53 protein-coding genes (2 of these 53 only partly in view) are annotated in these 57,351 nt (G+C 67.4%); 23 read left to right on the forward strand and 30 right to left on the reverse strand.

All coding sequences use genetic code 11. From position 1 onward, the window contains the following. Positions 1-209, forward strand: partial view of an NAD-dependent epimerase/dehydratase family protein gene (locus ACFWF1_RS03230; RefSeq protein WP_379283135.1) — the end only. 706 nt of this gene lie to the left of the window's left edge; 209 of the gene's 915 nt are visible here — the last part of the coding sequence; its start codon lies beyond the left edge, outside the window; its stop codon occupies positions 207-209. Between the two features lie 27 nt (positions 210-236). Then, positions 237-641, forward strand: coding sequence for a Dabb family protein (locus ACFWF1_RS03235; protein ID WP_379283134.1), 405 nt, complete (start codon positions 237-239; stop codon positions 639-641). Positions 642-701: 60 nt separating this feature from the next. On the opposite strand, the gene ACFWF1_RS03240 is transcribed toward ACFWF1_RS03235, so the two are convergent. Then, on the reverse strand, positions 702-1,316 hold the full coding sequence (locus ACFWF1_RS03240) for a TetR/AcrR family transcriptional regulator (protein WP_379283133.1): 615 nt from the start codon (positions 1,314-1,316) through the stop codon (positions 702-704). 141 nt (positions 1,317-1,457) lie between these two features. Here ACFWF1_RS03240 and ACFWF1_RS03245 point away from each other — a divergent pair, with 141 nt between their 5' ends. The 3 genes from ACFWF1_RS03245 to ACFWF1_RS03255 all read left to right on the forward strand — a co-directional run bounded on the left by ACFWF1_RS03245 (position 1,458) and on the right by ACFWF1_RS03255 (position 3,091). Beyond that, on the forward strand, positions 1,458-2,144 hold the full coding sequence (locus ACFWF1_RS03245; protein WP_379283132.1) for an SDR family NAD(P)-dependent oxidoreductase: 687 nt from the start codon (positions 1,458-1,460) through the stop codon (positions 2,142-2,144). Between the two features lie 2 nt (positions 2,145-2,146). Further along, the gene (locus ACFWF1_RS03250; RefSeq protein WP_379283131.1) at positions 2,147-2,539 is read left to right on the forward strand and encodes an ester cyclase; all 393 of its coding nucleotides are present in this window, start codon (positions 2,147-2,149) and stop codon (positions 2,537-2,539) included. 78 nt (positions 2,540-2,617) lie between these two features. Continuing rightward, positions 2,618-3,091, forward strand: coding sequence for a YybH family protein (locus ACFWF1_RS03255; protein ID WP_379283129.1), 474 nt, complete (start codon positions 2,618-2,620; stop codon positions 3,089-3,091). Positions 3,092-3,752: 661 nt separating this feature from the next. Here the strand turns inward: ACFWF1_RS03255 and ACFWF1_RS03260 are convergent. After that, on the reverse strand, positions 3,753-4,226 hold the full coding sequence (locus ACFWF1_RS03260; protein WP_379283128.1) for an SgcJ/EcaC family oxidoreductase: 474 nt from the start codon (positions 4,224-4,226) through the stop codon (positions 3,753-3,755). Between the two features lie 82 nt (positions 4,227-4,308). Between ACFWF1_RS03260 and ACFWF1_RS03265 the strand changes: the two genes are divergently transcribed. Together ACFWF1_RS03265 and ACFWF1_RS03270 are read left to right on the forward strand one after the other, a co-directional pair. After that, positions 4,309-4,782, forward strand: coding sequence for a MarR family winged helix-turn-helix transcriptional regulator (locus tag ACFWF1_RS03265; RefSeq protein WP_379283126.1), 474 nt, complete (start codon positions 4,309-4,311; stop codon positions 4,780-4,782). 401 nt (positions 4,783-5,183) lie between these two features. Beyond that, positions 5,184-5,897, forward strand: coding sequence for a TetR/AcrR family transcriptional regulator (locus ACFWF1_RS03270; RefSeq protein ID WP_379283125.1), 714 nt, complete (start codon positions 5,184-5,186; stop codon positions 5,895-5,897). Positions 5,898-6,058: 161 nt separating this feature from the next. On the opposite strand, the gene ACFWF1_RS03275 is transcribed toward ACFWF1_RS03270, so the two are convergent. Then, positions 6,059-6,670, reverse strand: a complete 612-nt coding sequence (locus tag ACFWF1_RS03275) for a TetR/AcrR family transcriptional regulator (RefSeq protein WP_379283124.1) — start codon at positions 6,668-6,670, stop codon at positions 6,059-6,061. Between the two features lie 81 nt (positions 6,671-6,751). Between ACFWF1_RS03275 and ACFWF1_RS03280 the strand changes: the two genes are divergently transcribed. Together ACFWF1_RS03280 and ACFWF1_RS03285 are read left to right on the forward strand one after the other, a co-directional pair. Further along, entirely contained in the window at positions 6,752-7,324 is a 573-nt protein-coding gene (locus ACFWF1_RS03280) for a TIGR03086 family metal-binding protein (protein ID WP_379283123.1), read from the forward strand. 846 nt (positions 7,325-8,170) lie between these two features. Next, positions 8,171-9,580, forward strand: coding sequence for a lipase family protein (locus tag ACFWF1_RS03285; protein WP_379283122.1), 1,410 nt, complete (start codon positions 8,171-8,173; stop codon positions 9,578-9,580). Between the two features lie 110 nt (positions 9,581-9,690). On the opposite strand, the gene ACFWF1_RS03290 is transcribed toward ACFWF1_RS03285, so the two are convergent. Then, positions 9,691-10,881, reverse strand: a complete 1,191-nt coding sequence (locus ACFWF1_RS03290) for an NADH:flavin oxidoreductase (protein ID WP_379283120.1) — start codon at positions 10,879-10,881, stop codon at positions 9,691-9,693. Positions 10,882-10,975: 94 nt separating this feature from the next. Here ACFWF1_RS03290 and ACFWF1_RS03295 point away from each other — a divergent pair, with 94 nt between their 5' ends. After that, complete coding sequence (locus ACFWF1_RS03295) at positions 10,976-11,743, forward strand: SDR family NAD(P)-dependent oxidoreductase (protein WP_379283119.1); 768 nt, start codon at positions 10,976-10,978, stop codon at positions 11,741-11,743. On the opposite strand, the gene ACFWF1_RS03300 is transcribed toward ACFWF1_RS03295, so the two are convergent. Continuing rightward, complete coding sequence (locus ACFWF1_RS03300; RefSeq protein WP_379283118.1) at positions 11,744-12,382, reverse strand: class I SAM-dependent methyltransferase; 639 nt, start codon at positions 12,380-12,382, stop codon at positions 11,744-11,746. 155 nt (positions 12,383-12,537) lie between these two features. Here ACFWF1_RS03300 and ACFWF1_RS03305 point away from each other — a divergent pair, with 155 nt between their 5' ends. Then, the gene (locus ACFWF1_RS03305; protein WP_379283411.1) at positions 12,538-13,953 is read left to right on the forward strand and encodes a hypothetical protein; all 1,416 of its coding nucleotides are present in this window, start codon (positions 12,538-12,540) and stop codon (positions 13,951-13,953) included. 1,344 nt (positions 13,954-15,297) lie between these two features. Here ACFWF1_RS03305 and ACFWF1_RS03310 read toward each other — a convergent pair. After that, entirely contained in the window at positions 15,298-16,302 is a 1,005-nt protein-coding gene (locus ACFWF1_RS03310) for a stage II sporulation protein M (protein ID WP_379283117.1), read from the reverse strand. A 43-nt stretch (positions 16,303-16,345) separates the two neighbouring features. On the opposite strand from ACFWF1_RS03310, the gene ACFWF1_RS03315 reads away from it, so the two are divergent. Next, positions 16,346-17,140 carry an RDD family protein gene (locus ACFWF1_RS03315; RefSeq protein WP_379283116.1) on the forward strand — a complete coding sequence of 265 codons (795 nt, stop codon included), beginning with the start codon at positions 16,346-16,348 and terminating at the stop codon, positions 17,138-17,140. Here the strand turns inward: ACFWF1_RS03315 and add are convergent, their stop codons facing one another. The 6 genes from add to ACFWF1_RS03345 all read right to left on the reverse strand — a co-directional run bounded on the left by add (position 17,141) and on the right by ACFWF1_RS03345 (position 23,133). Then, on the reverse strand, positions 17,141-18,157 hold the full coding sequence (add, locus tag ACFWF1_RS03320) for an adenosine deaminase (protein ID WP_379283115.1): 1,017 nt from the start codon (positions 18,155-18,157) through the stop codon (positions 17,141-17,143). It abuts the gene before it with no gap. Between the two features lie 33 nt (positions 18,158-18,190). Then, positions 18,191-19,486, reverse strand: coding sequence for a DUF58 domain-containing protein (locus ACFWF1_RS03325; protein WP_379283114.1), 1,296 nt, complete (start codon positions 19,484-19,486; stop codon positions 18,191-18,193). A gap of 3 nt (positions 19,487-19,489) precedes the next feature. Further along, positions 19,490-20,479: an AAA family ATPase gene (locus ACFWF1_RS03330; protein WP_379283113.1), complete on the reverse strand. Its 990-nt coding sequence runs from the start codon at positions 20,477-20,479 to the stop codon at positions 19,490-19,492. Positions 20,480-20,551: 72 nt separating this feature from the next. Beyond that, positions 20,552-21,577, reverse strand: a complete 1,026-nt coding sequence (locus ACFWF1_RS03335; protein WP_379283112.1) for a DUF4129 domain-containing protein — start codon at positions 21,575-21,577, stop codon at positions 20,552-20,554. Beyond that, a complete protein-coding gene (locus ACFWF1_RS03340) occupies positions 21,574-22,353 on the reverse strand; it encodes a hypothetical protein (RefSeq protein WP_379283111.1) in 780 nt (259 codons plus the stop codon). Before ACFWF1_RS03340 ends, ACFWF1_RS03335 begins: the two co-directional genes overlap by 4 nt. A gap of 210 nt (positions 22,354-22,563) precedes the next feature. Then, complete coding sequence (locus ACFWF1_RS03345) at positions 22,564-23,133, reverse strand: TetR/AcrR family transcriptional regulator (protein WP_379283110.1); 570 nt, start codon at positions 23,131-23,133, stop codon at positions 22,564-22,566. Between the two features lie 89 nt (positions 23,134-23,222). Here ACFWF1_RS03345 and ACFWF1_RS03350 point away from each other — a divergent pair, with 89 nt between their 5' ends. Next, positions 23,223-24,926 carry an MFS transporter gene (locus tag ACFWF1_RS03350; RefSeq protein ID WP_379283108.1) on the forward strand — a complete coding sequence of 568 codons (1,704 nt, stop codon included), beginning with the start codon at positions 23,223-23,225 and terminating at the stop codon, positions 24,924-24,926. A 1,033-nt stretch (positions 24,927-25,959) separates the two neighbouring features. Here the strand turns inward: ACFWF1_RS03350 and ACFWF1_RS03355 are convergent. Both ACFWF1_RS03355 and ACFWF1_RS03360 read right to left on the reverse strand, forming a co-directional pair. Beyond that, positions 25,960-27,528, reverse strand: a complete 1,569-nt coding sequence (locus ACFWF1_RS03355; RefSeq protein ID WP_379283410.1) for an adenylate/guanylate cyclase domain-containing protein — start codon at positions 27,526-27,528, stop codon at positions 25,960-25,962. A gap of 293 nt (positions 27,529-27,821) precedes the next feature. Continuing rightward, complete coding sequence (locus ACFWF1_RS03360; protein WP_379283107.1) at positions 27,822-29,513, reverse strand: DUF4407 domain-containing protein; 1,692 nt, start codon at positions 29,511-29,513, stop codon at positions 27,822-27,824. A gap of 278 nt (positions 29,514-29,791) precedes the next feature. Here ACFWF1_RS03360 and ACFWF1_RS03365 point away from each other — a divergent pair, with 278 nt between their 5' ends. From ACFWF1_RS03365 to ACFWF1_RS03380, 4 genes are all read left to right on the forward strand, one after another. Further along, the gene (locus ACFWF1_RS03365) at positions 29,792-30,373 is read left to right on the forward strand and encodes a chorismate mutase (RefSeq protein WP_379283105.1); all 582 of its coding nucleotides are present in this window, start codon (positions 29,792-29,794) and stop codon (positions 30,371-30,373) included. 874 nt (positions 30,374-31,247) lie between these two features. Next, complete coding sequence (gene gltB, locus ACFWF1_RS03370) at positions 31,248-35,897, forward strand: glutamate synthase large subunit (RefSeq protein ID WP_379283104.1); 4,650 nt, start codon at positions 31,248-31,250, stop codon at positions 35,895-35,897. A gap of 59 nt (positions 35,898-35,956) precedes the next feature. Continuing rightward, the gene (locus tag ACFWF1_RS03375) at positions 35,957-37,426 is read left to right on the forward strand and encodes a glutamate synthase subunit beta (RefSeq protein WP_379283103.1); all 1,470 of its coding nucleotides are present in this window, start codon (positions 35,957-35,959) and stop codon (positions 37,424-37,426) included. A 568-nt stretch (positions 37,427-37,994) separates the two neighbouring features. Continuing rightward, positions 37,995-38,894, forward strand: a complete 900-nt coding sequence (locus tag ACFWF1_RS03380; RefSeq protein ID WP_379283101.1) for a cutinase family protein — start codon at positions 37,995-37,997, stop codon at positions 38,892-38,894. Between the two features lie 73 nt (positions 38,895-38,967). Here the strand turns inward: ACFWF1_RS03380 and ACFWF1_RS03385 are convergent, their stop codons facing one another. The 4 genes from ACFWF1_RS03385 to lysX form a co-directional block, all read right to left on the reverse strand. After that, complete coding sequence (locus ACFWF1_RS03385; RefSeq protein WP_379283100.1) at positions 38,968-39,249, reverse strand: hypothetical protein; 282 nt, start codon at positions 39,247-39,249, stop codon at positions 38,968-38,970. Between the two features lie 137 nt (positions 39,250-39,386). Continuing rightward, a complete protein-coding gene (locus ACFWF1_RS03390) occupies positions 39,387-39,998 on the reverse strand; it encodes a histidine phosphatase family protein (RefSeq protein ID WP_379283099.1) in 612 nt (203 codons plus the stop codon). 92 nt (positions 39,999-40,090) lie between these two features. Continuing rightward, on the reverse strand, positions 40,091-40,297 hold the full coding sequence (locus tag ACFWF1_RS03395) for a hypothetical protein (RefSeq protein WP_379283098.1): 207 nt from the start codon (positions 40,295-40,297) through the stop codon (positions 40,091-40,093). 124 nt (positions 40,298-40,421) lie between these two features. Continuing rightward, positions 40,422-43,742: a bifunctional lysylphosphatidylglycerol synthetase/lysine--tRNA ligase LysX gene (gene lysX / locus ACFWF1_RS03400; RefSeq protein WP_379283097.1), complete on the reverse strand. Its 3,321-nt coding sequence runs from the start codon at positions 43,740-43,742 to the stop codon at positions 40,422-40,424. 143 nt (positions 43,743-43,885) lie between these two features. On the opposite strand from lysX, the gene ACFWF1_RS03405 reads away from it, so the two are divergent. Continuing rightward, entirely contained in the window at positions 43,886-44,104 is a 219-nt protein-coding gene (locus tag ACFWF1_RS03405) for an RNA-binding S4 domain-containing protein (protein ID WP_040729260.1), read from the forward strand. Positions 44,105-44,114: 10 nt separating this feature from the next. Here ACFWF1_RS03405 and rraA read toward each other — a convergent pair whose 3' ends face one another. From rraA to ACFWF1_RS03450, 9 genes are all read right to left on the reverse strand, one after another. Beyond that, positions 44,115-44,606, reverse strand: coding sequence for a ribonuclease E activity regulator RraA (rraA, locus tag ACFWF1_RS03410; RefSeq protein WP_379283096.1), 492 nt, complete (start codon positions 44,604-44,606; stop codon positions 44,115-44,117). Positions 44,607-44,692: 86 nt separating this feature from the next. Next, the gene (locus ACFWF1_RS03415; RefSeq protein WP_379283094.1) at positions 44,693-45,058 is read right to left on the reverse strand and encodes a DUF5313 family protein; all 366 of its coding nucleotides are present in this window, start codon (positions 45,056-45,058) and stop codon (positions 44,693-44,695) included. 49 nt (positions 45,059-45,107) lie between these two features. Continuing rightward, positions 45,108-45,482, reverse strand: a complete 375-nt coding sequence (locus ACFWF1_RS03420; protein ID WP_379283092.1) for a DUF5313 family protein — start codon at positions 45,480-45,482, stop codon at positions 45,108-45,110. A gap of 22 nt (positions 45,483-45,504) precedes the next feature. Next, the gene (locus tag ACFWF1_RS03425) at positions 45,505-45,984 is read right to left on the reverse strand and encodes an SRPBCC family protein (RefSeq protein ID WP_379283091.1); all 480 of its coding nucleotides are present in this window, start codon (positions 45,982-45,984) and stop codon (positions 45,505-45,507) included. A gap of 37 nt (positions 45,985-46,021) precedes the next feature. Then, positions 46,022-46,981 (reverse strand): copper resistance D family protein, encoded by a 960-nt coding sequence (locus ACFWF1_RS03430; RefSeq protein WP_379283090.1) that lies wholly within the window; start codon positions 46,979-46,981, stop codon positions 46,022-46,024. Further along, complete coding sequence (locus ACFWF1_RS03435; RefSeq protein ID WP_379283089.1) at positions 46,978-47,523, reverse strand: copper resistance protein CopC; 546 nt, start codon at positions 47,521-47,523, stop codon at positions 46,978-46,980. Before ACFWF1_RS03435 ends, ACFWF1_RS03430 begins: the two co-directional genes overlap by 4 nt. Then, entirely contained in the window at positions 47,520-48,173 is a 654-nt protein-coding gene (locus ACFWF1_RS03440) for a YcnI family protein (RefSeq protein ID WP_379283088.1), read from the reverse strand. Before ACFWF1_RS03440 ends, ACFWF1_RS03435 begins: the two co-directional genes overlap by 4 nt. 42 nt (positions 48,174-48,215) lie before the next feature. Further along, a complete protein-coding gene (locus ACFWF1_RS03445; protein ID WP_379283087.1) occupies positions 48,216-48,734 on the reverse strand; it encodes a hypothetical protein in 519 nt (172 codons plus the stop codon). A gap of 11 nt (positions 48,735-48,745) precedes the next feature. Next, a complete protein-coding gene (locus ACFWF1_RS03450; protein ID WP_379283085.1) occupies positions 48,746-49,390 on the reverse strand; it encodes a DUF6474 family protein in 645 nt (214 codons plus the stop codon). Between the two features lie 324 nt (positions 49,391-49,714). On the opposite strand from ACFWF1_RS03450, the gene ACFWF1_RS03455 reads away from it, so the two are divergent. The 3 genes from ACFWF1_RS03455 to ACFWF1_RS03465 all read left to right on the forward strand — a co-directional run bounded on the left by ACFWF1_RS03455 (position 49,715) and on the right by ACFWF1_RS03465 (position 53,800). Beyond that, positions 49,715-51,313 carry a TM0106 family RecB-like putative nuclease gene (locus tag ACFWF1_RS03455; protein WP_379283409.1) on the forward strand — a complete coding sequence of 533 codons (1,599 nt, stop codon included), beginning with the start codon at positions 49,715-49,717 and terminating at the stop codon, positions 51,311-51,313. Beyond that, complete coding sequence (gene htpG, locus ACFWF1_RS03460; protein WP_379283084.1) at positions 51,310-53,280, forward strand: molecular chaperone HtpG; 1,971 nt, start codon at positions 51,310-51,312, stop codon at positions 53,278-53,280. The genes ACFWF1_RS03455 and htpG overlap by 4 nt, the downstream gene beginning before the upstream one ends. Before the next feature lie 61 nt (positions 53,281-53,341). Further along, positions 53,342-53,800 (forward strand): GNAT family N-acetyltransferase, encoded by a 459-nt coding sequence (locus tag ACFWF1_RS03465; RefSeq protein WP_379283083.1) that lies wholly within the window; start codon positions 53,342-53,344, stop codon positions 53,798-53,800. A 62-nt stretch (positions 53,801-53,862) separates the two neighbouring features. Here the strand turns inward: ACFWF1_RS03465 and ACFWF1_RS03470 are convergent, their stop codons facing one another. Beyond that, positions 53,863-54,630 carry an SDR family NAD(P)-dependent oxidoreductase gene (locus ACFWF1_RS03470; RefSeq protein ID WP_357380070.1) on the reverse strand — a complete coding sequence of 256 codons (768 nt, stop codon included), beginning with the start codon at positions 54,628-54,630 and terminating at the stop codon, positions 53,863-53,865. A 126-nt stretch (positions 54,631-54,756) separates the two neighbouring features. After that, positions 54,757-55,497 (reverse strand): DUF4352 domain-containing protein, encoded by a 741-nt coding sequence (locus ACFWF1_RS03475; protein WP_379283081.1) that lies wholly within the window; start codon positions 55,495-55,497, stop codon positions 54,757-54,759. Between the two features lie 198 nt (positions 55,498-55,695). Between ACFWF1_RS03475 and ACFWF1_RS03480 the strand changes: the two genes are divergently transcribed. Beyond that, a complete protein-coding gene (locus tag ACFWF1_RS03480) occupies positions 55,696-56,574 on the forward strand; it encodes an SDR family NAD(P)-dependent oxidoreductase (RefSeq protein WP_379283079.1) in 879 nt (292 codons plus the stop codon). 25 nt (positions 56,575-56,599) lie between these two features. Continuing rightward, the gene (locus ACFWF1_RS03485) at positions 56,600-57,268 is read left to right on the forward strand and encodes a TetR/AcrR family transcriptional regulator (RefSeq protein WP_379283078.1); all 669 of its coding nucleotides are present in this window, start codon (positions 56,600-56,602) and stop codon (positions 57,266-57,268) included. 18 nt (positions 57,269-57,286) lie between these two features. On the opposite strand, the gene ACFWF1_RS03490 is transcribed toward ACFWF1_RS03485, so the two are convergent. Then, positions 57,287-57,351, reverse strand: the 3' end of a protein-coding gene (locus ACFWF1_RS03490; protein WP_379283077.1) for a TMEM165/GDT1 family protein. It continues 661 nt past the right edge of the window; only the last 65 of its 726 coding nucleotides appear in the window; its start codon lies off the right edge, out of view — the gene reads right to left on this strand; its stop codon occupies positions 57,287-57,289.

Raw genomic sequence — 57,351 nt, forward strand, 5'->3', positions numbered from 1 at the left:
GGCCTCCGATCAAGCTGATTCCGATGCCACGTGCGGCAATGCGAACGGCCGGACTTTTCGTGCCAGCGGCTCGTGAGATGGCCGAAATGGACTATCAGTGGTACGCGCCGTTCCTCGTGGACGCCTCGAAAACAGCTGACCTCTTCGGCCTCACCGCCACCGACCTGGACACCATCATCACCGATCAGGTGAGCGCGACCGGGGTTTGACTCCCCACCGGAACGACAGGAGAAGTAATGATCTACCACATCAACCGCGCGAAGGCCAAGGCCGAAGTCACCCCCGAGCAAATCGAGGCTGCCTTGGAAAGCTGGCGTAATCAAGGACGGTCGAACCCGGCCGTGAAGTCCTTCATGGTCGGCCGCGATCTCGGGGGGGACTTCGACTACAGCTGTGTCTTCGTCGTTGAGGACCTCGACGGCCTCTACCAGTACCTGACCCACCCCGCGACTATCGGGACCGACCACCTGGGCCTGGCGCTGCTCGAACGCCTCGACATCTTCGACATCAGCGACGACGACGACCCTGACCTGTACGCGAAGATCGAAGAATTGCACCGCCGCCGCAGCGCCCTGAACCCGGAGATTCCCGGCATGCTTTCGGACGTTCCGACCTTCCGCGGCGCCGGCGCGAACGACTGATCCGCACGTCACGACCGGAAAGTGCATCCGCACGTCGGTCGCAGCGACCTGTCGAGGTGCTCACGCTTGCTTTGGCTGAGGCAGCGCACGCATAGCGATGTCGACGGAGGCGTGGAGGTCGGTGCGGCTGGCGCCGGCGGCGGCGTGGACGGCGTGCCCCTCGCTGAGCGCCATGACGAAGCGGGCCAACGCTCGGGGGTCAACGCCGGGCGGGAGGTCCCCTTCGGCGGCCGCACGCGACAAGCGGTCCTGGATCGCGGCCTCGGTGGCGGCGCGGCCGGCGGCCAGCACGTCGGAGATGCCGGTGTTCTCCGGCGCGCAGGCCAGGCCGCCTTGGATAGAGAGGCAGCCGGTGGGATGGCCGTCAGCGGTGAGGCCGTCGGCGCTGGAGCGCAGGAATGCCTCGATGGACGCGTATGCGGTCGGCCGGTCGAGCGCGGCGCGAGCAGTGGCCAGCTGGGTGTCGTGGTAGCGAGCGAAGGCGCGCTGGAAGAGCTGCTCCTTGCTGCCGAATGTGGCGTACAGACTAGGGCGGTTGATACCCATCGCGCTGGTGAGCGCGCTCAGCGAGGCGCCCTCGTAGCCGCGCTGCCAGAACACCTCGGCGGCACGGCCGAGGACTGATTGCTCGTCAAAGGCCCGCGGTCGCCCGGTGTTCGACACCTCAGTGCTCATCTCAACACTCTACCGCTCGGTACAAATCGTGCTCCAGCCCACTACCGATCGGTACAAAACCTTGCTACGCTGACGTCCTACCGACCGATACAAAACTCGGATCTGTAGTCAGCGACACCCTCGAATCCCTCAGGAGAAGATGTGACCGTCACGTTGATCACCGGCGCGAACAAGGGCATCGGTTATGAGACCGCCCGACAGCTGCTAGCGCTGGGCCACACGGTGTACATCGGTGCCCGCGACCCCGAGCGCGGTACGAAAGCGGCGGCTGAGCTAGGCGCGCGACTCGTACAGCTTGACGTAACCGACGACGCGTCCGTGCGTGATGCACTGACGGCCATCGACGGGGCCGAGGGCCGGCTCGACGTGCTGGTGAACAATGCGGGCGTACTGGGAAATGAGGCGCTCGACGGACCGAGCGCGCTGCGGGTGTTCGACATCAACGCGGTCGGCATCGTCCGGGTGACCGAGGCGGCGTTGCCTCTGCTGCGCAAGTCGGCGAACCCGACGGTGGTCACGCTATCCAGCAGCATGGGGTCCTTCTGGGCGGTGACCAATCCCGACCGGCCCGAGTTCGGCATGCCGCTAGCCCTTTATGCGGCGTCCAAGGCGGCCGCGACCATGCTCACCGTCCAGTACGCCAAGGCGCACACGGGCATCAAGTTCAACGCCGTCGAGCCCGGGACCACCGCCACGGACATGACCGCGGCGTTCGGCATCGGGCGCCCGGCGGCGGACAGCGCCCGCACCGTCGTGCGCCTGGCCACGCTACTCCCGGGCGGTCCGACCGGCACGTTCACCGACGAGCACGGCACGCTGGCGTGGTGACGATGACCGAGGATGATCTGCGCAGCTGGTACCTGCGCTACTTCGCGCAGCTCAACGAGCATCGGCTCGACGGGATGGATGAGTTCATCGCCGACCGGGTGACGTTGAACGGCGAGCCGGGAACCCGGGATGACGTCATCGCGGTGCAGCGCCAGGACATCGAGGCGGTCCCAGACCTGCACTGGGAACTCGACGAGATGCTGATCGATCGCGACCGCCTCGCCGTACGAGTGATCAATACCGGCACCCCGGTGAAAGAGTGGCTCGGCGTACCGCCCTCGGGTGCTTCGTTCCGGATCGTGGAGTATGCGATCTACCGGGTCCGCGACGGCCGGTTCGTTCAGATGACGGCGCTGCACAACTCAGCCGAACTGCGGTCGCAGTTGACTGCTTGACCGCATGATCCATGGCGTTCGGCGTCCGAGCAACTCTCCGATCATCCGAACTCGACTGTCACTGGAGCGACGACACTCATGTCCATCAGTTCTCCCGATCTCGGCCAGACCATCGACGCCTTCGTAGCCGCCTTCAACGACCCCGATCTCGACCTGGTCATGTCGTTCTTCGCGGAAGACGCCCGATACCTACCCGGCCGAGGCCCGGAACGCCGGGGACTCGCAGCGATCCGGGCCGAGTTCGCACCGCAGTTCGCTGGACGTTATGGGTCAATGACCTTCGACGTCTATGACAAGATCATCGACGAGGCGCGTCGCCGAGCCACCATTCGCTGGGCGTGCCGGCTGGATCTGACCGGTGCTCACGGACGCCGGGCGAGGCCGGCGCTCCGCTGGTTCGCCCGCCTCCGTTATGGCGGGCGGCTGCAATGGCATGGTCTCGATGTCTTTCACTTCGACGACGCCGGCCGCATCGCCGGCAAATACACCTACGCAACGTTCCGGCTGCCACTTTGGGAGGCGGCTCACAACACCACGCCGACCGCGTCGTGAGGCATCGAGGGGCGGGCCTCCCTCGCCATGATCCCGGCGGGATGACCAAGGTGCTCATGTCGAACGACGGGGGAAGTCCCCGCATCATCGCAAGGCCGAGAACCTGCGCCGCTACTTCACATCGTCGCCGCACGCGATGCGTGATCTCACCGCGCTGCTCGGTCCGGGAGCGACCGCCGCCGCTGAGCTGCTTTGTTTCCATATTCGTTGTTTCCTCGGCGATTGCTGAACCGACCGCTATTTCATCTGATGAGAACTCCGACTGCCTGGCACGCCGGGATTGGCATCGGCACAGTGCAGGCTCGCACGTCGGCACCTGCGAGAAGCTCGACAACCCCGCCGCTCGGTGTGGTCCAAGGTCGAACTCGACAACGTCGAGGCGTTCGGCGGCGGCACGCTGGCCTACGACGTGACGGCAGACCAGATACATCCACACATTCACGTCACCGTCGGCCTGAAGGCCCACAGCGCAACTGGCCATACCAGCCACTGCTCAGCGCGACCGTACAGTTCCTCACCGAGATGCTCGTGGTCGAGGTCGCCAGCCGCAGTTGAACCGCGTCCGCGACGCGAACCTGTTCGACGTGCCACTCCTGCGGTTCGAGGCCAGCGACAACGCATAGGCGCGATCCGCCTCGTCCGCTGACCCGCGCGGCTACCCTCACGCTGGCAGCGCGAAGCGCGAGGACCAGTCTTCGGCGCCCGGCATCGGTGTGCGCCGGGTGTTCTGAAACATGCTGATGAGCCAACCGGCCGACTCTCGGAGTATCACGTAGGTGAGGGTGGACCGTGCGCCGTTCTCGCGCAAGGACACCTCGCCACCGTCGCTGGTCCCACCGCCGATGAGCACGATCGCCACGTCGGGGCGGACGAGGCGGATCTGCGGTTCTTCCCCGAACAGGAGCACCAGCTCCGCACTGCGGTGGGGGCTCTCGAACAGGAGTCGGTGCCCTTGTTCGATCTGTGCTCGCCCCTGAAGGGTGAGGCCGAAGTTGGTCGTGTACTGCGCGTCCTGGGTGAACAGCGCCGCAAAGCCGGCCGCGTCACCCCTGTCCCACGTGTCGGACAGATCCCCAAAGATGGCGCGGATCGCTGAGAGATCGGCGTCTGAATCGGTCTGCTGGGTTGTGTTCATAGCGTCTCCATGTAGCTTACATTTATCTCGGCAAGCGAAGTATCTCGGATTTCCGAAATAAGTATAAGGGAGCGGAACCCCTATGCCTCTGCCCGCCAACGACGTCGCCCAACGCATCGCCCGCGAACTGCGACTTCTCGCGATCCACACCGTTGTCTACAGCCACCAAGCGTCGTCGGCGCTCGGACTCAGTGGCACAGAGAGTGAGGTCCTGAATCTCCTCGGGCTGGAGGGCGCTCGGACCGCAGGCGAGATCGCCCGCGCCACCGGCCTGAGCTCCGGCACCACCACCGGGGTGCTGGATCGACTCGAAGAGCGCGGCTACATCCGACGTGAACGCGACTCCGCAGACCGACGCAAGGTCCTCGTCACAGCCGACCCCGATGCGCTCACGCGAGTGGGAGCCATGTTCGACGCGCACGAACAGACCCTCTCGGCAGTACTTCGCGAGTACGAAGAAGATCAGCTGGAGAACGTCGCAGAATTCCTCGCACGACTGACCGAAGCAGCCAAGCAACACCCCTTCACCCCAGAGCCGAGCACCCCACAGCCCTAAAGAGTGCCGGCGGGTATGGATGCGGTCACGTCAGCAGCGTCCCCTTTCCGACGTATTCGGCTCACCACCCCCAGAAGACATGTCGCCGCCGGAACCCTCAACGCCGCACCCATCCCTGACCGGGGACTACGCCATATCCGTTGGTTTTTCGGCGATTGCTAAACCGACCGCTATTTCATCTGATGAGAACTCCGACTGCCTGGCACGCCGGGATCGGCATCGGCACGGTGCAGATTCGCACGTCGGCATCGCGGCGTCGAGGCCGGATGCCGAGAATCGTAGTGGCAGTGGAGGTTCAGGGCGACTTGAAAACCGGCCCCTGCCAGTCCGAGACCCCGGATGTGACACAACATGCTTTGACAGGGATATATTTTTCTAACACCGTCAAGTAGGTTCGGCTGGTGCCTACCCCCTTGCGTGACCGCCGACGAGCTGCCGCCGCCCAGGAAATTCTTCAGACCGCGCGGGAGCATGTCGCCCAACAGGGCCCGGCCGGGCTGTCCGCGCGTGCGGTCGCTCGCAGCCTCGGTATGACGGTCCAGGCCCTTTACCACTACTTTCCGAGCCGCGCCGACCTACTCACCGCGCTGATCACGCAGGCGTACGCGGAGTTGGCCGACTTTATCGAGGCGGCGATCGACCATGCCAGCGCCGACGACGCCGGCATCGACCGCTTCGTCGCCGCAGCGGAAGGATTCCGGACCTGGGCCATCGACAATCCAGGACTATTTGAACTGCTCTACGGCACACCGCTGCGCCAATACCAGGCTCCTGTCGACGGCCGCACCACCACCGCTGCCCGCCGTCTGGGTCCCCTTTTTATCCACGCGCTCTATCACGGCCTCAGCCCTGAGCAGTTGGCCACCGTGGACTTCTCGCCGATCAGCCCAGCCCTGAAGGGTCACCTCCGCGGGCTGCCCCCTGAAGCACTGGAAGCACTTCCGCCCTCTGCGGCGGCCCTATTCGTCAGCGTATGGGCACATATCCACGGCCTGATCGCTTTGGAGGCATTCGGGCACACCACCTTCATCGAGCCGCTACCCGACCTCTTCCGTGCCGCCGTCCAGAATCTGCTGGCCGATGCACGCCGCCGCATGGCCATTCCCGGCGCATGATGCCGCAGCGGCACACCTTTCCGGGCCGGCTGCGGAGATCGGCAGGACCTTAACCGGAGGCCGTCATGGCATTGGGCAGCGGACTTCGTGGCGTCACCTGCCCGCCGCCTGCCCTCGCTCAGTTAGCCCAAGCCCGGGTGACCGGTGAGCGGCTGAGTGTCTCACTTGCTGAGCAGTGCGGCGGTAAGACCCTGGTACAGCCAGTCCGCACAGCGATCGAGTGGCCATCGACAGTCGTCGGTCAGCGTGAAGTAGGACGCATTGCCGAGGAAATACCACAGCACATCCGCGGCCTCGTCCACGGTGATATCGGCACGCAACGCACTCAATTCTCCGAGTCGCGCCGCGGTAGCTCGCAGTCCTTTGCGCAGGCTCTCGTGTGCCGTCTCGACGGTCTTCCGTACAGCAGCGTCCTGGGGTGCCACAGCGGTCGCCTGACGCATGATCGGCGACCAAAGCTCGAACTCGCTTCGGGTGCCGTCCACGAGCATGCGCAGCAGCGCGTCAGGGTCGGTTTGCGCAGCGATCCGCTCATGAATTCCGCCGGCCTCCGCCGCACGCACCCCCTCCTCGATGAGCGTGTGCAGCAGGCCGCTCTTGCCGCCGACCGCTGCATAGACGGTCGGCACCGCTACCCGCGCCGCGCTGGCGATGTCCTCCACCCTGGTGGCGAAATAGCCCTGATCGATGAACAACTCCCGTGCCGCCAGCAGGATCGCTTGCCGGGTCGCTGCTGCGTACTCGGCCCGCCGGCCGGCTCCTCGTGCGTCCACCCCCTGACTGTAGGCCCTGACCGAACCATTGCTTTGATGGATGGTTATACTCAATATACCCACCTATCAGAAGGGTCATCCATGATCTACCCGGTTCTCGAAGACTTGGCGCGCCTAGCTGCCGACATCCCTGCCGAGCAGGACAAGCTGCCTACGCCGTGTGACGACTTCGACGTGATCACGTTGCGCCGCCACCTGCTCGCCTGGCTTACCTACTTCGACGCCGCCCTTACCGACCCCGCCGGCACCGACCGGCCCGATCCGTCCGCGTTCACCGGCCCCGACGACCCCGACGCTGTGATCACGCACCTCGCCGCCACGCTCCAGTCGGCCCTTGCCGCCGGCGTCGCGACAGCACAGGTAAACGTTCCGCTGATAGGCGGCACCTACCCTGGCTCCCAGGTCATCGACCTGCTGCTGTTCGAAGCGCTCGGCCACGGTTGGGACCTGGCCCGCGCCACCGGCCGGCCGTGGAACCCGAGCCCGCAAACCTGCGAGCATGCTTATGCCGTTATCAAAGGCGTGATCCAGCCGGAATACCGCGGTCCTGGCATGCCCTTCGGCGCTGAGGTCGTTGTCGATCCCGACGTGCCACCACTGGACCGGCTGGTCGCCTTCACCGGTCGCAACCCCAGTTGGACGCAGCCTCGTTAGGTTGTCCTCGTAAACCGCGATCGGCGAGCAAGGGCACACCCTCCGACGGGTAGACCCGAACTGGTTCACGCATCGGTACGCGACGCCGCTTGCCGCGTACCGATGCGTTTGGCGGATGGTGTCTTCGCGGGGACGCTGCGCTCCGGAGGGTGGTTGCTGCGCGTAAGACTCCTGTCTTGTTCATCAAGGTTCGCCGTCGCCGATGTCCTGCCCCGGCCGGAGCACCCTTCGGCCGTAACGCGATGACCATCAGGAGACAGTTGCCGCTGTGGCTTACGACCTCGGCGACAAGTCGGACGCAGGGCGACGGCGCGTGGTTGGGGGGTGATTGGTTGCGTTTTCTGTTTGGGGGACAGGGGGACTCGTGGCTTGCTTCGTGACTCGGGTTGGTGGAGTTGATTTCTCGGCGTTGGGGGTGCGGGGTTATATCCACAAGCTGTGCACAACTATCGATATCCACAAGGTGTGCATAGTGCGAAATCCGCCCAGTTGGGGTTTTTTCGGGATTTGGGGATTGTGTACATTGATGTTCTCAATTGGTGAAACGGTGTCGATTCACGATGGCGAGGGTGTTATCGGATCGGACATTTCGGGCCGGGAGTCGGGTGGAAAGGTCTCGGGCGGAAGTTGATTGGGGTTGCGTCAGAAGGGGGTTGGGGGAGGTGAGGGCAATTAAATTTGGTCTTCCTCGCGTTTCGCGTTGGATTATTCAAATGTTCATCTACGATTGCGGCGGCTCACACCGGAGTGGTCACTTCGCTAATGCCTGCATTCGTCGGGGATTTGGTGCCGCTGCTCCTGGTTACGGCTTTGTCATGCACCTCTCCCTCAGCTGAAGGATCAGGTATGAACATGTTCAAAACACGGCACCGCCGATATGGGCGGGCAACGATGTTGGCCGCGGGTGCTGCGGCCGTGATTCAAGTGGCGGCTATCGGCTTTGCCTCGGCCTGCCCGTGCGCCTCCGATGACTATGTGCCGATTCAGCCCGCCCTGACTCCGCCGGCGATGCCTGCCGAAGATCAGGTTTTTCTCAACCCGCCGCGCGAAGTGGTCGCGGCCAAGCAGCCGGGCGAGATCATTGCCGCTCGCGAAGTGCATCCCGCGTTCCAGTCGGTCATTCAGCCCGATGTCGACGCATGGCAGCTGTCCTACCGGTCGAACAACAGCCGGGATGAGCCGATCGCCGCGGTGACCACGGTCATGAAGCCGCGCGGCAAAGCGCCGACGAACCTGGTGTCGGTGCAGATCCCGGAGGACGCGGTCGCGGCACACTGTGCGCCGTCGTACGTCAGCCAGTTCTCGGCGCTTCCGCCGAACTACGCGGGCACGATGGGCCCGAACTTCATGCTGCCGATGGCCCTTTACGCGGTCACCAAGGGTTGGGGCGTCTCCATCCCCGATCACGAAGGCCTGCTCTCCGCCTTCGCCGCCGGCCCGCTGGCCGGCCGGATCACCCTCGACGGTATCCGCGCGGCGGAGAACTTCAAGCCGATGGAGCTGAAGCAGGGGCGTGACACGAAGGTCGGCCTGTGGGGCGACTCGGGTGGCTCGATCCCGACGATGCACGCCGCCGAGCAGCGCGCGTCCTACGCGCCGGACGTCAACGTGGCCGGTGTCGTCTCCGGTTCCACCGCGTCGGACCTGCGCGACCTGGTCGACTACCAGAACAACGGGCCGGCCGCAGGCACCGTGTTCGCGGGCATCATCGGTCTGAGCCGCGAGTACCCGGAACTGCAGTCCTACCTGGATCAGCACATGAACCCGCTGGGGCAGGGTCTGCGGACCGTGCACAGCAATGTGTGCCAGGGCTGGTCGGTGTCGAGCTTCCCGAACCTGAACATCAAGGGACTGTTCGATACTCCCGACATGACGCGTGAGCCGCTCCCGAGCAAGATTCTGGATCAGGTCAAGCTGGGAAATTCGGTTCCTGACCGCCCGACCTATATCTTCCAGTCGATGGGTGACTGGATTATGCCCGCCTATGCGACCGACCGACTGGTGGACAACTACTGCCAGAACGATGGGCAAATCACCTACCGACGGCTCCAAATCGGTGAGGCTTACTCGCAGGCCTTCCTGTCCGTGCCGGCAACGTATCAGTGGCTGCAGGAGCGGTTCGACGGTGTCCCGATCGGCGGCGGCTGCAATAGGCAAGATGTCGTGGCAATCGCCAAGGACGATTCCCCCGAGATGAACGAATGGGTGTCGATAGTCGGTCCCGAGTTGACGGCGGCCGCAGCCAAACCCGCCTAATTGATCGACGGGTGAGGGTGGCGTATTCGGCGCCAGGCTGACGAAGCCCGGCCAGGTGTCGAAGTCACCGAAAGAAGGCCCGGTCCAGCAGGACCGGGCCTTCTCGCTGTCTAAGTCGTTGCCGCCGAATCGGATACCGGCGAAGTCAATACACAATGCGTGCCCCGATAGATTGTCGGCATACAGCGATTGCAGTGGGTACACAGTGACTCGGTCGCTGTCTCGTCCCGCATTCGATTGACCAAGTCCGGATCGCGCAGCAGCGCGCGAGCCATCGCGACGAACTCGAAGCCGTGCGACATCGCGGTGTCGATCGCGGCGCGCGAGGCGATGCCGCCGAGCAGCACCAGCGGCAGGCCGAGTTCGGCGCGGAAACGGAGCGCGTCGTCGAGCAGGTAGATCTCGCGATACGGGTAGGTGCGCAGGAATCGGCGGCCGGCCAGGCGAATGCCCCAGCGCTGCGGCGTCGGGAACTGGTCGGCGAACTCGTGCAGCGGCACGTCGCCGCGGAACAGGTACATCGGGTTGCGCAGTGAGCTGCCGACGGTGAGTTCGAGGGCGTCGAGGTTGCCGTCCTGCGCGAGCCACCGTGCGACGGAAAGGCTTTCGTCGCCGCCGAACCCGCCGCGCACGCCGTCGTCCATGTTGAACTTGGCCAGCACCGCGATCTCGCCGCCGACCTCCTGACGCACCGCGTCCGCGGTCTGCCTGGCCAGCTTCGCGCGATTGACCAGGGTTTCGCCGTACTCGTCCGTGCGCTTGTTCAACGCCGGACTGAGGAACGAGCTGATCAGATAGTTGTGCCCGAAATGCAGTTCGACCGCGTCGAATCCGGATTCCACCGCCAACCGGGCGGCACGCGCGTGGGCGGTGATGATCCGCCGGATGTCGGCCGCGGTCGCCGATTGAGTGAGTCGCAGGCTGATCGGGCTGAACTGCCTGCTCGGCGCGAGCGCGGGCGCGCGGTTGGAGGCCGCGTTCGCGACGGGGCCCGCATGGCCCAATTGCGCCGAGACCGCACCGCCTTCGCTGTGCACCGCGTCGGTGAGCCGCCGCAGGCCGGGCACCGCCTCGGGGCGCATCCAGATCTGATGCCGGTCGGTCCGGCCCTCGGGTGCGACCGCGCAGTAGGCGACGGTGGTCAGCCCGGCACCGCCCGCCGCGACGCCGCGATGGAAGTCGATGAGCTCGTCGGTGACCAGGGCGTCGGGCGTGCGTCCTTCGAACGTCGCGGCCTTGATGATGCGGTTGCGCAGCTGAACCGGCCCGAGCCTGGCTGGTTGGAACGCGTCGTTCGACATCCGCTCACACTAGAACGTGTTTCAATTCCGCGTTCCGGAAATGAGCTGCCGGAAGTGCCTTGACTGACAATGAGAACCTGTTCTAATTCTTGGCATGCGCAGATATGACGGCCGCCGCGTGGTGGTGACGGGAGCAGGCTCCGGCATCGGACAGGGCATCGCCCTGCGGCTGCTGGACGAGGGGGCCCAGCTGGTCGCCGCCGATATCGACGAGCCGGGGCTGGCGGCCACGGCGGAGAAGGCGGGCGACGCCGCCGCGCGATTGCGGACGGTCGCGGTGAACGTGGCCGAGCCGGACTCGGTGCGCGCGGCGACCGCGACGGCGCTCGACTTCCTCGGCGGACTCGACGTGCTGGTGAACGGCGCGGGCATCCTGCGCCCGGCCCGCACGCACGAGATGCCCCTAGCGGCGTGGAACCAGGTGATCGGGGTGAACCTGACCGGCACCTTCCTGATGACGCAGGCCGCGCTGCCCGCGCTGGTGGAATCCGGGCACGGCGTCGTGGTGAACATCTCCTCGACCGCGGCGTTCAGCGCCGCCCCCTACCTCGCGGCCTATGCGGCCTCGAAGGGCGGCGTCAATGCCTTCACCCACGCGATCGCGTTGGAGTACGCCAAGCAGGGCCTGCGCGCGGTGAACATCGTGCCCGCCGGCATCACCAGCGGCATCACCACGAAATCGATCCGGGATCAGCCGGAAGGCTTCGATCCGAAGCTGTTCGCCCGGATGACCGGCTGGCTCAACGGCGGCGCGCTCGGAAGTCCGGAGGACATCGCGGGTGTGGTCGCGATGGTCGCCTCGGACGACGGCCGCTACATGACCGGCACCGAGATCCGGATCGACGGCGGCGCGTTGATGTAGTCACCCAGGCGTGGCGATCAGCAGATGGTGCGGGATCGGCGGATGCGGGAGCTGCTCGTGGGTCACGGCGCAGCCCGACTTCTCCAGTGCGGCAATGACGTCGGCGACTGGGCGCAGCGTGAAGCCGTAGGGCGTGAACGGCAGCTTCGCCATGGTGTCCGGGTCGCCGATGCCGATCACCACCCGGCCGCCGGGCCGGACCACGCGGGCCAGCTCGGCGCAGACCGCGTCCAGATCGGGGACGAAGTAGAGGGTGTTGACCGTGATCGCGGCGTCCAGGCTGTCGTCGGTGAGCGGCAATGCGGTGAGCGAGCCCTCGGCGAGTCGCAGTCGGCTCGAGGCGATGTCGCGCGGGTAGCCGGAGCGGGCGCGGGCGAGCATGTCGGGGGAGAGTTCGATGCCGTGCACGACGCCGTCGGCGCCGACACGTGCGAGCAGCAGGGAAAGTCCTGCGCCGCCGCCGAATCCGAGGTCGGCGACGGTCTGGCCGGCGGTGATCGCGGCGGCGGTTACCGCGCCGTCGATGGCGCGTTTGTTGCCGCGGTTGAGCATGAACGCAACGCCCTTGCCGAGCACGCCGTGTGGATTGCCGAGCTGACCGGCCAGGGTGGACAACAAGCGGGCGCGCACACCGTTCATGGCGCCATCGTAGGCACACCGCCGCTCGTGCTGCCGATGATCGACTTCCGGCTACCGAGCCCGCCGGAATTTGGATCACAGACGTTTCGAATACTGTGCCGATGGCGTTCGGTTCGGTTCGATCGAATGCTGTGTTCTCGACCCGAAAGACCGTGATGCGCGCACCATTGATCCTCCTCGCCGCCTGTTCGATGGCGCTGCTGACCGCGGGCCCCGCCACAGCGACCGGCCAGTGGGGGCCGCTGGCGCCGCCCAATCCGTATCTCGGCCCGCTCGGCACCTCGACGATGCATGGGGACGCGGGCTCGTCGGACGCCACTCCGCTGACCGGGCCCGGCGCGGGTCCGGTGTCGGTCTCCGCCTATCCGCTCGCTGCGGCGTGCCCGACGCTGCTGGAGGGCTCGGACAAACTGGTGGTCGCCTTGTGCACGGCCATTGTTGGTCAGGCGCCGACGGTGCAACTGATCGATCCTGCGGCTCCCGGACCGATCGGGCACTCGCTGGCCGCGCTGCCGCTGACCAAAGGCAGTCTGCTCGGCGGGGTCTACGCGTATCTGGACAACCACGATCGGCTCGTGGTGGTGGACGGCGACAATCGATTGCTTCGGGTCGGTCATGCCCGTGACGCGGCGGGCGCGTGGCAGCTGGCGAGTGAGCAGGTGGCCGACCTGTCGGCGGTGATTCCGGTGGGGGACAACGTGACCGGGCTGGTGCCGGATTGGGCGGGCAATGTCTGGTTCGCCACCGGCAACGGCATTGTCGGTCTGGTCGCACCGTCCGGGGCGGCGGTCACAGTGACGTTGCCCGCCGATGAGCAAGTGGCCAACAGCATTTCGGCGGCACCGAGCGGGCGGATCGCGGTCGCGACCACACACGCGCTGTACGAACTGCGGGCCGGCTCGTCGGGTCGCCCCGAGGTGCTCTGGCGCGCACCCTACGCACGCGGCTCGGCCCGCAAGCCGGGACAGTTGAGCTGGGGCACCGGCTCGACCCCCACCTACTTCGGGCCGAACACCGGCGCCGACTATCTGACCATCGTCGACAATGCCGACGGGCAGGTCAACGCGCTGGTATTCCGTTCCGGAAGCGGACAATTGGTGTGCTCGCAGCCGGTACTGACGAAGGGCGGTGCGGGGAGCGAGAATTCACCGGTCGGCATCGGCCGCTCGCTGTTCGTCGCGAGTACCTACGGCTATCCCTATCCGGCGGTGCCCGCGGGCGCGGGACCGGCCGTGCCGCCGACCGCGGCGTTCACCGGCGGCATGACCCGGGTTGATGTGGACGACAACGGTTGTCACACGGTATGGGAGAACACGGTGCGCAGTGCGGCGGTTCCCCACTTGTCCACAGCCGATGGTGCTGTGTACACAGTGACGCGGCTCGGGCCGGACAGCACCACGCCGCTGGATGGTTACGCGTTCACCGTGCTCGATCCGGAGACCGGCGCGGTGACCGGCAGCCATCCGTTGCCCGGCACCATCGTCGACGATCCGCTGCAGACGTCGCCGTTGCTCACCCATGACCGACAGGTGTTGCAGGGCACGGTTACCGGGATTCTGCGCGTCGGCTGAGCGCGTCGTCCGCACGCCTTGTCAGCTGTGGATACCGGTGCCGCTCAGCCGAGTTCACGGGTTTATGCACATGCCGAGTGCCGGTAATTACACCTGTGGATAAATCTGTGCGCAGCTCGAGGAGCATCGATGGACACCCACCCGTGTTCTAGCGCCTTCTGGGCGCGATATTGCGCCGCACGAGGTTTGGCGGAGTCGAATTCTGGCTGTGGATGGTGCTGTGTGTTGTTTCGGGATGGCCGAACGCCGTTCACCTTCGCGTTCCCTGCCTGACCTCGAGCGTTGCGGCGCAATCGACTCCGAAGCGCCTGGGTGACGGCTGTGCATGACGGTATGGACGGGTGCGGCGAGCTGTGCGCGAAAGCTGTTGAGACAGCGCCGTCTTTGTGGATGACGCAGCAGTGGGCGGGTGTGGACATCGATCGGATCGATGGGTGACTCGCGGAACGGCTGCGATAGGTGTGGATCCTGTCCACAGCGGTGGAGGGTTCGTGACTCCCAGCCTGTGCACCAACGGCGGATGGTGCGTGAACGCGGGTTGCGGCCGTTGGACGCTGTGTATAGCCGGGCGGAGCGAAACGGTCATACGGCATCTGTCTGGGGATACGACGGCGCCGCCCGTGCGTCTTTCGGCGTGTTGCGCCGGTGTGTCCCAACTGGGGAAAGCTTGCCGCAGTGTCGATTTCGCCGCATTCGCCACGGTTCGAGCCGTCAGTGAGGCGAAGATCACACTCCACCTAGAGGTTGCGGTCGAGGTGCTGAATGGGCTCCGGCGAATCGGACATGCCGTCGCCTTTTCGTGCCTGGTTATTCCTGATCTTGTCACGACACATGCATGTCCACAAGCAGTTCAACCTGGCATGTATCGGGTTAATAACGCCTTAAACAAACCTATGGTCGCTTTCTGTTCATCCAGCGTCCAGCTATCGCGTTTATCGGCAGTGAAGGCGCAGGTCGTTGCCCTGCGTAGGTGCCATGGAGAGATCTATGTCGGGTGCGCAGCAAATCGTTCGAACGATGTTTGTATCGCCACGAACCGGATACGGCCGGACCAGCGGATTCGCGCGATCGACTACTTTTCGACCGTTTCGAACGTTCCACAACCGACAGCTGTAAGTTAGCTGGATCAGTGAAAAACCATGCCCTCACAAGGGTTTGCTGGCGTGCTGCTTTATACGCTTGACACGGGCGAAGAGGGTTGCGTAGGGATAACGATTGTGTAGAGTCGACGGTAACGCTGGCCGCAGCTGAGCATGACTCGCTGCGGCCAGCGGAACTCAATTGGGGGACATCGAAACCGATCCGTGACGCGGCGTTGCTGTCGAGTGTCCGAACCCACTTCGCTCAGTGTGTGCTCGAGGTTGTCTGTCCGCCGTCGCTCGCCTCATCCGGCGCCGCCGCCGCCTTCGCGAGCACCACCCGGCGACCCACCCCGAACACGTAGACCAGGAACAACGCCTCCGCTAGAAACCCGATCGCGATGCGTACCGGCGCGGGCAGCGCGCTCGGCGTCACGAATCCCTCGATGCAGCCACACACCAGCAGCACGCCGACCAACCCGAGCGCCACCGTCGCGGTCGCCCTGCCCTGCCGCGCCACCGCCTCCAATCGGCTCAGCCGGCCCGGATCAATCAGTGTCCAGCCGAGTTTCAGCCCGGCCCCGCCCGCGACGAAGATCGCGGTCAGCTCGAGCGTGCCGTGCGGCAGGATGAACCCGAAGAACGAATCCAACCGTCCCGCATCCGCCATCAGCCCGGCGGAGACGCCCAGATTGAGCGCGTTCATGAACAGCAGATACACCGCGGGCAGGATCAGTACCCCGGTGAACAGCGCGATCGCCGTCACCCAGGCATTGTTCGTCCACACCTGCGCGGCGAACGCACCCTGCGGATGCTCGGAGTAATAGGACTCGAAGGCGCCGCCGCGTTCGGTCAGTTCCCCGGTGTCCGACGAAATGCCGAGAACCGTACGCGCCGAATCGAATCGGGCCACCCAGATCGCCAGCCCGGCGGACACCAGCAGGAACACCGCGGCCACGCTGACCCACCACGGCCAGGTCCGATACAGGGCGGCCGGGAAGCGGTGCGTGAAGAACCGGCCGATCTCCTGCCAGGTGTCGCCCCGGCTGCCGATCACCCGCCCGCGCGCCCTGGCCAGCAGCGCGCTCAACCCGGCGATCAGCTCCGGATCGGGGCTGTGCGATTGCAGCCGGGCCAGCTGCTGCGACGTGCGCCGGTACAGCGTGACGAGTTCGTCCGCCTCGGCCCCGGTGAGCGTGCGCCGTTTGGCCAGATAATCCAGCCGTTCCCACGCCCTCCGGTGTGCGTAGCTGTACGCGTCGACATCCACAGGCTTGCCTCCCACTACCGCCGGTCGGAAGAATGCTATCGACATGGCTGAATTCACCACCGGCGAAGCGGTCGCGCTAGAGCTGCCGATCGCCCGGCTCCCCACCAGGGCCACCGCGTTCCTCATCGACGTGGTGCTGCAGTTCATGCTGGCCGCGACCCTCTTCGTTCTTGCGGTGAGCGTGTTGCTGCCCAGCGGGGCGGACACGGCGTGGCTGGACGTTGCCGTGCTGGTCACCATCGTCGGGGTGCTGGTCGGCTACCCGGTGGCCTGCGAAACCGCCTCGCGCGGGCGGACGCTGGGCAAGTTGGTGCTCGGGTTGCGGGTGGTGCGCGCGGACGGCGGCCCGATCGACTTCCGGCACGCGCTCACCCGCGGGCTGGCCGGTGCGATCGTGGACTTCTGGATGCTCGGCGCGTTCGGTGCGGTCGCGGTGGTGACGTCGATCTGCTCGCCGAACGCGCGGCGGGTCGGTGACGTGCTCGCGGGCACTGTGGTGGTGCACGCCCAGCGGCCGCTGCCCGCGCCGCTGCTCGCGGTGGCGCCGCCGTGGCTCGCGGGCTGGGCGGTGCCGCTGCCGCTGGCCATGCTGCCGGACGAGCTGGCGCTCGCGGTGCGGCAGTATCTGAGCCGGTTCCGCACCCTGACACCCGTCGTGCAGCACGAGTTGGGCACCGCGCTGGTGGGCGCGGTGTGTGAGCGGCTGCAGGTGCCGGTGCCGACCGGGTATCCGCCGTTGCAGATCCTCGGTGCGGTGATCGCCGAGCGGCAACGCCGGGTGCTGCCGCCGCCGATGTTCCCGGTGTTCGCGCCGGTGCCGCTCCGCGTCGGTCCGTAGTTACCGGTTGGCCGCGACGTAGTCGTCGATCTCGCGCAGGAACCCGTCCAGCCGCGCCGGGGTGATCCAGGAGCCGCGGAACGAGTTCTTCGCCAGCTCCACCAATTGCTCGACGGCGAGACCCGCGTGCTCGGCGAGCGCGACGTAGTTGTCCGCCGCGTACGCGCCGAAGTAGGCGGGATCGTCGCTGTTGATCGTGACGGTGAGGCCGCGGTCGAGCAGCCCGACGATCTCGTCGGATTTCATCCGGCTGGTGACGAACGAATTCGAGACCGGACAGCAGGTCAGCGCGATGCCCTTGCCCTTGGCCAGCTCGACCAGCCGATCGTCCTCGACGATGTTGGTGCCGTGGTCGAGCCGATCGACGCCGATGTCCTCCAGGGCCTGCCGGATGTGCTCGATCGCGTCCTGCTGATCGATATCGCAGTGCATGGTCAGCAGGAAGCCCTCGCGGCGGGCCCGGGCGAAGACGGCCGCGAACTTGCTCGGCGGATTGCCGCGCTCGTCCGAGTCGAGCCCGACGCCGATGATCCAGTCGCGGTACGGCAGCGCCTCCAGCAGCGTCGCCATCGCGTACTCGGCGGAGTAGTCGCGCAGGAAGCACAGGATCAGCTCGGCCGAGATCCCGAACTCGCGTCGCGCCCGCACGATCGCCGACCGGTATCCGTCGATCACGGTGGCGAACGGGACACCGCGCCCGGTGTGCGCCTGCGGGTCGAAGAACATCTCGACGTGCCGAATGCCCTGGGCGTGGGCCCTGGTCAGGTAGTCGAACGCCAGATCGTGAAAGTCCGCCGGTGCCAGCAGCACCCGCATGGCCGGGTAGTAGACCTGTAGGAACGAGGTCAGATCGTGGAACTGGTAGGTCTGCTTGACCTCGTCCACCGTCTGCTCGGCCAGCTCGATCCCGTTGCGCTCGGCCAGCCGGAACTTCAACTCCGGCTCCAGCGTCCCCTCCAGATGCAGGTGCAGCTCGGCCTTGGGCAGTCCACGGACAAACGCGGCGAGATCAGACATGGGTACATGATGCGCCGCCGGTTGCCGGGCGGGCTACATCGTGCCGGACCGTTTGAGCTCCAGGTATTCGTCGGCGAGGGCCTCGGCGAGGTGCTCGGGTGAGGCGGCGACCACCGCAATTCCCTTGCGGCGCAGTGACTCCTGCACCAGGGCGCGTTCGGCGAGGATGGATTCGGCGGCGGCCGCGGGGTAGAGGTCGGCGCGGGTGCTGCGGCGGGTCGCGGCCGCCGCGACGTCGGGATCGGTGACCGAGACGATGAGCACGCGGTGGCGCTGGGCGAGGGTGGGTAGCACCGGGAGCAGGTTTTCCTCGACGGCGGCACCGTCGAGGCTGGTGAACCAGACGACCAGGCTGCGGCGGCGGGTGCGCTGGATGGCGGCGCGCACCAGGCCCGCGCTGTCGGTGTCGACGAGGGCCGGGGTGATGCCCGCCATCGCGTGCATCAGCTTGAGCTGCAAGCCTTTTCCGCTGATGCCGCGCACCTCGGCGCGGGGCGCGCGGTCGAAGGCGAGCAGGTCGACCGAGTCGCCCGCGGCGGCGGCGAGCCCGCCGAGCAGCAGCGCGGCCTCGATGCCGGCGTCCAGGCGGGTGCCGTCGCCGACCCGGCCCGCGCTGATCCGGCCGGTGTCCAGCAGCATCAGCATGTGCCGGTGCCGTTCCGGTCGCCAGGTGCGCACCAGCACGTCGGTGGCGCGGGCGGTGGCGCGCCAGTCGATGCCGCGCACGTCGTCGCCCGCGACGTATTCGCGGAACGAGTCGAACTCGGTGCCCTGCCCGCGCAGGTTGGCCACATTGCGGCCCTCGAGTTGTTGCAGTCGTTTGACTTTCGAGCGCAGCAGGCGCTCGCCGCGGAACGGCGGCAGTGCGCGCACGCGGGCCGGGACGCGGCGGCGGGTCTGCCTGCCCGCCAGGCCGAGCGGGCCGATCAGTCGCACGGTCACCTGGCCCGCCACCCGGTCGCCACGATAGGTCGGGGTGAGCGTGGTGCGGAAGCGGACCAGCGTGGCCGGCGCCAGATCCAGTGGGTGCGTGCGGTTTTCGGAGCGAGCGCTGTCGGGCCAGTCGTCCCACACGGTGCCGCGCAGAGTGCGGGTACCGTTGTTCACCGCGACGAGCTCCACCTCGGTGGCCCGGCCGAGCCGGACTACGGTCAGCGGCTCCCTGGACAGGGTGAGATCGCGGGCGCGGCCGACCGAGCCGAGGTCGAACAGTAGGGCGGCGGCCAGCAGGCCCGTCGCGACCAGCACGCCGAGCAACGACGGAACGACGAAGGTGACGAGCAGCGCGAGGACGCCCGCCGCGGCGGCCAGCCGACCGGTGACGACCACGGACTACACCGGAACCGGGACCGAGAGCAGCAGCGACGACATGACACTCTCGGTGGTCACCCCGTCCAGCTCCGCCTCGGGCCGCAGCTGCAGCCGATGCCGAAGTACCGCGACGGCAAGGGCTTTGACGTCGTCCGGGGTCACGAATGTGCGCCCGTTCAACCACGCGAACGCGCGTGCGGCCGCCATCAGCGCGGTCGCGCCGCGGGTGGAGGCGCCGTGCTGCACGGCGGGGGACATGCGGGTGGCCCGGCATACGTCGACCATGTAGGCCAGCACCTCGGGACTGATCGTCACCTTGGCGATCGCGGCCCGCCCGGCCAGGATGTGCGCGGGCCCCGCCACCGGACGCAGACCGGCCGCGGCCAGGTCGCGCGGATCGAAGCCCGCCGCGTGCCGCTGCAGAATGCGGAATTCGTCGTCGCGGCCGGGCAATTGGATGTCGACCTTGAACAGGAACCGGTCCAGCTGCGCCTCCGGCAGCGGATAGGTGCCCTCCTGTTCGATCGGGTTCTGGGTGGCGATCACCACGAACGGATCGGGCAGCGGCCGCGGCCGGCCGTCGACCGAAACCTGGCGCTCCTCCATCGATTCCAGCAGCGCCGACTGGGTTTTCGGTGGCGTGCGGTTGATTTCGTCGGCCAGCAGCAGGTTGGTGAAGACCGGGCCGTGCCGGAAGGTGAACTCGGCCGAGTGCGGGTCGTAGATCTGCGAGCCGGTGACGTCGCCGGGCATCAGGTCCGGGGTGAACTGCACCCTGGCATGGTCGAGCTCCAGCGCCGTCGCCAAGGCCCGCACCAGCAGCGTCTTCGCCACGCCGGGTACGCCTTCGAGCAGCACGTGGCCGCGGCACAGCAGCGCGAGCACCAGGAACATGATCGCGTTGTCGTTGCCGACCACCGCCTTGCCGATCTCGGCGCGCAACGCCGCGAACGCCGCACCGGCCTCCTCGGCGGTGGGGGTGTGGTTGGTGTCCGTCGTGGGGATGGTCATCCGACCTCCAGTGTCATGCGGGGGTGCCCGCCCCGTCGATGGGATGAGTGCTGCGGCATGGGAGTCGGCGTCTCATCCGACCTCCGCTTCGATCCACTCGAGTTGGGTGGCAACGAGTTCCAGGGTTTCCGGGTCGGGCACCGCGCCGAACAGGGCGAGCCCGATCTGGTTCGGATCCGCGCCGATCCGGGCCGCCACCGCGGTGACCACCCGGTCCGGCGGGGTGTCCGCGGTCATCCCGAGCGTCGGGCGGATGCGGCGCAGGGTGGCCGCGCGCAACTTGGCTGCGACGTGATCGTGGTCCTTCGAGCGCCGATACAGCCCGGCCTGCCCGGCGAGCAGCTCGTTCGCCGCGACCTCGACCGGCCGCGGTTCGCGCACCAGCGCGCCGCGGCGGCGCGCCCGCCACCACACCACCAGGGCGGCGGCGATCAGGAATTGCAGCCCGCCGAAGAAGACCGGCGCGGGCAGCCGATCCCAGATCGCGTCGTCGCCGGTGCCGAAGCCGGAGCCGCCGGAATCGTGCGGTGGCCTGCTGCGCGGGATGTCCGGTGGTTGCTGCGGCGCGTTCGGCGCACCACATGACTGCAGCGCGGCATAGAGCAGGAGCAGCAGGGCGGCCGCGCCGGCCAGGGCGGCCCAGAACTTGGGGTTGCGCAACAGGTCCGGCAGCGGTGGCAGTGTCCTGCGGGTGCGCGGTGCCTTCTCGGTAGCGGTGATTTCGGTGGGTTCCGCGACCGGCGGCGGTGCCGCCGCGGAGAACCGGTCGGCGTATTCGAGCCGGCGGTACTCGTCCTCGGTCGCGCGCCGGCCGCCGTAGACGACCTCGTCGAAACTGTGTGCGGCCGGGTCGATTTCGGCAGCCACGTCGAGCGGCAGCGCGGTCGTCACATCGTCGGCGGTCTCCCGCGCGGTCCGGGACCGGCGCACCTCGAGCACGCCGCGCTGCTCCAGTCCGCGCAGCACGGCGCGGAAGCGTTCGCGTAGCGCGTTGTCGAAATCGCGGTGCTGTGCGGCGTTTTCGGCGGCCGCGCGGTGCTCGGCCGCGGCGCCGAGGCGCGGTGGGCTCGGCGGCTCGGCCGGGTTGTGCTCGTTCATCGCACCTGACCCGGGATGTGAATATCCAAACCCTCACGGCGGCAGCGGCGGTCGACGTAGGACACCACCCGGGTGGCCGCCTCGGCGACCTCACCGAACGCGACGATCAGCAGCGCGCCGCTGGTGAGCAGCACGATCACCGGCCATCGATGGGTGCCGGAGAAATCCGAGAGATAAAACGGAATCCCCAGCAGCGGCACGGACAACAGCACGAGCAGGCAGCGCTGCACCAGCCACAGGCCGACCGTCTGCCATTCGGCCCCGGCGACAAGCACTTTCGCGCGCGCGACGGCCGCCCGGTGCGAAGCCTGTTCGACGAACATGACCGGGACCGCGACGAAACGCTTGGCCCGCAACCAGCCCAGCCAGATCACACCGAACGGAAAGGTGATGATCAGCAGGCTGGACAGTGCGAGCACGCCGACCGCGACGAGGGTGTAGAGCACCTGGAAAACCAGCAACGGCCCGGCCGCCGCACCGACCCTGCGCAACGCCGTGCGCCAGCCGATCGAGGCGCCGGACACCCCGGCCAGCCCGATCGCGACGGTCACGCCGCGCAGCACGAACCGCAGCAGCCACGCGCAGGCCATCGTCGACAGGACCGCCGCCCAGGCGATCGCGTTGTCCGAATCGTCGCTCAGCTTCGCGACGCCCGCGGTGACCGCGACGACCACGAGCTCGGCGGTGACCAAGGCCAGCGCGCTCGACCAGGCCAGTGCGCGCAGGTTCGCCTGGATCAGCGCGAACGGCACGTCCAGCAGTTCGCGAAAGGTCATCGGACGGATCGGCACCGTCGTTCCAGGGGACCCTGGTACCGGATCGTCTCCCGCCCCGACGGCACCGGCCGGGTCGGCGGCTGGTAGCACGGGCCGAGTCTAACGGGCGGTACCGGATTTGCGGCCCGCGCAGGCCCTACGTGGTTACGCGGGCCGCCGGCTTCGGGCCTGATGCGCGCGCCGCGTGCCTGATTTGCCGCCGCGCAAGCCCTACGAGGTCGAGTTCGTCGCGACGCGCTTGGCCAGCAGACGGGCCACGACCTGGCGGTAGCGGGCCGGTTCGATCTGCGGCAGACCGAGCAGGGCCCGCAGGTATACGCCGTCGCCGACCAGCCGGATGATGTCCGCCTGCACGGGATCGTCGATCTCCTGGTCCAAGCCGTCCGACCAGGAGTCCATCATCTCCATCAGCGCTTGCTGCACCTCGTCGACCTCGGTATCGGCCGCGGCGTCGATGGTGCGCATGGTCGCCAGCATCGAGCGGTAGATCTCCAACTCCACCGCGTCGGCGGCATTGTCGGTGTTCGGGGTCTGCAGGTACCAGCTCGCGACGGATTGGCCACGGTCGAGGTGGTCTTTCAGCTGCTGCTCCGCGCGGTCGGTGAGTCTGCGGACCAGCCCGGCGAGCAGCGCGTCCTTGCTCTTGAAGTGATAGAGCAGCCCGCCCTTGGAGACGCCGGCCTGCGCCGCGACGCTCTCCAGCGTCACGTGCGACATGCCTTTTTCCAGGAGCAGGGATTCGAGGGCGTCCAGGATTCGGTCGCGGGTGTTGGCCGTCACCGGCCGAACTATACCGGCTGGACGGTAAGGTCTGATACTGTACCGTCCGGACGGTAAGAAGAGATAGGCGACGGAAGTCGAGAAAGCCAATGACCACACACACCGCGAAGAACCCCCGGCTGACCGGGCCGAACACCGAGACCCCGCCCCGCGCCACCGTGCGCGACTGGGCGGGTCTCGCCGTGCTCGCCCTCGCCCTGCTGCTGCTCGCGGTCGACGCCACGGTGCTCGACCTGGCCGTGCCCGCGATCAGCGCCGACCTGGCGCCGACCACGCCGCAACTGCTGTGGATCATCGACGTGTACTCGTTCGTGCTGGCCGGCCTGCTGGTGATGATGGGCACCCTCGGCGACCGGATCGGCCGCCGCAGGCTGCTGCTGATCGGCGCGGCCGGTTTCGGCGTCGCCTCGCTGATCGCGGCCTGGGCGGTCTCCCCGGAGATGCTGATCGGCGCGCGCGTGCTGCAGGGTGTCGCCGGTGCGACGCTGATGCCCGCGACGCTCGGCCTGATCCGCTCGATGTTCCTCGATCCGCGGCAGCGCACCGTCGCCATCGCGGTGTGGAGTGCGATGGCGGGCGGCGGTGCGGCGGCCGGTCCGCTGCTCGGCGGCTGGCTGCTCGAGCACTACTGGTGGGGCTCGGTGTTCCTGGTGAATCTGCCGGTCATGCTGGTGCTGATCGCCTTGGGCCCGTTCCTCGTCCCGGAATCGCGTGACCCGAATCCCGGCCGATTCGATCTGCCGAGCGCGGGGCTGTCGATGCTGGCGCTGGTGCCGATCGTGTACGCGATCAAGGAGTCGGCGGCCCATGGACTCAGCCTGCGGTTGGCCGTGATCGGTGCGGTCGGCGTCGTCGCGGGTGTGGTGTTCGTGCGCAGGCAGCGCACCCTGGCGAACCCGATGCTGGACCTGAAGTTGTTCGCGCTGCCCAGGTTCCGCACCGCGGTGATCACCAACCTGCTCGCGGTGTTCGCGCTGGCCGGTGTGCTGTTCTTCGGCTCGCAGTACCTGCAGCTGGTGCTCGGTCACTCGCCGATGGAAGCCGGACTGCTCTTGCTGCCCGGCCTGGCCGCCAGCGTGCTCGCCTCGCTCGCCGCGGCGTGGCTGGTGCAGCGGATCCGGCCCGGTGTGGTGCTCGGCGGTGCGCTGACCGTCGCCGCGTTCGGCTCCGCGCTGTTCCTGTGGCTCGGCCCGAATCCGGCAGGCAGCACGACGCCGTTCATCCTCGGCTTCCTGTTCATCGGCGCGGGTGTCGGTGTCGCGCTGACGGTTTCGTCGGACCTGGTGGTCAGCTCGGCTCCGGTCGAGCGGGCCGGCGCGGCGGCGGCCGTCTCGGAGACCGCGTACGAAACCGGCATCGCGCTGGGCGTCGCCATCCTCGGCAGCGTGGTCATGGCGATCTTCCGCAACGGTCTCGACCTGACCCACGTGCCCACTGACCAGGTTGGTGTCGCATCCGAATCCCTCGGCGCGGCCACGGGTTTCGCACGCCAACTACCGGAATCGGTATCCGGCGCCTTCCTCACCTCGGTGCACGAGGCCTTCGTCTCAGGCATCCACTTCGCCGCGATCGGCACCGCCTCGATCCTGCTGATCGCCGCTGGTGGCGTTCCGGTTGCGCACCGCACGTCCGTAAACCGCCCAACTCCACACACCTGCTTCGCCTTTCGCATACCCCTCAGCCACCGCGAGCACATAACGGACCAAGCAGGTGTGCGAAGAAACGCCCACCACCCCAAGAAGCAGTCCCTGCCAAAGATCCGCACTCTCACTCGGGATCGGCACCGACTTTAAGGCCCTATTCCGAGTGCTGATCCCGAGTAAGAGTGCGGATCTTTGGTGAAACCGGGTACAGCACGGCCGACGCTGAGCCGCTCACCCCCCGTCTAACCTGCACACCCGCTATACCGGGTGTGAGGATTAGACAAAGGGTGAGCACCTTCCAATCCGCCACGCGGGCAGCGGAATCGGCACCCTGTGTCGGGATCGCGCACCCGGATCAGGGCGCCACTGCCGGTCCGATTCCAAGAGCGGGTGCGGATCGGCGCTCGAAACCGGGTGCGCACCCCGCCACGAACGCCCAGCACCCCACTCCACCCCGCCCAACCCAGAATCTGCACTCTGTCTCGGGACCTGCACCGGCTTTAGGGCCCTATTCCCAGTGCCGATCCCGAGACAGAGTGCCGATCCTGGAGACACCGACTCGGAGCACACCTGGCGGGTGCGGATCGCGCACCGAAACCGGCACCGAGCATCTCGCGGGTCTGATCGGCCACCGAAACCGCCGCCGACCGCCTCGCTGTTGTCCAAAGCGCTTGTGACGCAACCACAGCCAGATGACCACCTCGGAAACGCGACATCACGCACCTGACGCACACCTAAAGCCGGGTACGGCACACGACGCGCCCAGCACTACTCACAAGAAAACATGGGATCAGGTCTTCAGCTCAATGAACAGGTCATCGCCTGGAGTCCCTAAGAAGCACTTGCCCGGATAAGTCCACCTTTCCGAGGGTCTCTTTGTGTACTGGCCCGGGTTGGTATACGCACAGAGAACTCCGGTGGTGTGCTGGCTCTAAGGTTGTCGACTGGTTCATCAGATGACCGGAGTAGTGCTGGGCGCGTCAGGTGGGGTACCCGGCCTGCTCTTCCGCGGCTTGTGATGGGCAACGCTTGTGTTCCAGCGTGAGGACTGGCTGTGGTCCGGTTCAAAGATGCTCGGGAAAAGCGAGGCGAGTCACGTGGGTGCTGGCGTCATCGAGTCGAGCAGAGTCAAATGGTCGTTGGCGTGATCGAGCAGAGTCATATGGTTGCTGGTCAAGATCGTTCAGCGACCATATGACTCTGCTCGATGTTGGGGGCGGGCCAGTTGGGTGGGGGTGAGGCGGCCGCGGAGGGTGACGGATTCGCCGAGGTGCCAGTGCTCGGCTTCGGTGGGGTCGGCGGCGGCGATGGTGTTGGCGGAGGCGAGCAGTAGGTCATCCTGTTTGGCGAGTTCGCAGAGGCGGGCGGCCTCGTTGACCGCGTCGCCGATGACGGTGAATTCGTAGCGCTGCCGAGCTCCGACGTTGCCGGCGACCACTCGGCCTGCGGCGACGCCGATCGCGGCGATGAAGTCGTTGGCGGTGTCGTCGAGCCGGCGCCGGATCGCGCGGGCGCAGGCCAGTGCCGCGCCCGAGGCGTCGGAAAGGGTGGCGGGCGTGCCGAATACGGCGAGTGCGGCGTCGCCTTCGAACTTGTTGAGGAGTCCGCCGTACTCCTCCACCTCGTCCACCACGATGTCGAAGAAGCGATTCAGGATGGCGACCATCTCGGCGGCGGGCACCGTCGCGGCCATCGTGGTGGAGCCGACGATGTCGATGAACAGCGCGGCCGCTTCGGTTTCCACGCCACCGAGGGTCGGATTGCCGGCCAGTGCCGCGTCGGCGACATCACGGCCGACGTGCTTGCCGAACAGGTCCCTGATCTGTTCGCGCTCGCGCAATCCCTCCACCATGTGGTTGAAACCGCTTTGCAGCTCACCGAGCTCGGTGCCGTCGTACACGGTGATCGTCACCCGGAGGTCGCCGTCCTCCACCTGACGCAACGCGCGCCGCACGCCGCGGATCGGTGCGATGGTCGCCGCCACCGTCTGCATCATCAGCAGCAGACCGAACACCAAAGTGGCACCGCCCAGCGACAACACGCACACCGCGAGCCGGGCCGTACTCACCGACGAGTCGACCAGCGCCCACACCGCGACGATCATCGACAGCGCCACCGGCACACCCGCGCCGAGCATCCACGCGATCAGCGACCGGATGAACACGCCCATCCCGCGCCTGCGCCGGGACGGTGCCGCGTCCAGCACCCGCGCCGTCACCGCCCGCAGCGCGAACTCGGCGATCAGATAGCTGTTCGCGCACACCACGATGGCGCTGAACCCGATGCCGAGCAGGATCTTCGGCACGAGCGCGGGCTCGACCAGGGCATAGAGCGGCGTCAGCACGGCGGCCCCGGCGAACCACAGCACCGCCTGCCGAATCACCAGCCGCCGCGGCACCGCGGCCGCCGCGACCTGCTCGGCCTCGGTGGGCACCTGGTTCGGATCGGTGGCCCAGCGCAACGCGCGCAGCCCGCTGACCGTGCCCCACCACATCCCGATCAGCAGCGCCAGGGCCGAGTACAACGGCGTCGCGATGACGTCGAGCAGCAGCAGCTCTCTGGTGAAGATCGTCGGCCCGGGCAGCACGAACCCGATCAGCGCGAAGGTGACGGCCATCCCGGCCAGGTTCGCGGCCACCAGCGGCACGGTCAGCAGCAGCTGCACCCGGAGCCTGCGCATCCCGGACGACTCGTCCACCGGTCCGAGCAGCCGCGACCCGAAGGCGGCTGTCGAGACGTCACTGTGGGCCATGGGAGGAAAGCCTAGGCCGGACCAGCCGCGAAGAGCCGGACCCGACGCCCAGGATCGGCCGAGCGCCTCGACCAGCGAGCCGGTGGGTGCCCGCGAATCGGTGTGGGCCGGCGACTCGGCAGGCCGCGGGACGGTATCGACCGGTCTGCGCCGGGGTGCGTACTGAGTTCCGCGTCGCGCGGCGTAGCCGTGCTGGATCGGACAGCGTAGGAGGACGGCGGCGTTCGAATACGTCGCCGACACCGTGCGGGCCCGGAACGCTCGAACGCGTCGCATGACCCCACGGTAGCCAGTCAGTGACCGCGCGGCAGTTCGCGCTGGCCACGACCGGGAAGCTCGGACTGCCCGCGGCCGCCGAGCTCGTCGTGCCGCTGGGCCGAGAGGCCGTACGGCTGGGCCGCCGCGCCCTCGGGCAGGGCCGAGTAGCGCGGGTCCGGCTGCCCGTAATCCGCATCGACCACGGTGGCGGCGATGCGCTGAGCGTGCAGCGCCTCCGGCGACCCCGGCGCGAGCTGATAACCGGGGTGCGAGTCCTGGGTATCGATGGTGACCTTGCGGGTGCGCTTGAGCGTGAAGGTGATCTCCTCGACCTCTTCGAACGCCTGTCGCGCCGTGCGCAGCGGATGGGTGGCGTTGTCGATCGCGTTGGCCACGAACGACGGCACCAGCGGGCGGATCAACCTGGCCGCCGTGTCGGTGAACGGCACCGTGCCGATCAGCGGAAGTGCCAGGCCGCCACCGGTCTTGGGCGCCGGCGCGAGCGCTCGCGCGGTGACAGGTGCGGGCAGGTTCGGCGTCACGAATCCTTCGGCAGACACGGAGCTGTCCTTTCGATCGTCAGCCGGTGCGGCTGGTAGTTCGGGGCGGCGCGGCGGTTCGGTGATCCCGATCCGCAGACCGCCGATGGCCGCGACGATCCGGGTGCGCTGGCGCTCCCGGTCGATGGCGGTGTCCGCCTCGGCGGCGAGGCGCGCTGCGGTGAGTTGTTGTTCGGCGAGCAGGGCTTCGGCCGCGACCCGCGTCTCGGCCCGCTTGACCGCGATGGCGGCATCGGCCTCGTGCTCGGCCTGATTCTGCACATTCAGGAAGGCGGCGCGGCGGTCGAACGAGGTCTGCCCGCGCCACCACCGCAGCACCAGCGGCAGCAGGGCCAGCGCGATCAGGGCGATGATCGTCAGGATGCGCAACGGCATGGCGCCCGCATGGTGCGTGGTGTAGTCGTTCATCGCCTGCCAGCGCGCGCCGAGGCCGCGGTCGGCGCCGGTGAAGGCGGTCGATTCGGCGGTGGCGACGGCCTTTTCGGCATCGGCGAGCCGGGTGTCCAGCGCGTCGACTCGACCCTGTGCCGTGGCCAGCTGCTTGCGGGCGTCGTCGAGCATGTCGTTGGCGGTCTGGGCTTCCGGTCCGCGTCCCGGCACCCGGGTGATCTGGAGCTGCGGGCAGTCCGGGCTCGGGCTGAGTTCGCAGCGGGCGATCACCAGCGAACGGTCGACGTCGGCCTGTGCCTTGGCGATCGACTGATCCAGCGCGGTGCGGTCCGCGCGGGCCTTGTCGAGATCGGCCTGTGCGCTGACGACCTGGGGTGCGGAAGCGACCGAGCGCTGGGCTCTTTCGTCGAGGGTCCGGTCGACGCTGCCGCCGAAGACCACGATGGCGGCCAGTTCGGCGATCAGCCCACCGGCCAGCACGGCAACACCGACACGAGCGAGCAGGCCGAGTCGATCGGGTCCGCCTGCGGGTCGCGCGGTCGCCAGCGCCCGCGCGATCGCACCCGCGAGCACCGCGACGAGCAGCGCGACCAGAATGATCGCGAGCACCGCCCAGGTGCCGGTCGAAGCCAGCGCGAGTGCGGTGATCAGGCCGGACACGATCGCGAACAACAGCACCGCCGCGCCGGTCATGGCATATCCGGTGCGTTCGTGGCGGTAGGCGACTTCGCTGTCTTGACCTCCGCCGAGCCAGGTGAACAAGCCGGTGAGGGTCATGGGAACTCACATCCTCTTGGTCCCAGTGGATTTCGCGGGCTCAATAAACCGACACGGTTTCGTTGTCACAGCGTGACAGGACCGCACCCGACACACCGAGTGGCGGCGGAGGTATGTGGTCAGGCTCACAAAACCGGCGATGTGGTGCGGGTACGGGGGTGCCAAGCCGCTTGTGCGAGGCCCATTTCCGAGACGCGCACGGCCGGAGCCCGGCTGCTCGGTCGCTTACTCTGACTCGATGATCCGTTTCCGCGCGAACCATCTCGGGAGGTCAGGTCATGCGGCTCCGCACGCTGGTGATCATCTTGGCGGCATTGATCGTGTCGCCGGTTAGCGCAGCGGCGGATCCGGGCAGCGACGGGTCGCTGGACCGACTGGTCGCGCTGGTACTCGAGCGACTCGACACCGGTGACGCGGTGGCCGCGGCGAAGTGGGTGAGCGCCGCGCAGACCGGCACCGAACCCACCATCGACGATCCGGCCAGGGAGGCCGTGGTCTACGACGCGATGGCCCGCCTCGGCGCGGGCCTCGACCTGCCGGAAAGCTGGGTGCGGCAGGTGTTCTCCGGTCAGATCGAGTCCAACAAGGTCGTGCAGCGCGGCCTGATCACCCGCTGGCGGTTCGATCCGGCCGGCGCGCCCGGGTCGGCACCGGATCTGGCGTCGGTGCGCCCGGTGATCGATCGGGTGAACATCGACATCGTCGACCAACTCGCCGCGCGCCGCGCCGAACTGAGCGCGCCGGATTGTGCGGAAAGAGTGGCCGTCAGCGTCTTCGGCGTATTCACCGCCGGTAATACCGACGCGCTGCATCAGGCCGCGCTGGTGCGTGCCGCGGCCGCGCTGTGTGCGCCGCGCTGAACGCTGCACACCGTACGCAGAACGGTTCTGAGGACGCCCTTAACTCATTTTCAAGGATGAACTTCAGGTGTTGAGTTCGGCTTCATCGGCGATTATTCGGTGAAAGCCGTTCCGGCCCGCAATAAGTCACGTCTATTACCGCCTGACGGCGTATAGGTTTCAGCTGCGAAAATGTGTCGAATACCACTCCGGCGTGTTTGCTGTATGTGTGCTGAAAGCCACAGGTGGCAAAAGAATCCGGACGGTCGGATCCCGTCGCGGGCTCGTCAGGACCCTGTCGGAAATCTCTCATCCAGCCCGCTTCCGAGTTAGCCGCCGTCGAGGGGTTTGCCGGATGCTGAGCGAGGGAAATCATCTTCGATGCAGGTGAGAGCGGTCTTCTGACCTTTTTGCGAGGTTTGGGGCCGCTCTCGCGCGCCAGCCTCCTGCGGCTGGCCTCGCGTGCCGCAGGATCGATCATGGGGTACTCGCTGCTTTACACTGGACGACGCGCACACGTGGAGGACCGAATGAAGAAGCCCAGCTAGACCCGGTTATTAGTGCAACCTAAGTTGGTTGGGCCCCGGACCTGACTTATCGTTTGCTCTTACGCCGAACACAGAATGATCGGCACCCTCGCCCGCTCGGGCAGCTCCTAGCCGGTGCTCAGCGTAGCTGGCGAGAACCCGCACGGAGGTAAGGATCTCGTTAGGGATCTGTTACCGACGAGCACCCACTACGTCACTGAAGCGGGTGAACAACTGGAGACGTGACTGCACGCCGAAGACCATCAGCGCGGCTGGTTTCGGAACGTACGGGCGCAGTCTTGTACGGAGGCATTCAGACGAAATTGCCTATTTCTTTTTCGTCGAACGCCCTTCTTGAAGGCAGAGGCATGATGCAACTTCCTGGCCACCGGTCACCTGGACCCGTCGGGCTCTACGACCCGGCGAACGAACACGACGCCTGCGGTGTCGCGTTCGTCGTCGACATGCACGGCCGCCGCAGCCGCGACATCGTCGACAAGGCTATTACGGCTCTGTTGAACCTGGAGCACCGCGGTGCTGCGGGCGCGGAGCCCAACAGTGGTGACGGCGCGGGCATTCTGATCCAGATTCCGGATCGGTTCTTCCGCGCCATCGTGGACTTCGAATTGCCGCCGGAGGGCTCCTACGCCTCCGGCATCGCCTTCCTGCCGCAGGCCCGTCGTGAGGCCGCCCGTGCCGCCTACGGCGTGGAGAAGATCGTGCAGGAAGAGGGCTTGGCCGTGCTCGGCTGGCGCGAGGTGCCGATCGACGAGTCGTCGCTCGGTGCGCTCGCCCGCGACGCGATGCCGACGTTCCGGCAGATTTTCATCGGCTCTCCGAGGGGTGCGGCCGAGCAACTGTCCGGAATGGACCTGGAGCGGCGCGCCTACGTCATCCGCAAGCGGGTCGAGCACGAGCTCGGCAAGGCGGGCCCCGGCGAGGGCACGGTCGGCAAGGAGTCGGTGTACTTCCCGAGCCTGTCCGGCCAGACCTTCGTCTACAAGGGCATGTTCACCACGCCGCAGCTGCGCGCGTTCTACCTGGACCTGCAGGACAGCCGGGTGGAGTCCGCCCTCGGCATCGTGCACTCGCGCTTCTCCACCAACACCTTCCCGTCCTGGCCGCTGGCGCACCCGTTCCGCCGGGTCGCGCACAACGGTGAGATCAACACCGTCACCGGCAACGAGAACTGGATGCGGGCGCGCGAGGCGCTGCTGCGTTCGGACATCTTCGGCACCGACTCGGCGGGCAACAACCGGCTGGAGAAGATCTTCCCGGTCTGTACGCCCGGGGCGAGCGATACCGCGCGCTTCGACGAGGTGCTGGAACTGCTGCACCTCGGCGGCCGCAGCTTGCCCCACGCGGTGCTGATGATGATCCCCGAGGCGTGGGAACGCAACGAGACGATGGATCAGCGCCGTCGCGCCTTCTACGAGTACCACTCGATGCTGATGGAGCCGTGGGACGGCCCGGCGTCGGTGTGCTTCTCCGACGGCACCGTGGTCGGCGCCGTGCTCGACCGCAACGGCCTGCGGCCCAGCCGCATCTGGATCACCGACGACGGCCTGGTCGTGATGGCGTCGGAGGTCGGCGTGCTCGACATCGACCCGTCCAAGGTGGTGCGCAAGGTCCGACTACAACCCGGCCGCATGTTCCTGGTCGACACCTCGCTGGGCCGCATCGTCGGCGATGACGAGCTCAAGACCGATCTTGCGGCCGAGCACCCGTACCAGGAATGGCTGGACGCGGGTGTGACCAAGCTCGAGGACCTGCCCGACCGCCCGCACGTGCACATGTCGCACGACCGGGTGCTGATCCGCCAGCAGATCTTCGGATACACCAACGAAGAACTGAACCTGCTGATCTCGCCGATGGCCAAGACCGGCGGCGAGGCGCTCGGCTCGATGGGCACCGACACCCCGATCGCGGTGTTGTCGTCGCGGCCCCGGCTGCTGTTCGACTACTTCTCCCAGCTGTTCGCACAGGTCACCAACCCGCCGCTGGACGCGATCCGCGAAGAGGTGGTGACCAGCCTGCGTCGGGCGCTCGGCCCCGAGGCCGACCTGATGCATCCCGGCCCGGAGTCCTGCAAGCAGATCGCCATCGAGCAGCCGATCCTGGACAACGACCAGCTGGCCAAGCTGGTGCACATCAACGACGACGGCTCCCAGCCCGAGCTGCGTTCGGTGATCGTGCGCGGCCTGTACCCGGTCGCCAAGGGCGGCAAGGGACTTCGCAAGGCGCTCAAGGCGATCAACACCCAGATCTCGGCCGCCATCGACGGCGGCGCGCGGATCATCGTACTGTCGGATCGCGAGTCCAACGAGAAGCTGGCGCCGATCCCGTCGCTGCTGCTGACCTCGTCGGTGCACCACCACCTGGTGCGCGAGCGCACCCGCACCATGGTCGGCCTGGTCGTCGAGGCCGGTGACGCCCGCGAGGTGCACCACATGGCCATGCTGGTCGGCTTCGGCGCGGCCGCGATCAACCCGTACATGGCCTTCGAGACCATCGAGGACATGCTCGAGCGCGGCGCGCTCGACATGCCGGGCAGCACCGGCGATCACGCCGAGGACTTCCGCAAGGCGGTCTACAACTACAACAAGGCCGCCAGCAAGGGCGTGCTGAAGGTGATGTCCAAGATGGGCATCTCCACGCTGGCCTCCTACACCGGCGCGCAGCTGTTCCAGGTGATCGGCATTTCCCAGGAGCTGGCCGACGAGTACTTCACCGGCCTGCGCTCGCACCTGGACGGCATCGGCCTCGAGGACATCGCGGCCGACGTCGCCGAGCGGCACCGGATCGCGTTCCTGGAGAACCGCAACGAGCGCGCGCACCGCGAGCTCGAGGTGGGCGGCGAATACCAGTGGCGGCGCGAGGGTGAGTACCACCTGTTCAACCCGGACACCGTGTTCAAGCTGCAGCACGCGACCCGCACCGGGCAGTACTCGATCTTCAAGGAGTACACCAAGCTGGTCGACGACCAGACCGAGCGGCTCGCCTCGCTGCGCGGCCTGTTCAAGTTCAAGAGGGAGCGCGCGTCGATCTCGATCGACGAGGTCGAGCCCGCCTCGGAGATCGTGAAGCGGTTCTCCACCGGCGCGATGAGCTACGGCTCCATCTCCGCGGAAGCCCATGAGACTCTTGCGATCGCGATGAACCGCCTCGGCGGCCGGTCGAACTCGGGTGAGGGCGGCGAATCGCCGGCTCGCTTCGAGCCGGAGGAGAACGGCGACTGGCGGCGCAGCGCGATCAAGCAGGTGGCCTCCGGCCGCTTCGGCGTGACCGCGCACTACCTGACCAACTGCACTGACATCCAGATCAAGATGGCGCAGGGCGCGAAGCCCGGTGAGGGCGGCCAGCTTCCGGCGCACAAGGTGTACCCGTGGGTCGCCGAGGTGCGGCACTCGACGCCGGGCGTCGGCCTGATCTCGCCGCCGCCGCACCACGACATCTACTCGATCGAGGATCTGGCGCAGCTGATCCACGACCTGAAGAACGCGAACCCGCAGGCACGGATTCACGTGAAACTTGTTGCGGAGCCCGGCGTCGGCACCGTCGCGGCCGGTGTGTCCAAGGCACACGCGGACGTGGTGCTGATCTCCGGCCATGACGGCGGCACCGGCGCCTCGCCGCTGACCTCGCTCAAGCACGCGGGCGGTCCGTGGGAGCTCGGCCTGGCCGAGACCCAGCAGACGTTGCTGCTCAACGGACTTCGCGATCGGATCGTCGTGCAGGTGGACGGTCAGATGAAGACCGGCCGCGACGTGATGGTCGCCGCGCTGCTCGGCGCCGAGGAATTCGGTTTCGCCACCGCGCCTTTGGTGGTTTCCGGCTGCATCATGATGCGGGTCTGCCACCTCGACACCTGCCCCGTCGGTGTCGCGACGCAGAACCCAGTCCTGCGCGAACGCTTCACCGGCAAGCCGGAATTCGTCGAGAACTTCATGCTGTTCATCGCCGAAGAGGTGCGGGAACACTTGGCGCTGTTGGGCTTCCGCACGCTGGACGAGGCCATCGGCCGGGTCGACCTGCTCGACACCGCCAAGGCCAAGCAGCACTGGAAGGCCAGCAAGCTCGACCTGTCGCCGATCCTCGACAACGTCGAGACCGCGTTCATGTACCAGGACCGCCGCTGCACCAAGACGCAGGACCACGGCCTGGACAAGGCGCTGGATCAGCAGCTGATCTCGCAGAGCCGGGACGCGCTCGAGCGCGGCCAGGCGGTGAAGTTCGAAACCAAGATCACCAACGTGAACCGGACCGTCGGCACCATGCTCGGCCACGAGGTGACCAAGCTCTACGGTGGCGCGGGCCTGCCCGACGACACCATCGACATCACCTTCACCGGCTCGGCGGGCAACAGCTTCGGCGCCTTCGTGCCGGCCGGCATCACGCTGCGCGTCCAGGGTGACGCGAACGACTATGTCGGCAAGGGACTTTCGGGTGGCCACCTGGTGGTGCGCCCGTCGCTGAACGCACCGGCCGAGTTCGTGGCGGAGCAGAACATCATCGCGGGCAACGTGATCCTGTTCGGCGCCACCAACGGCAAGGCGTTCATCCGCGGCGTGGTCGGCGAGCGGTTCGCCGTGCGTAACTCGGGCGCCCTCGCGGTGGTCGAGGGCGTCGGTGACCACGGTCTGGAGTACATGACCGGCGGCCGGGTGGTCATCCTCGGCGAGACCGGACGCAACTTTGGTGCGGGCATGTCCGGCGGTGTCGCGTTCGTCTACAACCCGAACGGCACCTTCGAGGCCAGGCTCAACCCGGAGCAGGCCGACGCGGTCGAGCAGCTCTCCGGTGACGACTTCACCTGGCTGCGCGACATCATCACCCAGCACCGCGACCAGACGGGTTCCGCTGTCGCCGAACGCATTCTGGGCGACTGGTCACAGCAGGTGAACCACTTCGTCAAGCTCATGCCGCGCGAATACAAGAAGGTGCTGCTGGCCATCTCCGAGGCGGAGAAGGCGGGCAAGGACGTGGACGAGGCGATTATGGAGGCGGCCCGTGGCTAGGACACCCCGCATCCATCAGCTGAGTCCGATGTCCACAGGCAAGATTACGGAGGCCGAACGTGGCTGACGCACAAGGTTTTTTGAAGCACACCTCCCGGGAACTACCCACCCGTCGTCCGGTCGAGCTGCGGCTGATGGACTGGAAAGAGGTCTACGAGCAGGGCTATCCGAAGGCGACCCTGCAGCGTCAGGCCAGCCGCTGCATGGACTGCGGTATTCCGTTCTGCCACAACGGTTGCCCGCTCGGGAACCTGATCCCCGAGTGGAACGACCTGGTCTACAAGGGCCAGTGGCGCGAGGGCATCGACCGCCTGCACGCCACCAACAACTTCCCGGAATTCACCGGGCGGCTGTGCCCCGCACCGTGCGAGGCGTCCTGTGTCCTCGGCATCAACCAGGATCCGGTGACCATCAAGCAGGTCGAGATCGACCTGATCGAGAACGCCTTCGACGAGGGCTGGGTGACCCCGGTCTACCCGACCCGGTTGACCGGCAAGAAGGTCGCCGTCGTCGGCTCCGGCCCCGCCGGACTCGCGGCCGCACAGCAGCTCACCCGGGCCGGCCACACCGTGACCGTGTTCGAGCGGGCCGACCGGATCGGCGGGCTGCTGCGCTACGGCATCCCGGAATTCAAGATGGAGAAGCGCTTCATCGACCGCCGGATGGCGCAGATGGAGGCCGAAGGCACCATCTTCAAGACCGGCGTGAACGTCGGGATCGACATCACCGCCGAGCAGCTGCGCGAGCAGTACGACGCGGTGGTGCTGTCCGGTGGCGCCACCATCGCGCGTGACCTGCCCATCCCCGGTCGCGAACTCGACGGCATCCACCAGGCCATGGAGTTCCTGCCGTGGGCCAACAAGGTGCAGCTCGGCGACGACGTCACCGATGCCGACGGCCTGCCGCCCATCCACGCCAAGGGCAAGAAGGTCATCATCATCGGCGGCGGCGACACCGGCGCCGACTGCCTCGGCACCTCGCACCGGCAGGGTGCGGAAAGCATCCACCAGTTCGAGATCATGCCGCGCCCGCCGGCGGAGCGCGCCACTTCTACGCCGTGGCCGACCTACCCGCTGATGTTCCGGGTGTCCTCGGCGCACGAAGAGGGCGGCGAGCGGGTGTTCTCGGTGAACACCGAGCGTTTCGTCGGCACCGACGGCAAGGTCACCGGCCTGCAGGCGCACGAGGTCAAGATGGCCAACGGCCGCTTCGAGAAGGTCGACGGTACCGACTTCACCCTCGAGGCCGATCTGGTGCTGCTCGCCATGGGCTTCACCGGACCCGAAAAGCCCGGCCTGCTCGAGGATCTCGGCGTCGGCTACGACCAGCGCGGCAACGTCCAGCGCGACAAGAACTGGGCGACCAACATCCCCGGCGTCTTCGTCGCGGGCGACATGGGCCGCGGCCAATCCCTCATCGTCTGGGCCATCGCCGAAGGTCGCGCCGCGGCCTCTGCGGTAGACCGCTTCCTGGAAGGTGAGACGGCCCTCCCGGCCCCGATCACCCCGACCATGGTCGCCCAACGCTGACCTGAAACCCCTCTCTTACCGGAGCGGAAAAGCGCCTGTGGACATCGACGTCCACAGGCGCTTTTGTTTTCCGACACTCCCGGGGACGGTTTTGGCCGTCAATGGATTTCGGGCTGCGCTGTGCGGGCCGTCAAAGCGAGGCTCTCAATGTTTGCCGAGATCCGAACTAACTCGCTGATTAGGCGCGGCTAAAGACTTGTTATGGCTGCTGGAGTGGGTAGGTTCCGATATGAGTCTTAATTTGCTGTGAGATTGCGGGAATGTGAGCGGCGGAGTGGGGTCGGTCGGATGTGGTCGGGCGGTGGGTTGTGCTGGGGTGGTTGGGTTTTGGGCATTCGACGGAAATCGGACACGGTCCGGAGTTTCGGATGGCGTGAGCGGCTTCGGCCCTCTATTGTGATCCCGTCGCGCTGCTGATCTTGGGATGCGGGTTTGGGATCGCAGCCGTCACGGTGGTGGGTGACCGGTGTTAACCCAGTGTGCACTGGAAGGTCACCCGTCGGGTTCAGAGTTGGTGCGCAACTTGTCGGGGATGCCCACGAGGGGCATTGGTTTGGACTGGAGCGGTATGCAGTTGAAGAAGGTTGTCGCGGCTCTTGGTGCATCCGCGACGGTGTTGTCCGGCATGGTGTTCGGTGCCGGTTCCGCGAGCGCGGACCCTGGCTGCCCAAGCCTCTACGTAGTGGCGATCCCTGGAACCTGGGAAACCGGCAAAGACAAGAAGCCGCAACCCGGCATGCTGGCGGGCGTCACGAATAACCTGCCCCGGTCGACGGACGTCGACTACGTGACTTATGCCGCGACCGCTTTCCCCTGGGAAGGCGAGGTCTACGGCAACTCGAAGAAGGAAGCCGTCGATCGGGCGCGCGGCCTCATCTCGGACATGGCGCACTCGTGCGGCGCGACGAAGATCGCGCTCATCGGGTACAGCCAGGGCGCCGACGCCGCCGGTGATCTCGCGGCCGAGATCGGCACCGGGCTCAGCGTCATCGCGCCCGAGCGGATCGCCGGCGTCGGCCTGATCTCCGACCCGCGTCGTTCGCCCACCGACGTTCAGGTCGGTGCGCCCGCCCCCGGCGCGGGAGCGGGCGGCCCGCGGGTCGGCGGCTTCGGCTGGGTCAGCGACCGCACCCGCAGCATCTGCGCGACCGAAGACCTGTACTGCGCGACCGAGCCGGACGACTTCGTCACCCGGTTCGCCGGCTTCATGGCGCAGGCCTCGGATGCGAACCCGGCCAACATGTGGCGCTACCAGATCGAGGCCGGAAATATCGTGGGCGACCTGTTCGCGCACGGTGGCGTGCCCACCCTGCAGGCGCAGCTGACCGACTCGGCGAACGAGCAGCGGGCCAAGGACCTGGAGCGGTTCTACAAGTCGCAGGCACACACGCTGTACGGCAGCTACCCGGTCGGTGGCGGGCAGACCGCCGTCTCCTGGATGCACAACTGGATCGCGGGCATGGCCTGATCCAGCTGACGTAAAGCGAAGGCCCACCTCCTGGCACGGGAGGTGGGCCTTCGCTTTGTCGAGCTGGGGTTGATTATCCGGAACCCGTCGGCGGCAGCAGCTGCTGGAACTGCTGCTGGAGCTGCGGCGCGCCATCCGGATGCGGGTGGTGGCCGCGGTGCGGTCCGCCGGGACGGTGCTTGTGATGGGGCCGGTTGATGTCGGCGCCCTGCTGATCCACGTCACCGTTGGCCGCTTGGACCTGAATCGTGGCGTCGGGTGCCGGGGCCTCGGCGGAGGCCGTGGCCGCGAACGCGCCTAGCGGAAGCGCGACGAGCGCCCCCGCCGCGGCGATCCCGATAATGCGACGCCGCATGGATGTTCTGGAGAGCGACACGGAATTCCTTTCTCTCGAACTGTGCGCCACTGGGGTGGTGGCTCACCGGTCCCATAGAAGGTTCCGTCGCTGGGACGCCGGTGCGACGTCCCTGCCAATCGTCTGTGAATGACCGCTCAGGATGCGATATTGCGCGGCAACAGGTCCCAGACGTGCCCGTTCTCGTTGACCGTCGCCGCGGTCCGCCGCCCGGTGCGGGAGAACAGGATTCGGGTGATCGAGCAGTAGTCGATCGGGAAGGTCAGCGGCCGTTCCAAGCCGAGTATTTCCTGCAGCAGCACGTTGATCACGCCGCCGTGCGTGAAGGCGACCACCGTGTCGGCCGGATCGGTGCCCGCGGCGATCTCGGTGACCACGTCGAGCACCCGGGATTTGAACGCCCCGCCGTCGATCTGGTCCGGAAAGTAGCCGGCCTTGATCCGCTCGTAGACCTCGCGGAACTCGACCTTGGCGTCCTCGATGGGAATGTAGGCGGGCAGGTCGCGATCGTATTCGGCCAGGTCGTCGATGATGTCCACGCCGATTCCGAGCTTCGCGGCGGTCGGCGCCGCGGTATCGCGGGCCCGGCGCTGCGAACTGCTCACCACCCGGGTGATCCGATGCTGACTCAACGTGGCGGGCACCCGCTCGGCCTGTTCGAGGCCGACGGGCGCGAGCCCGGGATCGGCGGGACCGGCCGAGTTCACGATCCGGATCGGCTGGGCATGGCGAACGAGAATCAACTGCACACGCCCTACTCTGCCGCATACCGCTTGGTATCGCCGTCCGCGTCGATGTGCGAAGCGAACCGCGGCCCTGGAAAGGCGAACGGCTGTCCTGTCTACTGCTTCCGGCGCCGCATCAGCAGGTAGACGCCGCCGACGATGGCCGCGACCACCAGCAGGCAGCAGAGGCCGCCGATGATCAGGCCACCGCTGCTGCGCCGCCTCTTCTTGGCCACCAGCTCCATCGCCGAGTTCCAGGTGTCCGGGCTCGCCCAGACGCTGTGGTCCACCAGGCTCATATTGGTCAGCAGGTCAAGGTACATTTCCGAACCCCATCTCGTGATCGGGCTCCTCCCGCGGCCGAATGTGGCCGGCCGCCCCGGCCCGAATTTCCCAGGGTAGCTGTCCGATTCGTCCCCGGTGCACCCTTCGCTGGCAATACTCCGTTCAGCGAGGTTTCACCAACGGGAACGGCAACGTCTCGCGGATGCTGCGCCCGGTGATCAGCATGACCACCCGGTCGACGCCCAGGCCGAGCCCGCCGGTCGGCGGCATCGCGTGTTCGAGCGCCTGCAGGAAGTCCTCGTCGAGCTCCATCGCCTCCGGGTCGCCGTTGGCCGCGAGCAGCGACTGCTCGGTGAGCCTGCGCCGCTGCTCGACCGGATCGGTGAGTTCGCTGTAGGCCGTGCCGAGTTCGACGCCCCAGGCCACCAGGTCCCAGCGTTCCGTGACACCCGGAATCAGGCGATGGGCGCGGGTGAGCGGGGACACCGAGGTGGGGAAGTTGATGTAGAAAGTCGGTTCCGCCGTGTGGGATTCGACCAGGTGCTCGTACATCTCCAGCACCACCTGCCCCGGATCCCAGCCGTGCTGATAGGGCACCTCGGCCTTGTCGCACAGCTCGCGCAGCTGCTCCAGGTCGGTTTGCGGGGTGATCTCGACGCCGAGCGCCTCGGACACCGCGCCGTGCACCGTCTTCACCGCCCACTCGCCGGAGATGTCCACCTGCTCGTAGGAGCCGTCGCTCTGCGGCCGCAACGCCACCATCGCGCCGTTGGCCGCGAGCGCGGCCTCCTGGATGAGCTGGCGGCAGACGTGCATCATCCGCTCGTAGTCGCTGTGCGCCTCGTACGCCTCGAGAATGGTGAACTCGGGATTGTGGCTGAAGTCGACGCCCTCGTTGCGGAAGGTCCGGCCGATCTCGAACACCTTCTCCATGCCGCCGACGCAGAGCCGCTTGAGGTACAGCTCCGGTGCGATCCGCAGATACAGATCCAGGTCGTAGGCGTTGATGTGGGTGAGGAACGGCGTGGCGTTGGCGCCGCCGTGTACCTGCTGCAGGATCGGCGTCTCCACCTCCAGATAGCCCCAGGCGTTCAAGGAGTCGCGCAGCGAGCGGACCACCGCGCTGCGCTTGGCGAGCACCTCCCTGGTCTCCGGATTGATCGCCATGTCGACGTAGCGCTGGCGCACCTTCGCCTCGGGATCGGACAGGCCTTTCCACTTGTCCGGCAACGGATGCAGGCATTTGCCGAGCATCCGCCAGTCCGCCGCGAGCAGCGAGAGCTCGCCGCGCCGGCTGCTGCCGATCTGACCGCTGACCTCGATCAGGTCGCCGAGGTCGAAGAACTCGGTGAACTCGGCGCTGCGCTCGGCACCGACCCGATCGCGGTCGATGACCAGCTGAATGTCGTCGGTCCAGTCGCGCACCACCGCGAAGATCACGCCGCCGTAGTCGCGGATGCGCAGCAGCCTGCCGCACACCCGGACCGTGGTGCCGCGCGGCGACTTCCTGGCCCCGGCGACGGTATGCGTCGGCGGGTAGGCGACCGGGTACGCCTCGACGCCGGATTCGGTGAGCCGATCCAGCTTGTCCATCCGCACCCGCACCTGCTCTGGACGGCGCGGCAACTGTTCCTTGCCCTCGACCGGACCGGGTTCGGGCGGGCTGCCGTCGGCGTGCAGCCCGGTCATGGTCGCGGGCACCGCGCTGTGCATGCCGGTGTGCGAGATCGTGTCCGGCTCCTTGCCGAACCGCGGCAGGAAGCCCTCGGCGAGCGCGCTGGCGACCGCGACCCTGGGCAGCTGCCTGCGCTCCTCGAAGAGGAAAAACCTTGGCACCCAATGCGGTTGGTACTTCACGTTGGAGCGATACAGCGCCTCCAGCTGCCACCAGCGCGAAAAGAACAGCAGCACACCGCGCCACAGCCGCAGCACCGGACCGGCGCCGATCCGCCCGCCCTCCTCGAACACCGAGCGGAACACCGCGAAGTTCAACGAGACCTTGGTGATGCCCTGCTGCTCGGAGTTGAGCGCGAGCTGCGAAATCATCAGCTCCATCACGCCATTCGGGCCGTGCGGATCGCGGCGCATCAACTCCAGCGAGACGCCGGTGCGGCCCCACGGCACCAGCGACAGCATGCCGAGCACCCGGTCCTGTCCGTTGACCGCCTCGACCAGCAGGCAGTCCGCGTCCAGCGGATCGCCGAGCCGGCCGAGCGCCATCGAGAAGCCGCGTTCGGTCTCGGTGTCGCGCCACGCGTCCGCGCGGGCGATCACCTGCTTGAACTCGTCGGCGGGCACGTCGCGATGCCGCCGGATCCGCACGGTGATGCCGTGCTTGCGCAAGCGGTTCGCGGCCTGGCGGACCGGCTTCATCTCGGGGCCGGCCAGCGAGAACGTCCTGGTGTCCAGGATGGCCTCGTCGCCGAGCCGGATCGCCGACAGGCCCGCGCGGCGGTACGACGTCGCGCCGAGCTCGCTGGCACCCATGACCGCGGGGGCCCAGCCGAATTGGTCGGCCAGCCGCAACCACGCGTCGATCGCCTGCGGCCACGCCTCCCGAATACCGATCGGGTCGCCGCTGGCCAGGCAGACGCCCAGTTCCACCCGATAGGTGACCGCCGCCTTGCCGCTCGGCGCGAACACCACCGCCTTGTCCCGGCGGGTCGCGAAGTAGCCGAGCGAGTCCTCCACATCGGACCGTTCGAGCAGGCCGCGGATCGCCGATTCGTCGGTGCCGGTCATCGCGTTGGCCGCCCGCTGCGAGCGCAGCAGGATGATCACCGCGGCGAGCAGCGCGATGGCGCCGAACAGGCCGAGCAGGAAGTTGACGAACGGGCGCGGGTGGCCGTCGAAGTGTTCGTTGTCCACCAGCACCGCGGCGGTTACCCGATAGATGGCCCAGCCGGGCCGCTGCGCGCCGCGCGGCAGCGAACCGGGGAACAACTCGACCAGACCCCAGCCGAGCATGCAGCCGACCGTCAGGCCGCCGATCAGCACGCCGAGCGCCTTCCAGCCGGCCCCGCGGCGCACCTTCGTGTAGAACTCGCGCCAGGCCGCGATCAGCACCCCGATCACGCCGAGGTGCACGATCATCGCCACCAGCGCGTCGATATTGCCGGTGTCGGCGAAGTCGAGGCCGTCGGCCAGCGCGTAGAGCGACACATAGCCGAGCAGCAGCCACCAGGCGATGCGCTTGCGACTGGCCAGCGCGCCCGCGAGCAGGCCGATGATCAGCGCCCACATCAGGTTGGTGTCGGGTGCGTCGAAGTAATAGTTGTCGATGTAGCGGCGCGGTACCTGGGTCAGGAAACGTAAGCCGGGCGACAGGCTCCAGAGCAAACACACCACCGCGAAAACCCCGAGCACCAGACCCGCGATATGCGGGACCTCTGCCAGTCGTCCATGCCCCCGATGGGGGACCGGTGGGGTCGGTCTGTCCGCGGGCGGTTCGATCAGGTGTTGCCGGGCTTGCGTGGTGGTCACTGAACCAGTGTGTACGGTGCCGCCGTCGTGGTGCTCGAAGACCTCCCGGGCATGTCGGTTCTCGGCGCGTCGCACATGCGTGTCAGCGACGCGCGCGGGGGCTGGCGTTTACCGATTCCGGGTGCAAGGTAAGGATGTATCTCATGGCAGAACCAGTCGACGTACCGATCGATGACGAAGGCATTCGGCTCGGTCAGTTCCTGAAATTGGCCAATCTGATCGAATCCGGCTCGGAGGCCAAGACGGTGATCGCCTCCGGTTTGGTGCGGGTGAACGACGAGGTGGAACTGCGCCGCGGGCGGCAGTTGCAGATCGGCGATGTTGTCACCCTCGCCGGCCATCAGGCGAGGGTGTCGGTCTGACCTGCTGCTTTCAGTCTTCCGCGCGGACCACGACACCGTCGTGGTCGCTATAGAGCATGTCGCCGGGTACGAAGGTGACGCCGCCGAATTCGACCGGGACATCCCGATCGCCCGCGCCGGTCTGGGTGCTCTTGCGCGGGTTGGTGCCCAGCGCCTTGACGCCGATGTCGAGGGTGCGCAGGATCGCCGAGTCGCGCACCGCGCCGTTGACGATCACGCCGGCCCAGCCGTTGTCCACGCCACGCCCGGCGATGATGTCGCCGACCAGCGCCGTATGTACGCTCGCGTCGCCGTCGACGACCAGCACCTTGCCGTTGCCCGGTTCCCCGAGCGTCTGCTTGACCAGCAGGTTGTCCTGGAAGCAGCGGATGGTGGTGATCCGGCCGGAAAAGGCCGCGCGGCCACCGAACTGGATGAACTGCGTATCGCAGCTGCGGATCTCGGGGCCGATCTCGTCGGCCAGATCGGCGGTAGCGACAACATCATTCTGCGATTCAGTCACCAGCTCAGCTTAGGACTGGCCGAGCAGGAGTTCCGGGAGGGCCGCTCCCGTTGTGAGATCGATCGCTACAGGTATGCCGAGCGCCGCTAACGATGCCCGTAGTGTAGTTCGTACATCTCCCGATCGTGTTCGGAGAACTTGGCGCGGTCCACCAGATCCGGGTTCAACCCGTGCTGGACCAGACGGTAGCGGCGCCAGACATAGCTGAGCGCCACGGTGAAGATGATCATCGGGACGATCATCATCACGATCAAGCCGATCTTCAGTGGCATCGGCCCCGGAAACAACAGGACCAGGGCGAAGAACGGAATGACGGGTCCGAGGAACCGGACGAGATATCGCTCCATGGCCCCGTGTCCGACGAGGTCGCGGATGACCCACTCGTGCAGCTCCTCGGGGAGCTCGCGGCCCAGATCGTAGGCGATCCGCTGCCGAATTGTGGGGGTGTTCATACTTGAAGGCTATGCCTGTGGTGTTGGTCACCGCTAGGTTGCTGAGTCCCTAACCTCGGCCGTGCCGACGCTCGTAGGCGAGGCGTTCCGGCTCGGCCCGGCGGCGGGCGTCCGCGTCGGCCAGCGCGGGATCGAGGCCGTGCTTGATCAGCCGATGCCGCCGGTACACATACATCAGCGCCACCGTGAAATAGATCAGCGGCAGGTACAGCAGCGCCATCATCGCCAGGCCCATCCACAGCGGGCCCGGCAGCAGCAGGAACAGCATGAGCACCGGGATCAGCGGCACCAGGATGCGCAGCAGATAACGCCGCGTCGCGCCGGGACCGACCAGGTCGTCGCGCACCCAGTCGGTCATCGACGCGGGCAGGGTGCGGCCTGCGGCGTAGCCGATGCGCTGGACGAAGGACGGTGTGGTGCTCATCGATCAAGCATCCCGCACGACATCAGTGCACAGACTCATCCGATTCGGCCGCACGGGTTTTGTGGAACGCGGTGATCTGTGTGATCAGGTTGTGCGTCGTGTGCTGCACCGCGATCTTCACGAACGGCTCGATGGTCTTGCCCAGCGCGCGCCCGGCCAGTCCGCCGCCCACCCGGAAGTCGACGATCGCATCGACGGTGCACTGCCCGTCACCCTTGGGGTGGAACAGGAAGGTCGACTCCACGTCGAAACCCTTGATCGACTTCACCGCGATGACCGCGTTCTCTGCCCAGCGCACGACCTCGATGCGGGACTTGAGCGAGGCGGGCCCGAGCTTGATGTGGCCGTCGAACGCGGCGCCGACGCCGACCGTCTGCGCACCGACCGGGGTGAAGGACTGGATGCCGTACAGGAAGCGCGGCAGGTTCTGATAGTCGTTCACGTACGCGAACGCGGACTCCGCCGACGCGGCACAGTCCTCGACGATCTTCACTTCGGTCATGCGAAAACAGTAACTGGTTTCGATCCAGGTCGCCTGGTCACGCCGTTACCGCGAGGGTGGCGGCCAGGCCGAAGGCCAACGCCATCACCACCACTTCGACCGTCGCGCGGCGCACCGACGCCTCGGCGGTCATCCGGTGCTCCGCGGCCCGGCCCACCCAGCTGCGGCGCCACCACCAGCCCAATGCCAGCAAGCCAACCAGCACAACGGTTTTCGCGAGCAGGATCCGTCCGTAACCGGTCGTGAAGAACGGCGTGATACCGCCGACCCGCACCAATCCGTTCAGCAGCCCGGTCACGCCCACCGCCGCGACCAGCGGCAACGCCATCGCCGAATACCTCGGCAGCACCACGGCCCACTCGCCGCGGGTGCGCACCACCAGCGCGAGCGCGACGAGCAGCCCGAACCAGGCCGCCGCGGCCAGCGCGTGTACCGCGGCGAGCACCGACCCGAACGTCTGCTGCGACATGTGCCCGGTGATCGGCCGCAGCGCCAGCGCGACCGCCGCGAACACCAGGACCAGGTCGGCGGAAGCGATATCGGCCCGCCGGAAGGCAACCGCCGAATAGCCCGCGATCGCACCGACGCCGACCAGAATGGCGATCCCGATCTGCCCGCCGCTGAGCTTCACCAGATAGGTGCCGAACTCCCCGGCCGCCAGCTTGCCGACCGGCACGCCGACCACCTCGGCCGCCTCGAACACCAGCACCGCGAACTCGGTGCCACACCAGAATCCGGCCAGCACCGCGAGCAACCGCCACGGCGGCACCAGCCGCTCGTGCACCCGGGGCAGCGCGGCCAGCCCGAGCACCGTCGCGCCGACACCGTCCGCGAGCACCCGGACCGTGGCCTCGGCCGCGAATCCCGCGGGCAGCGTCAGCGCCCAGGCGAGCACGACGCCTAGCAGCCCGGCCGGGACGATCAGCAGCACCGACCACGGTGCGCGTGCGGTGCCCCGCCGCGCACCGCCCCGGCCGCCGATCGTCCTACCCGTCACTGCTGCTTCGGTTTCCGGCTCCTGCCGCCGAACAGCGCGAACGCCAGCCCGCCGCCGAACAGCACGACGGCGCCGACGATGAAGACCCACAACGGAACTCCGCCGGAGCTGTCCGAGCCGGAATTACCGCCGTTGAAGTAAGGCTTGTCGCCGTGCACACCGTTACCGGCCTTGCTGAGCGTGAAATGCCGCTTGCCGCTGACCGGATGGCCGTCGGCGGAGGTCACCCGGTAGGCGACGGTGTACTCGCCGACCGGGCCGAGCTCGCCCACCTCGACGCTGACCGTATTGCCGTCGACCGTCGGCGCGCCCTTCGACCACAGGTAGCCGTCCGGGCCCACCACGGTGAGCGCCGGGAAGCTCGGCTGCAGCGCCTCGTTGAAGGTGATGCTCGCCCGCGCCGGGCCCGCATCGATGGTGGCGCCGTCGTCCGGCACGCTGGCGGTCGGCGCGGAGTGCGCGGCGGCGGTTCCCGTTGCGGCAAAGCCGAATCCGAGTAGGAACACCCCCGCGACGAGGGCGGTGAGTAGCCGCCGGGTCACGACTGCCGCGCCCGGATCACGTTGCCGAGGCCGAGCGCGACGCCGAGCAGACCGAGGGCCAGGCCGATGCCGCCGAGCCAGCGGGCGGTGTTGTCGTTGTCGTTGTCGTTGGATCTGCCCACAGCCGTGGTGACGTCGACGCCGTGTTCGCCGACGCCCTTGGCCAGGGTCAGCGACGGTGCCGGATGCTCGGGTTCCGCGCCGTCCTTACCCTCGGGCTGATTCCAGTCGACGACCTTGCCGTCGCTGTAGGTCTGCTTGGCCGGGAAGCTGACCTTGTCCTGCGTCGGCAGCGGGCCGACCGAGATCGCGAAGCGCTGGAACTGGCCGGGGCCGACGCCGGGGTTGCCGGGCTCGGCGGTCCAGGTGATCGCGGTGATCTCCGACTTCTCGTTCTTGTCGGCCTTGGCCGACCAGCCCGGAATCGGTTCGGTGCGTGCGCTTTTCAGGTTGGGCAGAGCAACGGTGAGCGCGGTGGTGCTCGCGGTGTCGGATTCGGTGGGGACCCGGAGCGTGATCACCCCGTACTTGCCCTGCTGGGCGCCCGGCGCGTCGACGGTGACGTGCGCGGCGGCGGTACCGCAGGCCAGGAACGCGAGGGTGGTGGCGGCAACGGCCGTGCCGGTGGCGCGCGAAATCGAACGGTGCATGAGAGGAAAGGCTTTCTGTCCGAAGGGGAGTGGTGCGGCGGGTCAGGCAGGCACCGGCGGCGCGCGCGGGCCGATCGCGCCGTTCGGATGAAAGCGGTAGTGCGGGAGACCAGGATTGGACCAGTGCGCCGGTCCGGCGACGCGCGGCAGTCGCGGCTTGGCGAGCACGGCACGGACGGCACCGGAGGCCACGGCATAGAGCCGCTCGGTGATCGAGATGACCGCGGCGCAGCCGAAGGTGGCGACGGCGTGCGCGACGAGCATCCAGCCGGAGGGCAGCGGATCCGTTGCGGCAGCGGAATGTTCGTGGCCGAGCAGCCCGGACAGCGCGACGTGACCGGCCAACTGCCCGAGCATCAGCAGACCGAGCACCGAACCACGGCCGCGGGCAAGCACATTCGCCGCGGCACCGGTCAGCGCGGCGACCAGCAGCACCAGCGTCAGCTCCGCCGAACCGGGAAATCCGCCGCCCGCCGACCCGTGCGCGGCGACGGCGAGCGCCCCCACCAACACGCCGACCAGGCCACCACGCAGGTGGCCGGTACTCGGTGACGGGGGCATCGCGGGGAAGGTCAGCGCACGCCGAGCTGGGCGAGCACGTCCGCTTCGACCCCGGACAGTTCTTCGGCGATCGACGCGTGCACGGCCCGGCGACGCGGCGCCGGCATCTGCTCGGCGGCCTGCACCGCCGCGGACAGACTGTCCAGCCGCGTCTGGGTGGCCGCGATGAACTTCTGCGTGTCGCCCCGGTCCTTGCCGCCCTGCACGGCGACCTTGTTCAGCGCCGCTTCGGTATTCACGATCCTGGCCTGCAACTTGGCGCCGTGGCCGCCGAAGTCGCCGAGCTGATCGATGCCGATGCCGAGCTGCTGGGCCTTGCGGGTGTCCAGCCGCGCGCGCAGGAAGGTGGCGGCGCGATAGGCCAGCGGCGCGAGCACCGGGATGAGCACCCTGGCGACGCCGAGGTACTTCCGCACCTGGCTCGCGCTGAACAGCTCACGCTCGGCCTTGGCGGCCAGCTTGAGCGAGGCCTTCTCCTCCGCCTGCAGGGCCGCGATCTGCGCCTTGGCCACCTTGCGCTGGGTACGGCCTTCCGCGCGCCGGGCCTTGCGGTCGTTCTTGGCGACCAGCTTGGCTTCCAAACCCGCCTTGTGCTTGAGAGCTTTCGCCTCGGCCCTGCGGCTCGGGCGCCGCTTGCGCTTCGTGAACAACCCCATCGAAGGCCCTCCGTCATGCTGGTTTGCCATGGCAGTACGACGCTGGGGAAAGCCCGTCCGCCCATGTCACACGGTTTGCCGTTTACCCTATCGGAGCTGTCCGGTCTGCCGCGCGGGCGCTCGCGGAACTCGCGCTGTGGTAATCACGAAGGCGGGCGCTGTGCGGTTCGAACCACGGCTGTGCCCACGGGGTTCGTGGGTTTGTCGGGGGTAGGGACCATACTGCATAACGTGGAATCGGGCATCGATGACCGAGCAGGTCGCAAGCACAACGGCACGGCCGTCGAACGGCCGAGCGGCGTTGTCGGCGCGCCGACTCCGTTCATCGATGCCAGGGCGCTGATCGGTTGCCGGCATCGGTTGCATCTGGACGCCGTCCATCCCGGTGCGTTGCAGGGGGTTTCCGAGGATCCCGGGGTGCGGCAGCGCAGGGAGGCGGCGACGGCGCACCGGGTGCGGGTGCGCGACGCGTTGATCGAGGCGGATCCCGCGGGCTGGGTGGTGATTGATCCGACGCTGCGCGCGGCCGAGCGGGCCGAGGCCACCATGCAGGCGTGTGCGGCTGGCGTGCAACACATTTGGGGTGGGCTGCTGCCGCAGGAGCCGGAGACCGGCAGGCGCGGCGGTTCGGAGATCCTGCTGCGCGATCTCGATCGCGGCGGATACATCCCGGTGATCGTGGTGAACCACAAGGTGACCGACCCGCGTCAGCCCGAGCCCGCCGACTTCCACCCGACCACCACCGACCCGTATCACTGGAACCCGCGCCCGGATCGGCACCGCAAACTGCGCCAGCAGCCGCGCGACCAGCAGCGGCTCGCGCACCTGTACCGCATGCTGCAACGCCACGGCATGGCCAGCCCCGCGCTGGTCGGCGGTGTGATCGGCTACCACTTCGACTGCATCCTGGTGCACGACCTCGGCCCGGTGCTGGCCGACTACGACCAGCGCTACGCGGACCGGGTCGCGGTGGTGCGCGGCGAACTGCCGACGGTGCCGTCGAAGGTGCCCGAATGCAGGCAGTGCCCGTGGTGGTCGCGCGGCATCGAGGGCCCCAGCTGCGAAGGCTGGCTCGTCGAACACCGCGACGTCAGCCTGGTCGCGCCGGGTTCGCGGGCCGAGGTGCTGCGCAGGCACGGCGTGCAGACGATCGACGACCTGGCCGGCTGGGCGGGTGACGATCCGGACGACTGGCAGCACGGGCCGTTCGACGAGGCCGTGGTCACCGCGCGGGCCTGGATCGCGGGCGCGCCGCTGGTGCGCCGGGTCGAGCCGGTGCGGGTGCAGCGGGCCGACGTCGAGGTCGACGTCGATCTGGAGAGCTTCCAGGAGTACGGCGCGTACCTGTGGGGCACCCTGCTCGACGGTGTGTACCGCCCGTTCGTCACCTGGGATCCGCTGCCCACCGAGGACGAGGGCCGTTCGTTCGGCGAGTTCTGGACCTGGCTGATGACCGTCCGCGCCGAGGCCGCCGCGAACGGGAAAACCTTTGCCGCCTACTGCTACTCGCGCACCGCCGAGGACAAGTGGCTGTACGAGTCCGCGCGTCGATTCGCCGGGCGGCCCGGCGTGCCGACGGTCGATCAGGTGCGTGCGTTCGTCGACGGGCCGGAGTGGGTGGACATGTTCCAGGCCGTCTCCGAGCAGTTCATCTGCCCGAACGGCAAGGGCCTCAAGAAGATCGCCCCGGTCGCCGGTTTCGCCTGGCGTGATGCCGAGGCGGGCGGCGAGGCGTCGATGAGCTGGTATCGGCTGGCCGTCGGCTACGAGGGCGAGCCCGATATGTCGCAGCGCACCCGTTTGCTGGAGTACAACGAGGACGACGTGCTGGCCACCCAGGTGCTGCGCGACTGGATGTCGAATCGGGCAGACCTCGAGGTTCCTGGCCTAGAGGATTTCGGGCGTCGTAGTATCGCGACGTGACTGAGCACGTCGAACAACTCGAGTTCCAGGCAGAGACCCATCAGCTGCTCGAGCTGATGATCCATTCGGTCTACTCCAACAAGGACACCTTCCTGCGGGAGTTGATATCGAACTCCTCGGACGCGCTGGACAAGCTGCGGCTGGAGTCCTACCAGGACAAAGACCTGCAGGTCGACACCTCCGACCTGCACATCGAGCTGGCGGTCGACCAGGACAACCGGACACTGACCGTGCGGGACAACGGCATCGGCATGTCCCGCGCCGAGGTGGTCGACCTGATCGGCACCCTGGCCAAGTCCGGCACCGCCGAACTGCGCAAGAAGCTCAACGAGGCCAAGAGCGCCGCCGCGGGCAACATCGACACCGCGGAACTGATCGGCCAATTCGGCATCGGCTTCTACTCCACCTTCATGGTCGCCGACAAGGTCACGCTGACCACCCGGCGCGCGGGCGAGAACGAGGGCACCCGCTGGGAGTCGGCCGCGGGCAGCTCGACCTACACCATCGAAACCCTGGACGAGGCGCCGCAGGGCACCTCGGTCTCGTTGCAGCTCAAGCCCGCCGACGAGGAAGACCACCTCTTCGATTACACCAAGGAGTGGAAGCTCCGGGAGATCGTCAAGAAGTACTCCGATTTCATCGCGTGGCCGATCCGCATGCAGGTCGAGCGGACCGTCACCGAGGGCGAAGGCGAAGACAAGACGGAGCAGACCGTCGTCGAGGACCAGACCCTCAACTCCATGAAGGCGCTGTGGACCCGCCCGAAGAGCGAGGTCAGCGACGAGGAGTACAAGGAGTTCTACAAGCACGTCAGCCACGCCTGGGACGATCCGCTGGAGATCATCCCGATGAAGGCGGAGGGCACCTTCGAGTATCAGGCGCTGCTGTTCCTGCCGTCGCAGGCGCCGTTCGACCTGTTCACCCGCGAGCACAAGCGCGGTGTGCAGCTCTACGTCAAGCGGGTGTTCATCATGGACAACTGCGAAGAGCTGATGCCGGAGTACCTGCGCTTCGTCAAGGGTGTGGTGGACGCGCAGGACCTGTCGCTCAACGTCTCTCGCGAGATCCTGCAGCAGGACCGGCAGATCCAGATGATCCGCAAGCGGCTGGTCAAGAAGGTGCTGTCCACGGTCAAGGACCTGCAGGGCGCCGAGGATCAGGCCAAGTACCAGACGTTCTGGAAGGAGTTCGGGCGCGTCCTCAAGGAGGGCCTGCTCGGCGACACCGACAACCGCGAGACCATCCTCGGCGTCTCGTCGTTCGCCTCGACGCACTCCGAGTCCGAGCTGACCACGCTCGCCCAGTACGTCGAGCGGATGCCGGACGGCCAGGACGCCATCTACTACATGACCGGCGAGTCCCGCCAGCAGGTCGAGAGCTCCCCGCACCTGGAGGCTTTCCAGGCCAAGGGCCGCGAGGTGCTGATCCTCACCGACCCGGTGGACGAGATGTGGGTCGGTTCGGTACCGGAGTTCGACGGCAAGGCGTTCGTCTCCATCGCCAAGGGCGAGGTCGACCTGGAGTCCGAGGAGGAGAAGAAGGCCTCCGAGGCGCTGCGCGAACAGCAGGACAAGGACTTCGCCGAGGTGCTCGGCTGGCTCGGCAAGACCCTGGACGAGAGCGTCAAGGAGGTGCGCCTCACCAACAGGCTCACCACCTCGCCCGCCTGCCTGGTCGGTGACGTCTTCGACTTCACCCCGATGCTGGAGCGGATGTACCGCGCGTCCGGTCAGCTGATGCCCGAGACCAAGCGGATCCTCGAGCTCAACCCGACCCACCCGCTGGTCACCGGCCTGCGCGACGCCTACGACACCCGCAAGGACGACGCCGACGCAGGCAAGGTCCCCGAACTCACCGAAACCGCCGAATTGCTCTACGGCACAGCGGTCCTGGCCGAGGGCGGCGAACTGAAAGACCCAGCCCGCTTCGCCCACATCCTCACCGACCGCCTCACCCGCACCCTCTGATCCGGTCACCGGCGAGGACCACCGCCCGGTGGTCCTCGCCGCTGTCGGCACAATGAGTTTCGTGCCGAATTCGACTGAGCTGGTCATCCGGGCGGCGCGGCCCGCGGACTACGACGCGATCGCAGGCGTGGTCGACGAGTGGTGGGGGCGCGAGGTCTTACCGATGCTGCCGCGGCTGTTCCTCGATCACTTCCATCGGACGAGCCTGGTCGCGGAGACGGCGGAGCGGCTGTCGGGGTTTCTGATCGGGTTTCCGTCGCCGTCCGAATCCGATGCGGCCTACATCCATTTCGTTGGGGTGCATCCGGATTCGCGGAAGAGTGGCTTGGCGCGGGAGCTCTACGAGCGGTTCTTCGTGACTGCCCGGGCGCACGGCAGGCGGGTCGTCACGGCGATCACCGCGCCGGCGAACGAGACGTCCATCGCGTTCCATCGCCGGATGGGATTCACCGTTGCCGGGCCGGTGCCGGACTACAACGGCCCGGGACGGCACCTGATGACCTTCCGGCGCATCGTCTGAGTGCCGCAACGAAAAAGCCGCCACCGACCGGACTGGTCGGCGGCGGCTTTCGCGGTGTTTGTCTAGCGCGGGGCCATGCGCAGCGCGCCATCCATGCGGATGGTCTCGCCGTTGAGGTAGTCGTGCTCGACGATGTACTGCGACAGCTGCGCGTACTCGTCCGGGCGGCCGAGGCGGGACGGGAACGGCACGCCGGCCTCGAGGCCCTTGCGGTACTCCTCGGTGACGCCGGCCAGCATCGGGGTGTCGATGATGCCGGGGGCGATGGTGTTCACCCGGATGCCGAACTGGGCCAGGTCGCGCGCGGCGGGCACGGTCATGCCGTGCACGCCACCCTTGGACGCCGAGTACGCGATCTGGCCGATCTGGCCCTCGAACGCGGCGACCGAGGCGGTGTTGATGATGACGCCGCGCTGGCCGTACTCGTCCACGGTGTCGGTCTTCGAGATCGCGTCGGCGGCCAGGCGCATGACGTTGAAGGTGCCGAGCAGGTTCACGGTGATGACGGTGCGGAACAGCTCGAGATCGTGCGGGCCGTTCTTGGACAGGATGCGCCCGGCCCAGCCGACTCCGGCGCAGTTGACCACGATGCGCAGCGGCGCGCCGGACTCGACGACCTGCGCCACCGCGGCGCTGACCTCGTCATTGCTGGTGACATCGGCCGGAATGAGGGTGACCCCGGCGGGCACGTTGTCGCCGGCGCGCTCGATCGACTGCGGCACATCCAGTCCGAAGACAGTGGCCCCCAGCTCGGCGAAACGCTTGGCGGTGGCGGCGCCGAGGCCGGATGCGCCTCCGGTGACAATGGCGGCGGAACCCGAAATCTCCACGATGGTCCTCTCGTTCGTGACAGCCAGTTGGCCCTTTGTCAATTGCACCCTAACGGGTGCCCGCAACTAGCCCCATGAGGCATCCCTCTCACTCCCGAGCGGACCATCGCCCTGCCGCGGCAGCGGCTACCGGAGGGTGACTTCGGCACCGCCGGAGAACATCGAATCGTGCAGCACGATGTGGCTCGGCACCGCATCGGCGGGCAGATCGAAGACGACCTGAGCGGTCACGGTGTTGCCCGGGTTGAGGCTGGCATACATGCTGGTATCGGCCTGCAGGTTGATCGCAGCCATGCTGTCGTTCTCGAACTTTCGATTCCCGGTGTCGAACAGATACTGGTCGCTCGGACTGAAGCCTTGCGGTTTGTTCGATATGTTTTTCACGGTCATCGATACGATCGTGTACGCGCCCTGGGCTTTACGCTGCAGATACGGGTTGTCGCCTACCTCGGTGAGGCCGACTTGGACTCCGGTGACAACGAACTCGAATTTGCCGTCCCGCACAGGTGTATTCAGACCTGGCCCTGCGGATGGCTTTTCAGCCGGTGGCTTCGCGGCGGGCGGGGCGGCCGACTCACCGGCGGCGCTGGGTCCGGGTGCCGCCGCGCTGCTGGTGGTCGTGTCGGACTTCTTGTCGCCGCCGTTCACCGCCGCGATGACCGCACCGAATCCGCACAACCCGATGACGACCGCGACCACGATGAGCACGATTTTGCCGCCCTTGGATTTCTTCTGCGGCGGCTGACCGTATCTGGGCGGCGGTGCGAACTGTCCGGGTGGCTGTTGCCCGCCGCCGGGTGCGGGCTGGTTGCCCCAGTTGGGATTCGGCGGTTGCTGCGGTGGGTATTCGCCTTGCGGTGACGTCATCTTTCTGGCCTTCTACGAGAAGTGATCGAACTGATGACGGCTCTATCGACCGCATGTGACCTGCGTTACGTTTCATGTGCTAACGGCATAACTGAAATAGGTGCAGGTAGTTGGCTATTTCGGCCGGTCCGCACGGTCATTTGGGAGTCCGCCGATTTATTTGCGAACAAACGTGTTCTTAGGTGGTACGGTCGCTGCATGAAGCTGTTCGCGGGGGCGTCTGTTGCTGGGCGCAAGGTGTTGATCACGGGGGCGGCGCGGGGGATCGGGGCCGCGCTGGCTCGGCAGTTGCATGCCGATGGGGCCGAGGTGGCGCTGCTGGGCTTGGAAGCGGAGTTGTTGGGGGAGGTGGCGCGGGAATGTGGGGACGCGCCGTGGCGGTATTGCGATGTGGGGGATCGCGAGCAGGTCGATCGGGTGGTGGCGACGTTGGTCGGCGAGCTCGGCGGACTCGATGTGGTGGTCGCCAATGCGGGGGTCGCGCGACAGCTGCCGTTGCTGGGGGGCGATCCCGCGGTGATGGAGGAGACGCTGGCGGTCAATGTGCTCGGCGTCTACTACACGGTGCGCGCGGCCGGCCCGCACATCAGCCATGCGAATGGTTATGCGCTGGTTGTCTCTTCGCTGGCCGCGGCGGTGCACCTGCCGCTGGTCGGCGCGTACAGTGCGTCGAAGGCGGCGGTGGAGGCGCTCGGCAATACGCTGCGGATCGAGCTGAAGCACACCGGAGCCAAGGTGGGCATCGCGTACTTCGCCGAGCTCGACACCGATATGACCTCGCGCGGATTCGGCACCGACGCGGCTCGTGCGATCATCGGTCGCTCCACCGTTTCCGGCGTCGCACCGCTCGGGCCCGCCATCGATTCGGTGGCGAAGGCGATCGCGCGGCGGCGGCGTCAGGTGGTGTCGCCGTGGTGGGTGGCCTACGTGCTGCCGTTCCGGCCGATCGCGCAGCGAGTGATCGCGCTCGCGCTGCGGCGAGGTGTGCGGCGCGCCTTGGAAATCGCGCGCAAGGAAGAGGCACCCTTCACCACGGACCAACCGGACCGACCCCGCAAAATGGAGCGGCAAGCTTAGCCCGACCTAACCACCGGAGTCATCGATGACCGAATCGGCAACCAGCGCACGCCAACTCCCGCGCGGTAGGCACGGCCTGCCGCGCGAGCAGGTGGTCGCCTCGCAGCGCGAGCGCATCCTGATCGCGATGGCCGAGGCGATGGTCGAGAACGGTTATGTCGGCACCTCGGTCGCGGCGATCCTGAAACGCGCCGGGGTGTCCAGGGAGACCTTCTACGAGCAGTTCCGTTCCAAGGAGGCCTGTTTCGAGGCCGCCTACGAGCGGGCGGTGCAGAACCTGCTCGGCCGCATCGCGGATGCCGCCGACGATCCGGCGCCCGAGCCCGACCCGGACGGCATGACCAGGATGGACCGGATCTTCGCGGCCTATCTGCAGCACCTGGTCGACGATCCGGCCAGCGCGCGGCTGTTCCTGGTCGAGGTGTACGCGGTCGGTTCGGCGGCGATCAGCCGCCGGGCCCAGCTACAGGACCTGTTCGTCGGCCGGATCGCCGACGTGCTCGGCGCGCGAACCGACGAGCAGCGTTTCGCCTGCCAAACCCTGGCCGCCGCGATCAGCGCGATGGTTACCGGCCGGATCGCGGCCGACGACCCGGACGGTCTGCTCGCGCTGCGGGTGCCGCTGCTGAATCTGGTGCGTCGCGGCGGGGCGCTGTTCGGGGACGCCTTGCTTTCCGCGGACAAGCCGCGCTAGCACTGCCCCGTCACCGAACTATCGACGCACCTCGGGGTCGCCGGCCGGGATCGAGGCTTGTTCGGGTGCCGCCGGAGCCGGGC

This window comes from Nocardia sp. NPDC060255, from assembly GCF_042727395.1.
GTDB lineage: Bacteria > Actinomycetota > Actinomycetes > Mycobacteriales > Mycobacteriaceae > Nocardia.

Bases quoted from the DNA above. Each gene is read 5' to 3' on its own strand.
- ACFWF1_RS03250 (WP_379283131.1), top strand. From the start codon at position 2,147: ATGACCGAGGATGATCTGCGCAGCTGGTACCTGCGCTACTTCGCGCAG.
- ACFWF1_RS03255 (WP_379283129.1), top strand. From the start codon at position 2,618: ATGTCCATCAGTTCTCCCGATCTCGGCCAGACCATCGACGCCTTCGTA.
- ACFWF1_RS03415 (WP_379283094.1), bottom strand. From the start codon at position 45,058: ATGAACACCCCCACAATTCGGCAGCGGATCGCCTACGATCTGGGCCGC.
- ACFWF1_RS03385 (WP_379283100.1), bottom strand. From the start codon at position 39,249: ATGCGGCGTCGCATTATCGGGATCGCCGCGGCGGGGGCGCTCGTCGCG.
- ACFWF1_RS03290 (WP_379283120.1), bottom strand. From the start codon at position 10,881: ATGTCGAACGACGCGTTCCAACCAGCCAGGCTCGGGCCGGTTCAGCTG.
- ACFWF1_RS03425 (WP_379283091.1), bottom strand. From the start codon at position 45,984: ATGACCGAAGTGAAGATCGTCGAGGACTGTGCCGCGTCGGCGGAGTCC.
- ACFWF1_RS03340 (WP_379283111.1), bottom strand. From the start codon at position 22,353: ATGACCTTTCGCGAACTGCTGGACGTGCCGTTCGCGCTGATCCAGGCG.
- ACFWF1_RS03450 (WP_379283085.1), bottom strand. From the start codon at position 49,390: ATGGGGTTGTTCACGAAGCGCAAGCGGCGCCCGAGCCGCAGGGCCGAG.
- ACFWF1_RS03280 (WP_379283123.1), top strand. From the start codon at position 6,752: ATGATCTACCCGGTTCTCGAAGACTTGGCGCGCCTAGCTGCCGACATC.
- ACFWF1_RS03480 (WP_379283079.1), top strand. From the start codon at position 55,696: ATGAAGCTGTTCGCGGGGGCGTCTGTTGCTGGGCGCAAGGTGTTGATC.
- ACFWF1_RS03300 (WP_379283118.1), bottom strand. From the start codon at position 12,382: ATGAACGGTGTGCGCGCCCGCTTGTTGTCCACCCTGGCCGGTCAGCTC.
- ACFWF1_RS03240 (WP_379283133.1), bottom strand. From the start codon at position 1,316: ATGAGCACTGAGGTGTCGAACACCGGGCGACCGCGGGCCTTTGACGAG.
- ACFWF1_RS03395 (WP_379283098.1), bottom strand. From the start codon at position 40,297: ATGTACCTTGACCTGCTGACCAATATGAGCCTGGTGGACCACAGCGTC.
- ACFWF1_RS03260 (WP_379283128.1), bottom strand. From the start codon at position 4,226: ATGAACACAACCCAGCAGACCGATTCAGACGCCGATCTCTCAGCGATC.
- ACFWF1_RS03265 (WP_379283126.1), top strand. From the start codon at position 4,309: ATGCCTCTGCCCGCCAACGACGTCGCCCAACGCATCGCCCGCGAACTG.
- ACFWF1_RS03305 (WP_379283411.1), top strand. From the start codon at position 12,538: ATGCGCGCACCATTGATCCTCCTCGCCGCCTGTTCGATGGCGCTGCTG.
- ACFWF1_RS03295 (WP_379283119.1), top strand. From the start codon at position 10,976: ATGCGCAGATATGACGGCCGCCGCGTGGTGGTGACGGGAGCAGGCTCC.
- ACFWF1_RS03335 (WP_379283112.1), bottom strand. From the start codon at position 21,577: ATGAACGAGCACAACCCGGCCGAGCCGCCGAGCCCACCGCGCCTCGGC.
- ACFWF1_RS03350 (WP_379283108.1), top strand. From the start codon at position 23,223: ATGACCACACACACCGCGAAGAACCCCCGGCTGACCGGGCCGAACACC.
- ACFWF1_RS03315 (WP_379283116.1), top strand. From the start codon at position 16,346: ATGGCTGAATTCACCACCGGCGAAGCGGTCGCGCTAGAGCTGCCGATC.
- ACFWF1_RS03445 (WP_379283087.1), bottom strand. From the start codon at position 48,734: ATGCCCCCGTCACCGAGTACCGGCCACCTGCGTGGTGGCCTGGTCGGC.
- ACFWF1_RS03355 (WP_379283410.1), bottom strand. From the start codon at position 27,528: ATGGCCCACAGTGACGTCTCGACAGCCGCCTTCGGGTCGCGGCTGCTC.
- ACFWF1_RS03380 (WP_379283101.1), top strand. From the start codon at position 37,995: ATGCAGTTGAAGAAGGTTGTCGCGGCTCTTGGTGCATCCGCGACGGTG.
- ACFWF1_RS03485 (WP_379283078.1), top strand. From the start codon at position 56,600: ATGACCGAATCGGCAACCAGCGCACGCCAACTCCCGCGCGGTAGGCAC.
- ACFWF1_RS03420 (WP_379283092.1), bottom strand. From the start codon at position 45,482: ATGAGCACCACACCGTCCTTCGTCCAGCGCATCGGCTACGCCGCAGGC.
- ACFWF1_RS03440 (WP_379283088.1), bottom strand. From the start codon at position 48,173: ATGCACCGTTCGATTTCGCGCGCCACCGGCACGGCCGTTGCCGCCACC.
- ACFWF1_RS03235 (WP_379283134.1), top strand. From the start codon at position 237: ATGATCTACCACATCAACCGCGCGAAGGCCAAGGCCGAAGTCACCCCC.
- ACFWF1_RS03330 (WP_379283113.1), bottom strand. From the start codon at position 20,479: ATGACCATCCCCACGACGGACACCAACCACACCCCCACCGCCGAGGAG.
- ACFWF1_RS03475 (WP_379283081.1), bottom strand. From the start codon at position 55,497: ATGACGTCACCGCAAGGCGAATACCCACCGCAGCAACCGCCGAATCCC.
- add (WP_379283115.1), bottom strand. From the start codon at position 18,157: ATGTCTGATCTCGCCGCGTTTGTCCGTGGACTGCCCAAGGCCGAGCTG.
- ACFWF1_RS03285 (WP_379283122.1), top strand. From the start codon at position 8,171: ATGAACATGTTCAAAACACGGCACCGCCGATATGGGCGGGCAACGATG.
- ACFWF1_RS03405 (WP_040729260.1), top strand. From the start codon at position 43,886: ATGGCAGAACCAGTCGACGTACCGATCGATGACGAAGGCATTCGGCTC.
- ACFWF1_RS03360 (WP_379283107.1), bottom strand. From the start codon at position 29,513: ATGACCCTCACCGGCTTGTTCACCTGGCTCGGCGGAGGTCAAGACAGC.
- gltB (WP_379283104.1), top strand. From the start codon at position 31,248: ATGATGCAACTTCCTGGCCACCGGTCACCTGGACCCGTCGGGCTCTAC.
- ACFWF1_RS03365 (WP_379283105.1), top strand. From the start codon at position 29,792: ATGCGGCTCCGCACGCTGGTGATCATCTTGGCGGCATTGATCGTGTCG.